The sequence below is a fragment of the Streptomyces rubradiris genome (assembly GCF_016860525.1).
Lineage (GTDB): Bacteria > Actinomycetota > Actinomycetes > Streptomycetales > Streptomycetaceae > Streptomyces > Streptomyces rubradiris.
Genome location: NZ_BNEA01000015.1, coordinates 4,235,482 through 4,291,299, shown reverse-complemented (window position 1 = coordinate 4,291,299; position 55,818 = coordinate 4,235,482). Strand labels below are relative to the sequence as shown.

The following is a 55,818-nucleotide window of genomic DNA, read 5'->3' as shown; positions in this document are numbered from 1 at the left end:
CGGCGGAGCCGGCCCGCGGCCACCCGGAACCGGAACCGCCGTTCGAGGGACCGCTGCACGCGCTGTCCCGGGCCGCCTGGCAGACCGTCCTGCTCACCGGGATCGGCTCCCTCGTGCTCGGCGTCCTGGTGCTGGTCTGGCCGGGCGCCTCCCTGCTCGCCGCCGGCGTCCTCTTCGGCCTGTACCTGCTCTACACCGGCGTCCTCCAGCTGGTCGCCGCCTTCGGCACCCACCAGGCGACCTCGCTGCGGGTGCTGGCCTTCATCAGCGGCGCGCTGTCGATCCTGCTCGGCCTGCTCTGCTTCCGCGGGCCCATGCGGTCGCTGCTGCTGCTCGCCCTGTGGATCGGCATCGGCTGGCTGTTCCGGGGGATCACCCAGATCCTGGCCGCCGTGCACGATCCCCGGATGCCCGCCCGGGGCTGGCAGATCCTCCTCGGCGTCCTCACCTTCGTCGCCGGCGTCGTGCTCATCGACTCGCCCTTCGAGTCGGTCGCGGTGCTCACCCTCGTCGGCGGGATCTGGCTGGTCGCGGTGGGCGTGGTGGAGATCCTCACCGCGCTGCGCATGCGCGTCCGGACCCGCCGGGTGCCACGGATGCTGTGACCCCCGCCCCCGCCCCCGGGCTCCTCGGCTCCCCGGCTCCCTGACTTCCCGGCTCCCTGACTTCCCGGCCCCCCGGCTCCCCGGCCCCCGGCCCCCGGCCCGGGGCTACCGCCTGCGCCGGGCCGTGCCGAACAGGGACCGGGTGATCTCCCGGCCCAGCTGGGTGCCGACCGAGCGGGCCAGGGAGCGGAACACCCCGCTGTTCACCACCTGTTCGACCAGCGACGGCTCCGCCCTGGGCCGCTGCCGGGGCGGAGGCGCCGGTGCCGTTTCCGGGGGCCGGGCCGCGCTCAGCCTCTCGTACGCCGACTCGCGGTCCACAGCCTGTGCATAACGTCCGTGGAGCGGGGAGCGGCGGACCGCCTCGTCCAGTGCGGTGGTCTCCACCGGGCCCATCAGGGACTCCGGGGCGCGCAGCCGGGTGGCGGCGACCGGGGTGGGCGCGCCGGACTCGCCCAGCACGGTCACCACGGCCTCGCCGGTGCCCAGCCCGGTGAGCAGTTCCTCCAGGTCGTACGCCGACTCCGGGAAGGTCCGCACGGTCGCCCGCAGGGCCTTGTGGTCGTCCGGGGTGAAGGCGCGCAGCGCGTGCTGGATCCGGTTGCCCAGCTGGGCGAGGACGTCGCCGGGCACGTCCTTCGGGGTCTGGGTGACGAAGAAGACGCCGACGCCCTTGGAGCGGATCAGCCGCACGGTCCGGGTGACGGACTCCAGGAACGCCTTGGAGGCGTCGTCGAACAGCAGGTGCGCCTCGTCGAAGACGAAGACCAGTTTCGGCTGGTCCACGTCGCCGACCTCGGGCAGGTCGTGGAAGAGGTCGGCGAGCAGCCACATCAGGAAGGTGGAGAACAGCAGCGGCCTGTCCTGGACGGCGGGCAGCTCCAGGACCGAGACGACGCCCCGGCCGTCCGGCGCCGTGCGCAGCAGATCGGCCGTGTCGAACTCCGGCTCGCCGAAGAAGTCCGCCATGCCCTGCGCCTCGAACGCCGTCAGCGAGCGCAGGATCACCCCGGCGGTGGCGGAGGACAGCCCGCCTACGGTCTTCAGCTCGGACCTGCCCGCGTCGGAGGTGAGGAAGGCGGTGACCGCGCGCAGGTCCTTGAGGTCGACCAGCTCCAGGCCCTTGCCGTCGGCGTAGTGGAAGATCAGGGCGAGGGACTGTTCCTGGGTGCGGTTCAGCCCGAGCGCCTTGGCCAGCAGCAGCGGGCCGAAGCTGGTGACGGCGGCCCGTACCGGAATGCCGTGGCCGAGGCCGCCGAGCGCGTAGAACTCCGCGGGGAAGCCGGCCGGGGTCCACTCCTGGCCGACCTCGCCGGCCCGTCGCCGTACCCGGTCGCCGTCCTGTCCGGGGCGCGCGATGCCGGACAGGTCGCCCTTGACGTCCGCGAGGACACCGGCACGCCCCGCGCCGACAGCTGCTCGGCGATCAGCTGGAGGGTCTTGGTCTTGCCGGTGCCGGTGGCGCCGGCGACCAGGCCGTGCCGGTTGAGCACGGACAGCGGGACGCGGACCGGCGCGCCGGGCAGGCACCGCCCCTCCCACAGGAGGGCGCCGAGGTCGAGCGCGGGACCGGTGAAGGCGTAACCGGAGGCGATCCGCCGGGCCGGGCCGGGCGGTGCGGCGGCCTCCGGGGTGCCGGCGGGCGGCACGGACTCGCTGTCACTCATCTCCGGCCCCTGTTCCCATAGCGACCCATACGACCGTTTGGTCCGTCTTTCACCTGTCTTTGATCCGTCTTTTCAAGCGTCGCACCGGGCCGCCATGGCTGCGCCCGGAACGTCTGGGCCGGTAGGCTTTCCGTGTGATCTTCAAGCGCATCGGAAACGGCCGGCCGTACCCCGACCACGGCCGGGAGAGCACCCGGCAGTGGGCGGACGTCGCGCCGCGCCCGGTCCGCCTCGATCAGCTCGTGACCACCAAGCAGCAGCTCGATCTGGAGACCCTGCTCGCGGAGGACTCGACGTTCTACGGCGACCTCTTCGCGCACGTCGTGAAGTGGCAGGGCGACCTCTATCTGGAGGACGGGCTGCACCGCGCGGTCCGCGCCGCCCTCCAGCAGCGCCAGGTGCTGCACGCGCGCGTGCTCGAACTCGACTGACCCGGCGCGACACGCCCGTTGGCCCTTTCGGGTTCCGCTGAACACCCTCGGCTGATCATCTGATAGGCATCGCCGCTCGGGCGCACTACGCTGCGCTCATGAGCATGCTGACTCCCCCCGGCATGGGCGGCCAGTACCGGATCACGGGGGACAAGTACCCCCGCATGCGTCCGTCCCGCCGACGCGGCAGGCTCGTGGCCGCGGCGGTCGCCTCCGCCGCCGTGCTCGGCCTGCTCGGCTGGGGCACCGTGCAGCTCATCGACGTCTTCACCGGCGGCGGCGACGGCACCACGACGGCCCGCCGTACGACGCACTGCCCCGCCAGGACAGCCGCCGGGACCGGCCAGGCCCCCGCGGCCGAGGCGAAGTCCCTGCCCGCGCCCGGCCGGATCACCGTGAACGTCTACAACGCCACCCCGCGCAGCGGGCTCGCCAAGAAGACCGCGGACGAACTCCGCCGACGCGGCTTCCGGATCGGCAAGGTGGGCAACGCGGCCAAGGAGTACGACAAGAAGGTCAAGGGCCCGGGCCTGCTCCTCGGCTCCCCCGCCGCCCAGGACACCTCGCTGCGGGTGCTCGCCACCCAGCTGACCGGCGCGTCCCCGCGCGCCGACGCCCGCGACGGCGCCGACCTGGACCTGATCATCGGCGACGCCTTCAAGGACCTGACCCGCCGGCAGACGGCCGACAAGGCCGTGACGACGCTGACGGCCCCGGACACCGCTACGGCCTCTGCGAAGAAGACCTGCTGATCAGCGCCCCCGAAGGGCCGCGGGGAACGGCGCGATCGACCCCGAACCGCTTCCCGGTGGGCCCGCCCGGAGGAACTACTCGGCGGACCCGTACAGCCGGTCCCCCGCGTCCCCGAGCCCCGGCACGATGTACCCCTGCTCGTCGAGGTGGTCGTCGACGGCCGCGGTGACCACGGTCACCGGCGTGCCCGCCAGCTCGCGCTCCACCACGGCGACCCCCTCGGGAGCGGCCAGCAGCACCACGGCCGTCACATCGTCCGCACCGCGCTTGATCAGTTCCTGGATCGCCGCGACCAGGGTGCCGCCCGTGGCCAGCATCGGGTCCAGCACGTACACCTGGCGGCCCGACAGGTCCTCCGGCATGCGCGAGGCGTACGTGGACGCCTCCAGCGTCTCCTCGTTGCGGATCATGCCCAGGAAGCCCACCTCGGCGGTCGGCAGCAGCCGGACCATGCCGTCCAGCATGCCGAGACCGGCCCGCAGGATCGGCACCACCAGCGGACGGGGGCGGGCCAGCTTCACACCCGTGGTGCGGGCGACCGGTGTCTGGATGTCGACGGTCTCGGTGCGCACGTCCCGCGTGGCCTCGTAGGCGAGCAGGGTGACCAGCTCGTCGGCGAGCCGCCGGAAGGTCGCGGAGTCGGTGCGCTGGTCGCGCAGCGTGGTGAGCTTGTGAGCGACCAAGGGGTGGTCGACGACATGGAGACGCATGCTCCTAACGGTACCTGCGCCTCCGGCCGCCCTCACGCTGGCGTCAAACCGGCCGTCCGGGGGAAAGTGGAAGGGACGGAGTGGGGTGGTGTGACGTGTCCGACCTGCCTGACCAGCCCGAGAAACCCGAGACCGACGCCGAACGCCGCAGGCGGCGCGCCCGGTTCCTGCGCGATCTCGCCGAGGCCCGGGAGCTGCGCGCCCGGGTGCGGCCCCGGCGCACCAAGGCCGCCCGGCTGCGCCAGGCGCTGCGGATGAGCACGTTCCGCTGGTAGTCCCGCGGGGCCGGAACCGGCGCGGAACAGCGGCGCCCGCACCGGTGTTGGGGAGGCGGCCGTGCGTGAGCCCGGGGAAAAGCCGCGTACGATCCGCAGGTGGCGGCAATGAGCGCGCTGCTGAGCCGATCACGGATCCACGATCGAAACAGCCAGACACAGGGAGCCGAAGACGTCCCCTGAACGCCTTGTTTCTGCCACGATTCCGAGTGGGTGGGGCTCGGAGCCCAGCTCTCTCCGCCCAAGTACCTCCGCCGGGGGGACCCCCAACCGGCACGCCTATGACCAGTGGGAGAGTCACGGTGTACTTCGCCGCACTGCTCGCGCGCACCGAAGACGGGTGGGAAGCGAGCGACACAGAGCTCGACGATGTGGAGACCCTGTCGGATCTGGCCGACCTGGCCCGGGAAGCCTCTCCCGACGAGGACACGGTGCTCGTCCTGATCGAACAGGAGGACTCCTGGTTCGGCGTCGTCCGCGTGGACGGCGAGGACGACCCTCGCATCTACGTCTCGGACGCCGCCGCCGCCCGCCGCAGCGCGTACGGGGAGCTGCTGCTCACCGACGAGCTGCTCGGCCGGGAGCCCGGCGCGGACGACGGCCCGGACCTGGACGCCCTCGACCTCGACGGCACCGAGGACGGCGAGTCCGAGGACGACGACGAGGAGGTCGGCGCCGCCGACGCGGTGCCGCACAGCCCGGTGGGCGACAGCGGCATCCTCGACGACCTGGGCATCAGCGAGAAGGAGCTGCGTTCCCTGGACGCCGACGACGCGCTGGGCACGATCGCCGAGGCGCTGGGCGCCTCGGAGGTGCTGGAGACCGTCCGCTGACCACGGCACGGAATCCGCAGGACACCCCGGACCCGGTGCGGAGCCCCGAGGGCACCCCGGACCCGGTTCGGGACCGCTGGCGGGCGGCGATGCGGCTCGCCCTGGACCAGGCCGGTCTGGCCGTCCGGGGCGGCGACGTCCCCGTCGGCGCCGTCGTGCTGTCCCCGGACGGTACGACGGTGCTCGGCGTCGGGCACAACGAGCGTGAGGCCACCGGCGATCCCACGGCCCACGCGGAGATCCTCGCCATCCGGCGGGCCGCCGCCGCCCTGAACGAGGCGGCGGGCGCCGGGCGGCGGGCACGCGAGTGGCGGCTGACCGGCTGCACGCTCGTGGTGACCCTGGAACCGTGCACGATGTGCGCCGGGGCCCTCGTCCAGTCCCGGGTGGACCGGGTGGTCTACGGCGCCCGGGACGACAAGGCGGGCGCCGCCGGGTCCCTGTGGGACGTGATCCGCGACCGGCGGCTCAACCACCGCCCGGAGGTGATCGAGGGCGTCCTCGCCGCCGAGTGCGCCCGGCCGCTCACGGAGTTCTTCCGGGACCGCTGAACGGCATCAGCGGACCGCCGCCGGGGATATCGATTTCGATCCATGCCGCCCCGTGCTGTAGGGTCTCCCTCGGTAGCGTGTCCGAGCGGCCGAAGGAGCTCGCCTCGAAAGCGAGTGTGGCGCAAGTCACCGAGGGTTCAAATCCCTCCGCTACCGCTCTTCGAAAGGCCCCGCCGTCCGGCGGGGCCTTTCGCGTGTTCCGGATCACAACGGACGGGCGCCGGCGGGCTGTCGGTCCGGCGCGCGGGGCCCGGAGGTTACACTCGCGGCCGGCAGCAGGGGGCCTCGGGGCCCGGTACAGGGGAGGCCGTGGTGGCGGTGAACGTCAAGAAGATCGCCGTGTACGTACTGGTGGTCTTCGCGCTGTACGTGATCATCACGGACCCGGCCAAGGCCGCCGACTACGTCCAGATAGGGTTCGAAGGCATATCGGACGCGGCCGGGGCCATCGGGGACTTCATGACCTGGGCCGCCAACGGAGGAAAGAGCTGAGGTACCCCCCATGATCCGTCATCTGGTCCTCTTCAAGCTCAACGAGGGTGTCGAGCGCGACGATCCGCGGGTTGTCGCGGGCGTCGAGGCCTTCCGGGCCCTCGGCGGGCAGATCGAGGAGGTGCGGTTCTGGGAGTGCGCGTGGAACATCAGCGACCGGCCCATCGCCTATGACTTCGCGATCAACTCGGCCGTCGACGACGCCGACGCCCTCAAGCGCTATCTGGAGCACCCGGCCCACCAGGCGGCCGGCGCGCAGTGGCGCGAGTTCGCCACCTGGGTGATCGCCGACTACGAGTTCTGAGCCCCGGTCCCTCGAAAGCCCCCCGCCGGACGTTTCCGGCGGGGGGCTTTCGCATGGCCAGCCACGCGTCAACTTGTCGTTGTCCGGCGACAACACGGCGTTATCAGGTGCTTGCACACAGTGCACATGTCTTGTGATGCTATGACCGCTTTTGACGGATGATTGACGGATGAAGAGGTGGCGTTGACCGTGTCGGCCAGTACTGCGCCCCCTCAGGACGAGGCGGCGTCCCCGACCCCGTCGGCCCCCGGAAAGCGCCGTGGCGCGGACACCCGCGCCCTGACCCAGGTGCTCTTCACCGAACTGAAGCAGCTGACCCCCGGCACGCCGGAGCACAACCGGGTGCGCGGGGCGCTGATCGAGGCGAACCTCCCGCTCGTACGCTACGCCGCCGCCCGCTTCCGCTCCCGCAACGAGCCGATGGAGGACGTCGTCCAGGTCGGCACCATCGGCCTGATCAACGCCATCGACCGGTTCGACCCGGACCGGGGCGTGCAGTTCCCGACCTTCGCGATGCCCACCGTGGTCGGCGAGATCAAGCGCTACTTCCGCGACAACGTCCGCACCGTCCACGTCCCGCGCCGGCTGCACGAGCTGTGGGTGCAGGTCAACAGCGCGACCGAGGACCTGACCACGCTCTACGGCCGCTCCCCGAGCACCGCCGAGATCGCCGAGCGGCTGCGGATCAGCGAGGAGGAGGTGCTCAGCTGCATCGAGGCGGGACGCTCCTACCACGCCACCTCGCTGGAGGCCGCCCAGGAGGGCGACGGACTGCCCGGCCTGCTGGACCGGATCGGCTACGAGGACCCGGCCCTGGACGGCGTCGAGCACCGCGACCTGGTCCGCCACCTCCTCGTCCAGCTCCCCGAGCGGGAACAGCGCATCCTGCTGCTGCGCTACTACAGCAACCTGACCCAGTCCCAGATCAGCGCCGAACTCGGCGTCTCCCAGATGCACGTCTCCCGGCTGCTCGCGCGCAGCTTCCAGCGGCTGCGCTCCGCGAACCGCATCGACGCGTGACCGGCGAACGGTACGCGAACTCCTCCGCACCGGCCGGGAGCACGCCGGGTGTTCGCCTGGTGCATGACGGGCGCACGGAAGCACGGCACCGACGGCGCTGCATCGCAAACCCGATCGATCGGTAACCGGCGCGAGCGAATCGCTCACCAGGGCGGATGCCGACAGACACGGTCGGAAACACCGTCAGACCCCTTTTCTCCAGGGGTGATTCGCCATTCGCATGTCGACATGTCGGTACAGCGCGTTGCCGACATGTGACATTCTGCGGGAAGCGCGTTTGCCGTGGCTCCGGCTCCGGTATTCAGGTGAAGGCTGCGTTGCTCGAAGACGGCGCCGCCGCGACCGTCCCGCGACCCAAAGGGGGTGGCATGTCCGCAGACCAGGGCAGCTCGAAGGTGCTGACGCCCACGAAGAGCGAGGCAGCGCCCAAGGAGCTCGACGCTCTCGACGTCCTCGACGGCTTCGAGGGTGTCACGGCCCTCGAAGCCGTGCCGGCCCTCGACACCGTGCCGGCCCAGGCCGTCGGCCCGTCCGCCGAAACGCTCCCGGCCCCGCAGACGGCGGCGAACATCGACACCCGCACCCTGTCCCGGTCACTGTTCCTGCGCCTGGCCGCGCTGGAGCAGGACAGCCCCGAGCGGGCGTACGTCCGGGACACCCTGATCGAGCTGAACCTCCCGCTGGTCCGGTACGCGGCGGCCCGCTTCCGCTCCCGCAACGAACCGATGGAGGACATCGTCCAGGTCGGCACCATCGGCCTGATCAAGGCGATCGACCGGTTCGACTGCGAGCGGGGCGTGGAGTTCCCGACGTTCGCGATGCCCACCGTGGTCGGCGAGATCAAGCGGTTCTTCCGGGACACCTCGTGGTCCGTGCGGGTGCCGCGGCGCCTCCAGGAGCTGCGCCTGGCCCTGACCAAGGCCAGCGACGAGCTGTCCCAGAAGCTGGACCGCTCGCCCACGGTCACCGAACTGGCCGCCGTGCTCGGTGTCTCCGAGGAGGACGTGGTCGACGGCCTCGCGGTCGGCAACGCCTACACCGCCTCCTCCCTCGACTCCCCGGCCCCCGAGGACGACGGCGGCGAGGGCTCGCTGGCCGACCGGCTCGGCTACGAGGACACGGCGCTGGAGGGCGTGGAGTACCGCGAGTCCCTCAAGCCCCTGCTGGCGAAACTCCCGCCCCGGGAGCGCCGGATCATCATGCTGCGCTTCTTCGCCAACATGACGCAGTCGCAGATCGGCGAGGAGGTCGGCATCTCCCAGATGCACGTCTCCCGGCTGCTGACCCGGACGCTGGCCCAGCTGCGCGAGGGCCTGATCTCGGACTGAGGCCCTCCCCCCGCTTCCCATCTGACACATCGTCAGCCACCATGTGCGGATGCTGCGTATCGGGGTACCGCACACGACGGCATGGACACGCGGCCGCCGGGGCGCCGTCACGGCGGCGTCGGCGGCCGTCGTCGTCCTGGGCGCGGTGGTGGCCGCGTGCGGGGGCGACGGACCGGGCGACGGTTACACCGCGGTCGGCGCGGGCCGGGGCGGGCCGACGGCCGTGGCGCCGACGGAGCCGGTGACGCTGGTGCCGCTGGACGGGCCCGCGGCGGGCGGGGCGAGCGGAGGGGAGGCCCCGCACGCGAGCGACCCGGTGGCGCGCGCACAAGGTCCGGCGGCGCGCACGCGAGGTCCGGCCGGTCGCGCGAGCACCGGTGCGCCGACATCCCGGGGCGGCACGGCGAGCCCGCACGGAACGGCTCCGGGCGCCCCCGGAACGAGCGGTGGACAGGACGGCCGCAGGACGACACCGCCGCCACCGGCCGACTCGGCGCCACCGGCCGCCACGCCCTCGCGGCCCGGCCCGCCCGGCAGCCCGGCGCCCGGACGTACGACGCCCGCCGCGCTGTCCTGGGGGGAGCCGGTGGCCGAGGGCACCAGCCGGCGGTGGTGCCAGGAGGTGACCGTCGCCTTCCACAACTCCGGTGGTACAGCAGTGCGTTCGGGCTCGGTGACGTTCGGGACGCACATCGTCGGCGCGCTCGGCGTGGACTGGGGGACGGTGGAGTCGACCGTTCCGCTGCCGGTGCCGCTCACTCCGGGCGCGCGGAAGAGCCCGGTGTGGACGGTGTGCGTGGACGCCTGGAGGGTGCCGCTCGGTATGCGTATCGAGACGCGTGAGGTCTCGGTCGACTGGGAGTGAGTCCTTACGGGCCGGTCCCTACTTCAGCGCCAGCCAGGCGACGCCGGCCACCACGACGAGCGCCACGATGACGCCGACGATCACACCGACCCGGGGGCCGGAGGAGGCCGCCGCCTGCCGCTGCCGCCCCTGGGGCGCCTCGTCGACGAAGGCGCGGAACATCTGGGTGCTGCCTGCGGGGTCGTAATTGCCCTGGGGGCCCTGGGTGTTAGCCATGCCCCGAGACCCTAGCGAATCCAGGTGACCGGCCCAAGTGCGGGGCCTTCGGGACAGACGGGGGCACCTCACCCGCACTCACCTGCACATTTACGTTCGCAATACTTGCCTTTGCCAAGTTTTTGCAGCGACCACACCCATGATTGTTTGCCTTCAGCAACCAAACAGTCCTATGGTTGCCCCAAGCAACGAATACGGGAGGTGTGATGGCCGAGCGGGCGCAGTTTGAAGAGCTGGCGCGTCAGCTCAGTGCCGTCGGGGCCGTGAAACGGGACATGGGGCGCATCCTGCCGCCCGACTGCCCGGCAGGCTCGGCCGCCGTGCTGACCCTGCTCGGCCGCCACGGCGACATGCGCATGAGCAAGCTCGCGGAACTGCTCGCCGTGGACATGTCGGTCACCAGCCGGCATGTCGCGCACGTGGCCGCGCGCGGCTGGATCGAGCGGCTCCCGGACCCGGCGGACAAGCGGTCGCGCATCCTGCGCCTGACCCCGGAGGGTCTGGAGCAGCTCGACGAGCTGTCCCGGCGGACCACGCATCTGCTCGCCGAGCGGCTGGCGGACTGGACCGACGACGAGGTCGGCCAGCTGATCCGGCTGATGACGCGACTGCGCGACTCGTTCGGCGACTGCCGGTCCGCCCCGGTCCGGATCCCCGCCCCCGTAGTCGAAGAGACCACCCGTACACCCGCAAGCACGTAAGAAAAGGAAGCCCATGGCAACGACCACACCAGCCGGTGTGCGGGCTCACGCCAAGCACGGGGGAGGCCAAGCCGACGCCCCGATGACGCACCGGCAGATCATGGAGGCCCTGTCCGGGCTGCTGCTCGGCATGTTCGTGGCGATCCTGTCGTCCACGATCGTCTCCAACGCCCTGCCGGAGATCATCGGGGACCTCGGCGGCGGCCAGTCCGCCTACACCTGGGTGGTCACGGCCGCCCTGCTGTCGATGACCGCGGCCACTCCCCTGTGGGGCAAGCTCGCCGACCTGTACAGCAAGAAGGCTCTCGTCCAGATAGCCCTCGTCATATACGTGGTCGCCTCCATGGCGGCCGGCCTGTCGCAGAACCCCGGCATGCTCATCACCTTCCGGGTGTTCCAGGGCATCGGCGTCGGCGGTCTGTCCGCCCTGGCGCAGATCGTGATGGCGGCGATGATCTCCCCGCGCGAGCGCGGCCGGTACTCCGGCTACCTCGGCGCCACCTTCGCCGTCGCCACCGTCGGCGGCCCGCTGCTCGGCGGTGTCATCACCGACACCTCCTGGCTGGGCTGGCGCTGGTGCTTCTACGTCGGTGTGCCCTTCGCGATCATCGCGCTGATCGTGCTGCAGAAGACCCTGCACCTGCCCGTGGTCAAGCGCCAGGTCAAGGTCGACTGGGGCGGCGCGACCCTGATCGCCGCCGCCGTCTCCCTGCTGCTGGTCTGGGTCACCTTCGCGGGTGACAAGTACGACTGGCTGTCCTGGCAGACCTACGCGATGGTCGGCGGTTCGATCGTCCTCGGCGCGCTGTTCGTGCTCGTGGAGTCCAAGGCGGGCGAGCCGATCATCCCGCTGCGCCTGTTCAAGAACCGCACGATCACGCTGGCGTCGCTCGCCTCGCTGTTCGTCGGTATCGCGATGTTCTCCGGCACCGTGTTCTTCAGCCAGTACTTCCAGCTGGCCCGCGACAAGTCCCCGACCATGTCGGGCGTCATGACCATCCCGATGATCGGCGGTCTGTTCGTCTCCTCGACCGTCTCGGGTCAGTTCATCACCCGTACCGGCCGCTGGAAGGCGTGGCTGGTCAGCGGTGGCGTGCTGGTCACGGCCGGGCTGCTGCTGCTCGGCGGCATCCGGTACGACACGGACTACTGGAAGATGGCCATCTTCATGGCCCTGCTGGGTCTCGGCATCGGCATGATGATGCAGAACCTGGTACTCGCCACGCAGAACCAGGTGGCTCCCTCCGACCTCGGCTCGGCCAGCTCCACGGTCACCTTCTTCCGCTCCCTCGGCGGTGCGGTCGGCGTCTCCGCGCTCGGTGCCGTGATGTCCCGCCGGATCACCCACTACGTCCAGGACGGCGTCTCCGCGCTGGACCCGAAGTCCCAGGCCGCGCTGGCCGGCAGCTCCGGTTCGACCGACAGCATCCCGGACATGGACAAGCTCCCGGCGCCCATCCGGACGCTGATGGAGAGCGCCTACGGCCACGGCATCGCCGACGTCTTCATCATCGCCGGCTGCCTCGCCGCCATTGCCTTCCTGATCACGCTGTTCATCAAGGAGGTCCCGCTGAAGACCAAGGGCGCGCTCGCGCAGTCCACCGACGCCGCCCCGGCCCAGGCCGAGGCCCCGGCCGCCGCCGCGGCCACCGCGGCCCAGGCCCCGGTCCCGGCCGCGGTCGCCCAGACCGCCCCGGCCGCGTCCGACGGCACCGTCGCCGACACCCGGCCCATGGCGGCCGTCGCCACGGTCGCCGAGCCCGGCGCGGGCCACGGCGGCACCCCGGTGCACGGCTTCGTCCGCGGCGCCGAGAGCGCCCCGGTCCCGCAGGCCGCGGTCACCCTGATCTCGCTGTCCGGCCGCCAGCTGGGCCGCTCGGTCGCCCAGGCCGACGGCTCCTACGCGCTCGACGCCCCGGGCACCGGCAGCTACGTCCTGATCGCCTCCGCCGACGGCTACCAGCCGCAGGCCTCCACCATCGTGGTGGGCGAGGAGCCGGTGTCGTACGACATCCTGCTCAGCGGCACCAGCGGGCTGACCGGTGTGGTCCGGGCCGCCGGAAGCGCGCTGCCGGTCAAGGACGCGATGGTGATCGTCACCGATGTGCGCGGCGACCTGCTGGCCACCGCCGCCACCGGGGAGCAGGGCGACTTCGCTCTCACCGACCTGGTGCCCGGCACGGTGACCGTCGCGGTCAACGCGAGCGGGTACCGGCCGCGGGCCCTGCCGGTCGAGGTCGGCGCCACCGGCGTCACCCGGGTCGAGGTCGACCTGGACGCCGGCGCGCAGGTCCAGGGTGTCGTCCGGGCCCCGCACGGCCCGCTGGCCGACGCCCGGGTCACCCTGGTCGACCAGGCGGGCAACGTGGTCGGCACCGCCACCACCGGTGCGGACGGGGCGTACGCCTTCACCGACCTGGACGGCGGCGAGTACACCGTCATCGCGACCGGCTACCCGCCGGTGGCCACCGCGCTGACCGTGACCGGCCCCGGCGTGGACGGCCACGACATCGAACTCGCCCACCCCGGCGAGTAGGCACACCCCGGCCCGTGGCGGTGCGCGCCCTGAGCGGAGGGCGCGCCCGCCGCGGGCCGGTCTCGTACGAGCAATTTTTGAGCCTTTTTCAGGGAGAAACGGGATGGGACTGACCGCGAAGATCCGTACGCGGGACGGGTGGGCCGTGTCGCACGCGGTCGTCACGGTGACCGACATGACCGGCACGCAGGTGCTGCGCGCCGAGGCGGATCACGAGGGAGCCGTACGGGACACCACCGAGCTGGCGCCGGGGGCGTACACCGTGATCGTGACGGCCGTCGGCTACGCGCCCGCGGCCTCCTCCGCGATCGTCACCGCCAGCGGCCGGGCCGAGGTCGGCACGGTCACGCTGGCCCGGCAGGGCGGCACCGAGCTGCCGCCGCCCGGACCCTGGACCATCGACCCGGCGCACTCCTCCGTCGCCGCGGTCGCCCAGCACCTGGGCATCTCCAGCGTGCACGGCCGGTTCACGGAGTTCGGCGGCACCATCGAGATCGCCCCCGACGACATTGCCAAGTCACGGGTGGAGGCGGTGATCCGGGCGGCCTCCGTCGACACCGGCAACGGCATGCGCGACACGCATCTGCGCTCCGCGGACTTCCTGGACGTCGAGCGGCACCCGGAGATCACCTACCACTCGACCGGCCTGACCCAGGCCGGCTCCGACCGCTGGACCGTGCACGGCGAACTGTCCCTGCACGGCGTCGTACGACCGGTGGACCTGGACCTCGCCTACCTGGGCACCGGTGCCGACCCCTGGGGCGGCACCCGAGCCGCGTTCCGGGCCACCGCCGAACTGCGCCGCGAGGACTTCGCGATGAACTACAACCAGGTCCTCCAGGCGGGCATCGCCGCCATCGGCACCACCCTGAGGGTGGAGCTGGACATCCAGGCCGTGCAGGGCGACTCGCTCCCCCAGGCGTAGGCACAGCGGGGTCAGCCACGGGGGCACGCGCTGCCCCTAGGCTGCCCCCCATGGCACCGAACATCGCTACCAACACCCGTGTACCGCTGGACGAGCTGCTGGACTTCGTACGGCCCCGGCACCGGGCCCTGCTGATCACCCGCCGGTCCGACGGCTCCCCGCAGGCGTCCCCGCTGACCTGCGGGGTGGACGACTCCGGGCGGATCGTGGTCTCCACCTACCCGGAGCGGGCCAAGACGCGCAACGCCAAGCGGGACGAGCGGGTCAGCCTCGTCGTCCTCAGCGACGACTGGAACGGCCCCTGGGTGCAGATCGACGGCACGGCCGAGGTCATCGACGCCCCGGACTCCGTCGAACCCCTGGTCGAGTACTACCGCAACATCGCCGGCGAGCACCCCGACTGGGACGAGTACCGGCAGGCCATGATCAAGCAGGGGAAATCCATCATCCGGGTGACCCCGCGGCGGTGGGGACCGGTGGCGACCGGCGGGTTCCCGGCACGGCTCGTCCAGGAGGACTAGTCAGCCCCGGGCGACCATCGCCTCGATACCGGCGACCAGCAGGTCCAGCGCGAACGTGAAGTCGCGGTCCAGCATCTCGGCCACCGTGTCGCCGCCGCGCGCCGCCATGATGTCCTTGGACTCCCCGATGATCTCGGCGGTCCCGGGGACCTCGTCCACCAGGGCCATGGCCTGCTCGAAGTACTCCTCAGGGGACAGGCCGGTGTCCTCGATCCGGGTCAGGAAGTGGCTCTCGATCGTGCCGTAGCCGTAGACGAACTGGAAGACGGCCGAGATCGCCCCGGTCACCCCGTGCGCGGGCAGCCCCGCCCGGCGGACGACCCGCTGCACGGCGCGGGAGAACGCGAGCGAGTGCGGGCCGATGTTGAGGAAGCGCCCGGCCAGCGGCGACAGCCAGGGGTGGCGGACCAGCAGCTGCCGGTAGGCGGTGGCCAGCTCCCGCAGCTGCTCGCGCCAGTCCTCGCCGGTGTCGTCCGGGTCGGGCAGCTTCAGCTCGGCGTAGACCGCGTCCAGGGCGAGTTCGAGCAGGTCGTCCTTGGTGTCGACGTACCAGTACAGGGACATCGCGGTCACGTTCAGCTCGGCGGCCAGCCGGCGCATGGAGAACTTGGCGAGCCCCTCGGCGTCCAGCAGCCGCACCGACGTGCCGGTGATCCGCTCCCGGTCGAGGCCGGAGGGCTGCCCGCCGCGTCCCCCGCGCCGGGGCTTGCCCTCCAGCCAGACGCTGTCCCGCGCCGACCGGCCTGCCTGCTTCGTCACCGGCGCACCCTTCTCCCACTCACTTCGCTCTCCAAGATGCTAGGACCGCTGCCGCCGCGAAGGGGGGCGGGCCGGGCCGGCGTGCGGCACGGCCCCGCGTCGTCAGGCGGACACCCGCTCCGCCCGCCGCAGGAGCCCGGCCGCCACGAACCCGCCGACCAGCACGGCGACGGCCCCCACCAGCTGACCCGTGCCCAGTCCGACGGACAGCGACTCGCCCGACGCCACGGACGCGCTGAGCACGGCACCGAGGACGGCCACACCGAGACCGTTCCCGAACTCCGCCAGCGTGCCGTTGATGCCGGCGCCCACCCCCGCCTTCTCCGGCGGGATGGCGCTCATGATGGCGTGCGCCATCGCCGGGTTCGCCACCGCGCACCCCGCGCCGATCAGCAGCAGCCCGATCAGCGTCCCCGCGTAGCCGCCGGAGTCCAGCTCCGCGATCGACACCAGGCCCGCGGACATGCACACCATGCCCAGCGCGATCGACGCCGGCGTGCCCAGCCGCGCCGCCCACTTCGCGGACAGCCCGCTGAAGTTGAGCGCCACGACCGTCAGCGCCAGCGGGGCGGTCCGCAGACCGGCCTCCAGCGGTTCGTAGCCGAGGACGAACTGGAGGTGCTGGGTGAGCAGGAACAGCGCGCCGCCCATGCCGAACACGATGAGCACGGCCCCGGCGACCGCGCCGGTGAACCGCCGGTCCCGGAAGAAGTGGATGTCGAGCATCGGCTCCTCGGTCCGGTTCTCCCACCAGGCGAAGGCGCCCAGCACCAGCACCGCGACGGCCGCCGTGAGCAGCACCCGCGCCGACGTCCAGCCGTGGCCGGGCCCGGAGATGATCGCGTAGACGAGCGAGGCCATGCCGACAGTGGACAGCACCGCGCCGATCAGGTCCGGCCGCTCGCCGCGCGGGTTCTTGGACTCGGGCACGAGGATCACCACCGCGACCACGGCCAGCGCCGCGACCGGCAGGTTGATCAGGAAGATCGCGCCCCACCAGAAGTGGTCGAGCACGAAGCCGCCTATCAGCGGCCCGCCGGCGAACCCGAGCGCGTTGACCGCGCTCCAGATGCCGATCGCCTTCGCCTGCTCCTCGGGCGCGAAGATCTGCATCGCCACGGCCAGCGTGGTGGTCATCAGCAGCGCGCCGCCTATGCCCATGCCGGCCCGCGCGGCGATCAGCTGGCCGGTGCTGTCCGCGAGTCCGGCCACCAGCGAACCGGCGCCGAACAGGACGAGCCCGGTGATCAGCATCTTCTTGCGGCCGTAGCGGTCGGCGGCGCTGCCCGCGGTGAGCAGCAGGCCGGACTGGACCAGCGAGTACGCGTTGATCATCCACTGGATGTCCGAGGTGGTCGCGTGCAGCTCGCGGGTGAGCGAGGGGATGGCCACGTTCAGGACGGTGTTGTCGAGCAGCACGGTGAGCTGCGCGAGGCAGATGACGCCGAGAATCAGCCAGCGCTGGGGGTGGCCTTGGGATGTGGACATGCCGTACACCGTATAGCTTGGCTATACGGTGTACAACACAGTTTCCGGTCGGCCTCCGGGCTCAGTCGGCCGCCTTCCGCGTCAGGTCGTAGAACGTCGCCGAGCCCACCGTCACCTTCGTGAACGTGCTCTGCACCCAGGAGCTGATCTCGGAGGCGGTGCCGTTGCCGCCGCCCATTCCACCGCCCATCCCGCCGCCCGCGATGAAGTAGTGGATCCTGCCGTCCTCGACGTACTTCTTGAACCGGGCGAGCGTCGGGGACGGGTCGGTGCCGTTGAAGCCGCCGATCGCCATCACCGCCTCACCCGTGGCCAGCTGGTAGCTCGCCGCGTTCTGCGAACCGATGGAGGCGGCCACCCAGGTGTAGTCACCGGCGTCCTTCTCCAGCAGCTTCTTCGCCTCGGCCGGCACATCGGCGCCGTTCAGCAGGGCGCCGGCGCCGCCCATGCCGCCCTCACGGGTCCGGCCGCCGCCGGGGAAGCCGGTGCCGTTCTGTGGGTTGCCGTTCTGCGGGTTGCCGTTCTGCGGGTTCTGGCCGGTGCCGTTCTGCGGGGTGCCGTCCTGCTGGTTCCGGCCGGTGCCGTTCTGCTGGTTCCGGCCCGGCATGCCGCCGGGGAAGCCGCCGCCCGGGAAGCCGTTGCCGTTCGGCTGACCCTGCTGGTTCTGCCGGCCCTGGCCGGGCATGCCCTCCCAGGCGCGGCCACCACCGGGTCCGCCCGGGCCGCGCATCGTGCTCGCGCCCGCCGGACCCGCCGTGACGATCGAACCGGTGTGGCCCTGCCGGACGGTGCTGAGGGTGTACGCGGCCGGTCCGGCCAGCGCGGCGACGAGGCCCACGGCCGCCGTCGCGCGGGCGAGCCGCCGGGGCAGCCGGCCGGCGAAGACCAGGCCGAGCGCCGCGGCCAGCCCGCCGACCAGGACCAGCCACCGCAGCCAGGGCAGGTAGTCGGGGGTGCGGTGGAGCAGGACGTAGCCCCAGGCCGCCGCCGCGACGAGGGACGCGGCCAGCGTGACGGCCGCCCACCCCGCGCGCCGCCGCTCCCACAGCAGCCCGGCGCCCATGCCGGTCACGGCCGCGAGGTAGGGGGCGAGGGCCACCGTGTAGTACTGGTGGAAGATGCCCGCCATGTAGCTGAACACCACCATGGTCGTCAGCAGCGAGCCGCCCCAGACCAGGAACGAGGCACGGGTGACCGAGGTCCGGCGGGCCCCGCGCGTGGCCACCAGGCCGGCGGCGAGCAGGATCAGCGCGGTGGGCAGCAGCCAGGAGATCTGGCCGCCGATCTCGGAGTTGAACATCCGGTCCCAGCCGGTCTCGCCCCACCTTCCGCCGCCGCCCGGCCCGCCACCGCCGCCGACGCTGCCGGTCTCCTCGCCGTTCAGCCGGCCCAGGCCGTTGTAGCCGAAGGTCAGCTCCAGGAAGCTGTTGTGCTGCGAACCGCCGATGTACGGGCGGGAGGAGGCCGGCCACAGCTCGACGACCGCGACCCACCAGCCGCCCGAGACGACCAGCGCGAGCGTCGCCGCCGCCAGCTGGGCGAAGCGCCTGCGCAGCGGCACCGGGGCGCACACCGCGTAGACGACCGCCAGCGCCGGCAGGATCAGGAACGCCTGGAGCGTCTTGGCGAGGAACGCGAAACCGACCGCGGTCCCGGCCCACACCAGCCACTTGGTCCGGCCGTCCTCCAGGGCGCGCACGACGAGGTAGCAGGCCGCCGACATCAGCAGGGCCAGCAGCGCGTCGGGGTTGTTGAAGCGGAACATCAGCGCCGCGACCGGGGTGAGCGCCAGCACCGTACCCGCGACCAGACCGGCCACCGGGCTGAACCGGCGGCGCACGGCCGCGTACACGACGGCGACGGTCGCCACGCCCATCAGCACCTCGGGCGCCAGGATGGCCCAGGAGTTCAGGCCGAACAGGCGCACGGACAGCGCCATCGGCCACAGCGCGGCCGGCGGCTTGTCGACGGTGATGGCGTTGCCCGCGTCCAGCGAGCCGAAGAAGAACGCCTTCCAGGACGTGCTGCCCGCCTGGACGGCCGCCGAGTAGAAGGAGTTGGCGTAGCCGGAGGCGCCGAGGCCGTACAGGTAGAGCAGCAGGGTGGCGGCCAGCAGGACCAGCAGGGCCGGGCGCGCCCAGCGGGGGTCCTCGGGCCGGCCGCGCCACAGCCGCCGTACGAACGGCAGCCCCGGCCCGGCGGCCGGCTCCCGTACGGTCGTGGCGCCGGGCGCGGTCGTCGGCGGGGCGTCATGGGTGGTCATCGGGTGTCCCCCGGGTCGGTGGAGTACGGGCGCGCCGGCCGCGGGCGCGCGGTGGCGTCCGTGGTCTCGGCGGCGTGGAGGCGGGTGGTGGCCTCGGCGGCGTGGAGGCGGGTGGTGGCCTCGGTGCCGTGCGGGTGGGTGGGGGCCTGGTGCGGCCAGGCGTACGGGGGCGGGGGCTGGGTCGGCGCGGTGGCCGTCGGGGACGGGGTGGGTGCGGTGGCCGTCGGGAGCGGGCCGGGCTCCGTCCGGTCCGGGAAGACCCAGGCGCGGAAGAGCAGGAACCGCAGCACGGTCGCCGCGAGGTTGGCGGCGATGAGCACCGCCAGTTCGGTGGAGTGCGCCGGGCTGTCGCCGGCCGCGTTCAGGGCGGCGAGCGAGCCGCTGGTCAGGGCGAGGCCGATACCGAAGACCACCAGGCCCTGCGCCTGGTGGCGGACCGCGCCGCCCCGGCCGCGCACCCCGAAGGTGAGCCGGCGGTTGGCGGCCGTGTTGGCGACGGCGGAGACGAGCAGCGCGAGCGCGTTGGCGGTCTGGGGGCCGACGGCCTGCCGGAAGGCGCTGTACAGCAGCAGGTAGAAGAGCGTGGACAGGCCGCCGACCACGCAGAAGCCGACGAGCTGGCGGGCCAGGCCGTGCGGCACGTCGGTCAGCTCGCGGTCGCGCGGATCGTCGCCGAAGGGCCGGGCCAGCCGGTCCAGCGGCAGCGAACCGGTCGCCAGGGCCCTGCCGACCCGCCACACGCCCTTGAGGTCCTCGGTGGCCGTCCTGACGATGTGCACGGTGGAGTCGGGGTCGTCGACCCAGTCGACCGGCACCTCGTGGATCCTCAGGCCCGCCCGCTCGGCGAGCACCAGCAGCTCGGTGTCGAAGAACCAGCCGGTGTCCTCCACCAGCGGCAGCAGCGCCTGGGCCACGTCCCGGCGGATCGCCTTGAAGCCGCACTGCGCGTCCGAGAAGCGGGCCTGGAGCGAACCGCGCAGGATCAGGTTGTAGGCCCGGCTGATGAACTCCCGCTTGGGGCCGCGTACGACCCGGGAGGCGCGGGCCAGCCGGGAACCGATCGCCAGGTCCGAGTGGCCGGAGATCAGCGGCGCCACCAGCGGCAGCAGGGCGTTGAGGTCGGTGGACAGGTCGACGTCCATGTAGGCGAGGACCGGGGCGTCGGAGGCCGACCACACGGTCCGCAGCGCCCGTCCCCGGCCCTTCAGCTCCAGCCGTACGGTGCCCACCTCGGGAATCTCGGCCGCCAGCCGCGCCGCCACCAGGGGGGTGGTGTCGGTGGAGGCGTTGTCCGCGATGGTGATGCGGAAGGCGTACGGGAAGGTGCGCGCGAGGTGCTCGTGCAGCCGGCGCACGCACGGCGGGAGGTCCTTCTCCTCGTTGTAGACGGGGATCACTACGTCCAGGACAGGCGTACCGGCGTCTCCGGCCGGGAGGTGATCCCGCGCCGGCAGGGTGCCGGGAGAAGAGTCGGTTCGCATGGCACCGACTCTTCTCAGGCCCCCTGTCGTGCCCGTGTGGTGACGCTGTGCTGCGGCTGTGAGTGCGGGTGCGGGACCGGCCCCCCGGCGTCCGAGGCGGGCAGGGCGGGCAGAGCGGGCAGAGCGGGCAGAGCGGGCAGGTGCAGGGTGAACACCGTGCGGCCGGGCGCGCTGTCCACGGTCACGGTGCCCCCGTGCGCGGCGGCCACGGCCTGCACGATGGCGAGCCCGAGGCCCGTGGACCCGGTGGCGCGGGAGCGCGCGGAGTCACCCCGGGCGAACCGCTCGAAGACGTGCGGCAGCAGCGGCGCCGGGATGCCCGGCCCGTCGTCCTCCACGTCCACGCACGTCCACGGCCCGTGCCGGCGCACCCGCGCGGTGACGGTCGTACCGGGCGGGGTGTGCTTGCGGGCGTTGCCCAGCAGGTTGACCAGCACCTGCTGGATCCGGGCCGGGTCCGCCGAGACCGGGGCCGGGGCGTCGGGCAGGTCGAGCCGCCAGGTGTGGTCCGGGCCCGCCGCGCGGGAGTCGCTGACGGTGTCGACGACCAGCGGGACCAGGTCGGTGTGCTCCCACTGGAGCGGACGGCCGGCGTCGAGCCGGGCGAGCAGCAGCAGGTCCTCCACGAGCAGGGTCATCCGCCCGGCCTCGGACTCGATCCGGCCGAGGGCGTGCCGGGTGTCGGGTCCGATCTCCTCGTGTCCGCGCCGGGTGAGTTCGGCGTATCCGCGGATGGAGGCGAGCGGGGTGCGCAGCTCATGGCTGGCGTCGGCCACGAACCGGCGTACCCGTGTCTCGCTCTGCTGCCGGGCGTGCAGGGCGCCGTGGACGTGGTCGAGCATCCGGTTGAGCGCGGCACCGACCCGGCCGACCTCCGTGTGCGGGTCGCACTCCGCCTCCGGGACCCGTTCGCTGAGGTTCACCTCGCCGCTGTGCAGGGGCAGTTCGGATACCCGGGTGGCGGTGGCGGCGACCCTGCGCAGGGGGCGGGTGGCGACGCCGACGAGCACGTAGCCGGCGATGGCGGCGGCGACGAGTCCGGCGGCGGTGACGCAGACCTCGACCAGGATCAGGGTGTTGATGTTGTCGTCGGTGTCCTTGGTGGGCAGCGCCACGTAGAAGGCGTCGGTGCCGTTCTGGCTCGCCATGTACTTCACGCGGTAGTCGCCGAGGCCCGGGATACGTACGGTGTGCGCGGCGCCGTCCCGCGGCACCGTGCCGAGCGCCGTCTTCTGCGCGCTGGTCAGGCTGTCGGCGCGGGACCGCTTGAAGAAGCCGTTGTCGTCGTTCTGCCGCCGGGCGACGGCCGCGCTGCCGATCGAGGAGCCGCGCACGTAGGCGGCGACGGCGCCGAACGGGGTCGGCCCCTTCGTCAGCAGGTTCTCCACCTTGGTGTCCGGGGTGACGGCGTCCGGCAGGCGGGGCACCCCGGGGCCGGCACCGCCGCCGGGTTCCGGATGCCCGGCCCCGCGCAGGGCGAACTCGGTGACCTTGCCGTCCAGTTGCTCGTACAGGTGCGAGCGCAGCGCCAGCGTGGTCACCGTACCGATCACCGCGCACACCACCGCGATCAGCGTCACGGACGCGACGACGAGGCGTGTCCGCAGGGTGCGCGGCTGACCCGCCCGGCGCCGTCGGGGACCGGGCCGCCGCCACCCGCTCACGACGCGGCGGGCTTGATCAGATAACCGGCACCCCGCCGCGTGTGGATCATCGGCTCCCGGCCGGCGTCGATCTTCCGCCGCAGGTAGGAGATGTACAGCTCCACGACGTTGGCCTGGCCGCCGAAGTCGTACGACCACACGCGGTCCAGGATCTGCGCCTTGCTGAGCACCCGCCGGGGGTTGCGCATGAGGAAGCGCAGCAACTCGAACTCGGTGGCGGTCAGGTGGATGGACTCGCCGCCCCGGAAGACCTCGTGGCTGTCCTCGTCCAGGGTCAGGTCGCCCACGACGAGCACCGAGTCGGACCTCCGGTCGGCGGCGCCCGACCTGCGGATCAGCCCGCGCAGCCGGGCGACGACCTCCTCGAGGCTGAACGGCTTGGTGACGTAGTCGTCGCCGCCGGCGGTGAGCCCGGCGATACGGTCCTCCACCGCGTCCTTGGCGGTGAGGAAGAGCACGGGCACGTCCGGCAGTTCGCGCCGCAGCCGCCCGAGCACGGACAGGCCGTCCATGTCCGGCAGCATCATGTCGAGCACGACGGCGTCGGGCCGGAACTCGCGGGCCGCCTGGACGGCCCCCTGTCCGTCGCCCGCGCTCCTGATCTGCCAGCCCTCGTAGCGCAGGGCCATGCTCAGTAGTTCGGTGATCGACAGCTCGTCGTCCACCACAAGCACCCGGACGGGGCTCCCGTCCGGCCTCAGCAGTTCGGTGCGCCCCTGGGGCGAGGTCGTGGTCATGCCGGCCACCCTGTCGGGGCGCTCTGAGAAGACGCTTTCCGGAGTCTGTGATTTCTCTGAGAAACACCCGGGAACCGTCCGGAGCCGTCCGTCGGCCGTCCGGGAGCCGTTCGCCAGCCGCATCCGGTGGCGCCCCGCCGTCAGAACAGCCCGTCCGGTTCCCTGCCGAACTCCCGGACGGGGAAGGCGCATCCGTCCACCGCCGACTCGGCCGGCACCAGCTCCCACCCCGTCATCAGCCGGGTGTCCAGAACCACGGCCCCGCGCCCGCCGACGGCCAGATGAAGATCGGGCCCGGCGGCCGCGACCAGTTCCCCGCGCACGCTCCCGCCGGGCACCAGTTCCAGCACCTCACCGAACGCCTCCGGAATCCCCGCGAGCCCGAACACCCCCACGTGGTCCACGACGTGGCAGGGCTCGGGCCGCAGCGACTCCGGCCACCCGGCGAGCGCGACGGCCCGCGCGTGCAGCTCCCGCAGCTCGGCGGCGCGCTCCGCCGCCGTGCCCGGCAGCGCCGACCGCACCGCCCGCTTCTCGGTGTACGGCACCCGGTCCGGCACGCCCAGCGCGGCCCGCAGCAACTCCTCGGCGCGCCGCGCGGCCATCAGCGGGCCGGTGCCGAGCCAGCTGAAACAGACGGCGCCCTGCTCCAGCAGCCGGGCCGGCCCCCGCTCCACGGCGGTGATGCCGGCCTTCACCATGCCCGGCCCGAACCAGGCCAGGTAGACCCGGTACGGCCGGGGGTCGTCCGCGACCGTGTCGGCGGCCACCGAGTGCGCCCGCGCCAGCCGCGCGCACTCCTCGCAGCGCCCGCCCGTACTCCGCCCCGGCACGACGGCCCGCACCGCACACTCGTTCCCCCGCACCCCGGCACACCCCCGCACACCCCCCTCCGGCACAGCGAAGGCGACCCGCTTCCCCCACCGCAGCGCGCTGCCCCGCCCACCACCCCACACCAACACCGGACCGTCCGCCGACCAGCGAATCCCCGAACATTTCCAGACGCGTGCCATCAGTGGCGAGGGTAAGGGATGTCCGCCACCGCCAAGGCAAAAGCCAGAGACCCTGTGGATCACTCCACAGGGCCTCTGACGTGCTGTGCACTCGGCAGGATTCGAACCTGCAACCTTCTGATCCGTAGCTCTACAGAGATCGGTCAGCGGGGGTCATAGAGGCCACCACGCGGTCCCTCCGAGCCAGGGCCGGTCATGGTCGGTTGCTGGGGTTGCTGTACTTCGTTGCTGTACTGAACCCCCCAAGCACCAAGGTGAGGAATGCGGTTGCGTCCACGTACGCGTTGACGATCTGAGCCGCGCGGGCAGAGATGATCACAACCACCACGATGACTGTGATTAGCCATAGCTGGGGGCGCGGGTTTGACATGGGGTGCGAGATGGGGGACACACTCATCACTGAACCCTTCAAGTTGGGTTTGAAGCCCATCGGTACTGTCCGCGCCGGCAAGCTGGGGTGGTACCGGTGGGCGCTCTTCGCTGCGAACGCGAACGTAGCAGGGGATCGACCGTTGAAATCCCTCCGCGAACAGCCCACCAATCACTCTCGGATGTCAAGTCATTTAACATGAGCACTCTGCGTAGCCTCTGCCTATGCGGAATCCGCACGCCATATGCCTGATCCGCATACGCCATGGCAAGAACGTCCGTTTTTGCGCTGGCCGTCACCAGGCGTGACAGCAATAGAATGGCTGAATATCGGCGTGAGGCCAGGTTGAAGCGTGGTTCTGACCTCAGCCACCGAAGGTCAGCTACAACGGTGGGTTCGCCGACCGACCAGGCGCGCGTGTGTCTCGTTGCCCCCACCGGCCTCATCCACGCTGTCCCCGTCGTCGGCCAGAGCAAGTCGCGACGGCCGGCCCGTGACGATGGTGGGAGCCCTCAGCTTGGGAAGCTGATGTGGTCCAGGGCTCGTTGCCGGGCTGGCCTGCTGCGGAAGGCTGTCGCCGACCGGCGGCACGTCCTTTGCATCCCCCGTGTTCCCCGTGGTCCCCCCCACGATCTGGCACGCCTATGGCATGACCGCTTCGCTGACGGCGGGCACCCCTGCATGCAGGCGCTTAGAAGGACCCCGAGCGCTTCGGCGGCGGTACGGCTCTGACCTGCGGGGGAGTGCTCGCCTTTGAGTCGCTGATCGGCAACGTCGACACGTATTCGACTGATGGGGAGCGGCGCAGCGAATGTGCACCGGCCGTGAAGGGCTTCCACGTCGGCTCACCTCCCAAGCCCATCTGTCAGTGGCGCCTCGTACCATCCAACTGACGGCGGCAACCTGGGAGGGGCAAAGTGGCGGAGTCGGCCGAGCACGCTTTTCTTTCCGATGCAGTTCTGCAAATTCTTGAGAATACATCGGAGTCTCGTCTTTACGCATACAAAGAGGCGGATCGTAAACGTTTTGATTTCGCTTGCGATCTCGCCACCAATTGGAAGAGGGCTGTTTCGGGGCAGACGCTCTGGAAGCATAACGAGGGTATCGACAAAGATATCAGAATGCTGCTTTCTGAAGCGGAATCAGATATTCTCGTCTATGTTGCCCGCACTACCATGAAGAATAAGGCGGTGCTGTACGAGGCTATCTCCGACTATAAAAAAGCCGGGCTGGCGGACAGGCTTGACCGGCTGCGCGTATTCTGGGTTCCAGAAGACTTTGACGCTGACTCGGAGAGTCATAGGAGTCTAGTTTACTCGGATCTTGAAAACTCGTTGTCCCGTGATCTCCTGCTTGCAGTCGTTCTTGGTGGCATCACTGAGAGTGATGTGGCTTCCTTTGCAACGTGGAGTGGAATGTGTGGCCTCAGTCTCTCCGTATTGGCGCAAGTCGAAGCATCTGGCTTTGATAACTACACGAAGCTCGGAAAGCGGATGGGCGTCGGGGTCGCTCCGGTAAAGGAGAGGATCATCCGTCTGAACCTTACGGGATTCATCGTCCGAAGCCCGGATCCTCGAAAATCGGGAACCATTTATGAAGTGTCACCCAAGGGGTATGCCCTCATGGATCTCTGCGGAAGACTCGCTGCCGAGCGAGGCAAAGGTGGCCACGTGGACTCTGGGTTGAGGCATGTGTGCTCATTGCTGGGCATCGATCCCAGGAAAGTTGACCTCTGGCCTTTCATGCCCGATTATGATGCGTCACGCGATGGGGGGCTAAATCCTCATCTTCGCCGCGATACCTCTTTGCGGCTGGCCAAGGAAATTAACGACGCACTCGCTAGATGGGGTGTGTCACTTCCTGACCCGCACTACGAAATTCCCGGCCTGGATATCTCGTAAGGTCACCGGAGTCCTATGACCGAGTGAAGGCACTTCTGCCGACCTATCCCCTTGATGCGAACTATGGGCATGGTGGTTGCCGAGGTCTCCTGGGCTGGTGCGGCGGATGGCTGGGGGCACCGATGGGTGGCGCGGGACGGTGAGGTTGCTGTACTTCGCTGCTGCTGCGAGGGTCAAGGGGCGTCGGCTGAGCAGCCACGCGGTAGATCTTGGGCAGCAGCTCTCTCAGTAGCCGGTCTACTGATCACTTGTCTCGCTCACCAGCGAGGCTGACGAAGCCCAGGGCTCCGACCAGCTCGGATGCCGTGGGCTTCTGTCGTTGTCGGTTGGCGTTGGGTGACCTCGGACGGCCCAGGGACGGCCCTGCACTGCGCGTCGGCCCGCCGTCAGCAGCCGCCCGCCCACCGCTATCCCGCGAAGTTGGTGGTGGCGAGAGACGGTCACGCTGATCAAATAAAGCGCGTGCGCGCGTGCATGGCTCCTGCGACCCTGGCATCTTGTTCGGGCCGCCCGTGTCGCCGCCAGTGGTCGGGGAACAAGGTGCTGCCGTCCGCCACCGTAGCCGTCAGTGCTGTCGGCACTGCCGTCGGCCACAGCTTCCGCTTAAGGCCGCCGTCATTCGCCGACATCTGGCATCGCCTGATGCCAGGCCGGCCTCTCGTGCTGGATCACGGCCGCCGATAGGCGGCCTGGTCGGTTCCGGCAGCCGGATCGGGCATGGCTGCATACGTGCTAAGACGTGCTGTGGAGTTCGATCGCTGTGCCTGCTAATCGCTGTGCACTGCTAACGGCATGCAACAGGGCCCAGCGATCGCTTACAACTCCAGTGGCAGCTTCTCTGGTCAACTTTAAGAGCCGTGACCTGCCTTGGGCTTCAGGAAGTCCCTAAGGCTTTCAGGATTGAATTCATGACCTTCAATGAAGCCTTCGCCCGTGGCTAGAACTTCATGGTTCCTTAAAGCCCCCTCGCGGAAGTATTCCGCGAATGGCAGCAAATGATCGGTGAAATATTGAGCGGCGAAGTCCTTGTGGACCACGTCGACCGCAAGATGCCTTCCGGCTTCTCCTAAAAACTCACCAAGATCCTTCGGTTCATGCCGGAATAGCCTGCACCATGGTCTCGCTTCAAGTTTTACGCCGGATGAGTTGTTCGTCGCAACTATCATGGGTGCATCCACAACAGCTACTGCGCATACTAGGTAGGCATCGAACCAATGGGCGGTTGTCGGCGGTCGCGAAGCTTCGATGAAGTGGGTCGCGGCACTAATCAGTGGCATTACTATGCCGTTGTATGCGTCAATTCCCGATAGTTCGAGACGTGGACCCTTCCTTGCGCACTTGCTGACAATAGAGAAACCCTCAACTTTGTGGAATGGGTGCAGGGTGAGGTCAAGTGCCTCCGATACGGAGAAATGCCAAGAAGAAGGGTTATCGTCTGTCGTGACGACGACCTCTTTAATGCCTAGACCGCAGATGGTGGGCAGATCGAGTTTCCAGGGTGCTGGACTGGTCGAGAAGAAAACGTAGGGAAGGTTCGACTGCTTGCATTCGATCATCACCGTGAGTGTCGGTCGAATGCGAGACTCCTGGGGAGGAGTGTGTTCTAGTTCCCGTCTAGCCACTAGATCGATTGAACGCATTTCTCCTGATAGTCGGTCCCTGAACCCCCATTCTTGCTGCACCCTGAAATCTTGCTCAAGCAGTTGGAATATCGTGCTTTGGAGGGGGTAGCCGGACTTCTCTACAGCTTCCTGCAGTGCGTCAAGTGTAAGGCCATCTCTGAGCTGTCCCCAGGCTGGCGCGTCAGGCTCATCGGTTGGTTTCATTGAGCACCCCGTGTCTTCGTGGCTCGGCCACCAATGAGGATAAGGTCAAGGCCAGGTGCTAGTCCGGGGAATTCTTCAGCAAGTCGGCGCAAGCGGTCGGTGCAGCGGCTTTGGGCTGGAGCTGCTTTGGCGCGAGTGATCATGGCCCCGTAAGCTTCCGGCGCGTCGGGCAGTCTGTGGACCTGCCCGGTAAAGCACGACGCTGGGGCCATGATCTTCGAGGCTCGCGCCAAAGTGGCTGCCTAAAGCCGCGGAGCCGACCGCCCCAGCCACGACGTACCCCTTCTCTGGCGGCAAGCGGCTGATTGGTGTGCTCGCGGCGCGGGCACCGGCCGGGCTGGAGCGGGGCGGAGACAGGAGCGCAGGCCCGGCCGGGGGCCGGGCCGCGCGCGGTGAGCGGAGCGAGCCGCCTTGAACCAGTAGAGAAAGTTGTAACTCAGTCTGTCGAGCGGGGCGTGAAGTCGTGTGCGCATGCTGGGAGTTCGGTGCCCTGGCGGTGCGCGAGGGGCAGGAAGAACGCCGGCCGGATCGTCCAGGTGATGCGGGTGCCGGCGTGGGTCAGTGACACCGTGCAAGGCTCGGCCCGCAGCAGGGCTCGTCGGGTGTCGATCCTGCCGTCATACATCCACTCCCACGCTGCACTGGAGGCGTCCGCGTCCAGTGCCGGGAAAATCGTTTCGAGGGCGACCGCTACCCAACGGTCCGCTTGTGGAGCGGAGTAGGCGTCGAACGATGCCACCAGTGCCGGCGGGCCCTGTTCGGTCAGGCTCTCCGTCCAGCACTCGCACCAGAACCCCCACCGGGGCAGCTTCATCAGCATCGTCGGCCTCCCAGCCGTGCGTCGGCGTATAGCTCGGCGGTGACCGTGTGGCCCTGGTCGGTGTCGTGGACGACGACCCGATGGGCGAGGGCGCTGACCATGCCCAAGCCCCGGCCGTGCTCGGCGTCCTGGTCCTGGTGCTCGACCTTCGGGGCCGTGGCCGCGCCGCCATCGTCCGTGACCGAGACCGCGACCACTTGGGCCGAGACCGCTACGGCCAGGTGGAAGCTGCCGGGCTCCCAGCCGCTGGCCGTGTGGCGGATCGCGTTCGTGCTCAGCTCGCTCACGATCAGCTCGGCGTCGTCGGCCAGAGGGGAGTCGCGCAGGATGTCGCGGGTCCAGCGGCGGGCCCGGCTCACTTCTTCCGGGAATCCTGGGCAACTCAGCCCCCAGACCCGGGCTGTACTCGTATACTCGTGCATACAAGTTCCTTCGTGCTGGTAGGCCGCCATGTGCAGCGGGTTCGGGCTAGACGAGTTTCACGCCATCGTGGGCGCGAACGGCCGGCGGGGCCGTAGCGTCGAGTGCGTCAAGGACGCGTATCGCGTACGCCTCGTCGGCAAGCTCGGTGACCTCTTCGCGGGTGGCCCAGCGCAGTGCGCGGGTCTCGTCACCGGTGGTGGGCACACCGTCGGCGGCTTCGCAGCGGAAGACCAGCGAGACGATCAGGCCCTTCATGTTCTTGTAGACGCCGGTCAGGGTCGCCGGAAGGGCGATCTTGATGCCGGTCTCTTCGAGGACTTCCCGCTGGAGGGCTTCCGGGATGGTCTCCTCGCGTTCGAGGACACCGCCCGGCGGCTCCCAGTGACCGTTGTCGCGGCGCTGGATCAGGAGGGCCCGGCCCTGGTCGTCCACGACGACCCCGGCGACGCTCACGGAGTGCGGGCGTTCAGTGCTCACGTTCCTCGGCCCTCTCGGCTGGCTAGGCTCTCCACCGTAGCAACAGCACTCGCCCACTCGTCTAGATACCTAAAGGAGTACTCACGTGAGCCCTCTTTCTTCGGGCCTCCTCGGTGATCTCGACCCCACGAGCGATCGTGCGGTCTTCAGGCAGATCGCCGACCAGCTGCGCGAGGCCATCGACCGTGGGCGATTCCGCGAGGGCGAGAAGCTGCCCTCCGAAGCCGACCTCGTGGACCACTTCGGGGTGTCCCGGATGACGGTCCGCAACGCCTTCTCCATCCTCCAGGGCGAGGGCCTGGTCCACGCCGAGCACGGCCGGGGAGTCTTCGTACGGCCACGACCGCCCGTCAGGCGCCTCGCCTCCGACCGCTTCGCCCGCCGTCACCGGGAACAGGGCAAGTCCGCGTTCATCGTGGAGGCCGACGCGGCCGGCGGCCACCCCCAGGTGGACAGCCTGGAGGTCAAGGAGGAGAAGGCCAGCCAGGACATCTCCACCCGGCTCGGCTCCGTGCGGCGAGTCCTGGCCCGACGGCGCCGGTACCTGCTCGACGGGCGGCCGGTCGAGTTCGCCACCTCTTACCTCCCCCTCGACATCGCCCGCGGGACCCCCATCGCCGAACCCAACCCCGGCCCCGGCGGCATCTATGCCCGCCTGGAGGAGCTGGGCCACCGCCTCGACCACTTCGACGAGGAGATCCGCGCCCGGATGCCCTCGCCCGCCGAGGTGAAGACGCTGCGGCTGGCCGCCGGTGTCCCGGTCATCCACCTCATCCGGACCGCCTTCGACACCGAGGGGCGGGCCGTGGAGGTCTGTGACACGGTGATGGCGGCGGACGCGTACGTCCTCTCGTACCAGCTTCCGGCGACCTGATCGTCACGATTTGCGGTGGTGCGCGGGGACGTTCTCCCGAACTCGTACACCCCAACACGCTTACTCGTATAGACGAGTGGGCGAGTTGTGTGGCAAGGTGATTCCGCGATCCCGATCAAGGGATTCGCAGGACCCATCTTGTATAGACGAGTAGATAGGAGTATGTCTTGCGCACCATCCGCGTGGAGACCTCTGGCGCCACGATCCTGCTCACCGAGGCACCTGAGCCGAAAATCCGCGACCGGCAGTCGGGCGAGATCGCCAAGGACGCCAACAGCGGTGAGGCGCTGATGACCATCGGCGTCGTCTACATCGAGGACGGCGAGTCCTCGCTCATCAAGGTCACCGTCCCGGAGGGCGGCATCTCCGAGGGGCTGACGCTGGGGGCACCGGTCTCGCTGCCGGGCCTGGTCGCCCGGCCGTGGGAGTCCGTCTTCAACGGCCAGCAGCGCCACGGCATCGCCTACCGCGCCGCCGCCGTCACCCCCGCCGCCTTCCCGGTCGTCACCGGGGCCGCTGCCTGATGTCCGACCTGACGACGCTTCTGGAAGTGGGTGGTCCTGTCGCCGCGCTCGGCGGCGGGGCCGCCTACGCCCGGGCCAAGCACCCGGCGGCGTACTGGTCCACGGTCGGCCTCCCGGTGTCCACGGTCCGGCTGCTCAGCACGTACGGCTCGGTGATGGAGGCGTGCGGCCTGACCGTGGCGCCGTCCCGGCTCCGGGTGCTCGCGGCCAAGGCCATGACCCGGCGTGAGGTGCGGCCCGTACCGCCTCGCCGGGGCCTGCTCCGGCCCACCACGACCGGGCTGCGGATACGCCTCCGCCTGGCCCCTGGCCAGGAACCCGCCGACTTCGCCGCCTCGGCCGAACGGCTGCGGCACGCCTGGGGCGTCCACGCCGTCTACGTCACCCCGGTCAAGCCGGGTGTCATCGAGCTGCGGCTCGTCGGTTACGACGTCTTACGGCGGGTCCGCATGCCGCGCAAGATCGCGGACGGCTTCCTCAAAGTGCCGGTCGCCCTGCGCGAAGACGCCACGCCGTTCGTACGCGACTACCGCACCATCCCCCACCAGCTCACCCTCGGCGCCACCCTGTCCGGCAAGTCCATGTACCTGCGCCACCTCATCGCCGGCCTCGCCCCTCAGCCCGTCGCCCTGGTCGGCATCGACTGTAAGCGGGGCGTCGAACTGGCTCCCTTCGCACCTCGGCTCTCCGCGCTGGCCACCGACCCGGAACAGGCGGCCGAACTGCTGCCCGTACTGGTCAAGGAAATGGAGGACCGATACGACCTGATCAAGGCCCGGCAGGGCATCGCCCCCGGCACCCCGGACGAGGAGATCACCTCTGACATCTGGGGCCTGCCCGAGCAGGAGCGCCCCGTGCCCGTCGTGCTGTTCGTGGACGAGGTGGCCGAACTCTTCCTCGTCGCCACGAAGAAGGACGAGGAACGCCGCGACGAAATGGTCACCCAGCTCATCCGGCTCGCCCAGCTCGGCCGCGCCGCCGGCATGTACCTGGAGGTCTGCGGGCAGCGCTTCGGCGCCGAACTCGGCAAGGGCGCCACCATGCTCCGCGCCCAGCTCACCGGCCGCGTCTGCCACCGCGTCAACGACGAAGCCTCAGCCAAGATGGCCCTCGGCGACATCGCCCCTGAAGCGGCCATGGCCGCCTGCTCCATCCCTCCCGAACGGCCCGGTCTGGCCGTGGCGGGCGACACCTCCGGCGGCTGGTCCCGCATCCGCACGCCGTACCTCTCCCTCACCGACGCGGCCGAGACCTGCCGCACGTCCGCCGGACTGGTGCCCGACCTGCCCGCGCTGGAGCCCTTCCGCCCCGACGTGCCCGAGCGTCCGGTCGAGCACGCGGCCCCCGTCGTCCTGCCCCACCCGGTCACCGACTGACCTACCCCCGCCCGACTCCGGAAGGAGCCGCATCATGCGCGCCCACCTGGCCCGCGTCGACGCGGTGCTCGTCCAGGCGCTCATCGCCGCCGCGCTGTCCTTCGCCCACCTCCACGATGTCGCCGTGGCGGCCGGACAGGACGGATGGAAAGCATGGGCCTATCCCGTATCCGTCGACCTGTTGCTCGTCGCCGCCTGGCGTCGACTGCGCTCCGGTAACGGCAAGGCCGCGGCCTGGTGCTGGTTCGTCATCGCCCTCGCCGCCTCCCTCGGCGCCAACGTCGCCACCGCCGGCCTCCTCGACCTCGGCAACGTTCCCGCCTGGCTGCGCATCCTCGTCGCGGGCTGGCCCGCCATCGCCTTCCTCGGCGGGACCCTCCTCGCCCACTCCGCACCCAAACCGAACACCGACACCGACACCGAAGTCACCGAGGACCAGGTGGACGAGCCCGAAACCGCCCCCGAACCGGAAGCGCCTGTCCCACCCGCCATCGAGACACCGCCACGACCGACACCCGTACCCGTTCCGTCCGCCCTGGTCGACCACGCCCGCAAGGTCGCCGCCGAGCATCACGCCCGTACCGGTGCCCCCATCGACACACCGACCCTCCGCGCCCGCCTCGGCGTCCCCGCGCCGATGGCCGAAGCCATCGCCACCCGCCTCTGAGAGGAGACCGCGTGTCCGCCAACCGCAGCTTCCGCAATGTCACCCGCATCGGCCCCGTCCAGGTCGGCACTTCCTACGACAACCGGGGCCGCGAGAAGCACACCGCTGCCTGCACCGCCCCGCGCTGCGGCTTCTCCGCCGACTACGACAGCCGCGCCGCCGCCGAACTGGCCGCCCGCACCCACCGCTGCCCTGTCCGCTGAAAGGACCCGGACCACCGTGACCGTCAGCCTGCCGCTCGTCCTCATTCTCGGGTTCTTCGTCTGGGGAGCGATCAAGTTCCTCGGCGTCCGCCCCTGGATCGTCGTCCTCATCGCGCTGTTCGGTTTCTGGCTCTCGCACACGTTTCTCGCCCCCGCCATCGAGTCCGGTACGCGGTCCGGCGTCGGCGTCGTAAACGGCTCACATGACTAGACGAGTAGATATGGAAGGCCAAGCCGTGTTCCTGCCCAAGTACCCGGAGAACCCGACCCCGCCGTCCGCCCACACCCACGCGCCCACCGATCCGGCACCCGCGCGACGCGGCCTCGCGTCCCTTCCCGTGGATGAGAAGACGGTCGTGGCCCTGCTCGTCGGCGGAGTCGTCCTCACCGCGCTCCTGGCCGCCGTCGCCGTCACGGCCATCTCCGTGGCCGTCGCCACCGTCGTCCTGCGCTCCCTGCTTCGCGACCAGCACCGGCGCTGACCCGTCCGACCGCACCCGGGACGGCCGCGACACGGCCAAGCATCCGGCCGCCCCGGGCCCATCACCCCTGACCGATGCAGTCAGAAGGAGACCGCCATCTTCACCCGCACCACCCCGCCCCCGCTCCCGGAACTCGCGAGGCTGGCCGAAAACGGCGGCCTGCCGGGCATCCTGCGCAGCTTTCCGGGCTCGGCGGCTGCACCCACCCGATCCGCCTCGACGGCCACCGCACCGAGTACGACATCGACACCACCACCGGAGAGATCGGCCGCGTCCTCCACCACCTCGACTCGACCGCCCTCCCGGCCGGCCAACTCCTCGTCCGCTGCAACAACCGCCGCACCACCCGCTGCCCGGCCTGCGCCGAGGTCTACCGCCGCGACACCTTCCACCTGATCACCGCCGGACTGCGCGGCGGCAAAGGCACCCCGGAACATGTCGCCGCACACCCCCGCGTCTTCGCCACCTTCACCGCCCCCGGCTTCGGCCCGGTCCACAACCGACGCACCGACGGCCGCCCCTGCCGCTGCGGCACCCATCACGACCAGGACGACACCACACTCGGCACCCCACTCGACCCGGACACCTACGACTACGAATCAGCCGTCCTCTGGAACGCCCACGCCGGACAGCTCTGGCGCCGCTTCTCCATCCACCTCCGCCGCGAGGTCGCCAAGCGCGCGGGCCTGTCACAACGCCGCTTCCGCGACCACGCCCGCGTGTCCTTCGCCAAGGTCGCCGAGTACCAGAAGCGTGGAGCCGTCCACTTCCACGCGGTCATCCGCCTCGACGGTCCCGGCGGCGCCGACACCCCGCCCCCGCCCTGGGCCACCGCCGAACTCCTCACCGACGCCATCCACGCGGCAGCCACCAGGGCACGCGTCGACGGCCCGGTCATCGACGGCCGCGCCCACACCTTCGCCTTCGGCCGCCAGCTCGACGTACGCGCCATCCGCTCCGCCGACTTCAACGACGGCCAGGAGCTGACCGAGCGCGCCGTGGCTGCGTACATCGCCAAGTACGCCACCAAGGGCGCCGAGACCGCGACGGGCGCCCTCGACCGGCCGCTCAAGTTCGCCGCCGAACTCGCCCAGCTCGACATCAGCGACCACGCCCGCCGCCTCATCCGCACCGCCTGGACCCTCGGCGCCCGCAAGGACCTGGAACACCTCCGCCTGCGTGCCTGGGCCCACATGCTCGGATTCCGCGGCCACTTCTCCACCAAGTCCCGCCGCTACTCCACCACCCTCGGCGCCCTCCGCGACGCCCGCGCCGCATGGCGCCGCACCCAGGCAGCAACCGACGAACGCCCGGCAAACACGACGTACGTCCTCGCCCACTGGGTCTTCGCCGGCACCGGCCTGACCGACACCGAAGCCTGGCTTGCCGCATCCCTCGAACCCGCTCCCGGAACGGAAGGAGAGCCCACCGCATGACCACGGTGACCATCACCCGTAAGTGGCACACCACGGCCGAAGTCGCCGAGATGCTCGGCTTCGGTCTCTCCAAGACCAAGGCACTCATCCTCAGCGGCGAGATCCGGTCCGTGAAGATCGGCCGCAACCGCCGGATCCTCCCGGCCTGGGTGGACGAGTACGTGGCCCGCTGCACCTCCGAGACCGAGGAGTGGGCGGCATGAGCGGAAAGCGCGCGAACGGCGAGGGGTCCATCTACCCGTACAAGAACGGCTTCGCGGCCTACGTCTAGGGCACGACTCCGGAGGGCGATCGCAAGCGGAAGTACGTGTACGGCAAGACGCGTGAGGAGACCCACGAGAAGTGGATCAAGCTTCACAGCGAAGCCAGCAAGGGCCCTGTGCAGACCCGGCACCACACGGTGCGGGCGTTCCTCGCCTACTGGCTTGAGTCGATCGTGAAGCCCAACCTGGCCCCGCTGTCGTACGTGTCCTACGAGGGCTCGGTGCGGCTCTACATCAACCCGCGCCTGGGCACGAAGCGACTCGACAAGCTGACCGTCCGGGACGTCCAGGAGTGGCTGACCAAGCTGGCCGGCATCTGCCAGTGCTGCGCCCAGGGCAAGGACGCCAAGCGGGGCCAAGGCACGGCAGCGGTGTTGCGCCGTCGGGGAGTGCTGTGAGGCCTACCCGTCCCGGCGGGTCGTCCAGGCCGCACGTGACGCCCTCCGTGCTGCCCTGACCCATGCCGTGGCCGAAGAGGAGATCGGCAAGAACGTCGCCTCGCTGGTGAAGGTCCCCAAACCGCGCCGCCGCCGGATCAAGCCCTGGTCGGTCGCCGAGGCGGGCCGGTTCCTCGCCGACTGCGCCGCGCGGGACGATCACCTCTTCGCGGCCTGGATGCTCGTGCTCTGCCTCGGCCTGCGCCGGGGGGAGGTCCTGGGACTCACCTGGAAGTCGGTGGACTTCGACGCGGGTGAGATCTACGTGGATCACCAGATCCAGCGGGCCGGGCGGCAGATCCTCCACCGGGAAACCAAGACCGAGGAGTCGGACGGCTTCCTTCCCCTCCCGGCGCTGTGCCTCAAGGCCCTCCGCATGCGGCGGGCTCAGCAGATCGGTGACCGGAAGGCGGCCGGTGAGCTGTGGCAGGACACGCACGGGCTGGTCTTCACCACGAAGTACGGCACTCCGATCGAGCCGGGGAACCTCACCCGGATGTTCGCGCTGCGGGCTCGTCGCGCCGGCGTCCGCCTCATCCCGCTGCGGAACACCCGGCACACGTGCAGCTCGCTCCTGGTCGCGCTCAAGGTCCATCCGAAGATCGCCCAGCGGATCCTCCGGCACTCCCAGATCGCCATGACGATGGAGGTCTACGCCGAAGCCAGCGAGGAAGAAGTGCGAGCCGCGCTCGGCAAGCTGTCCGATGCCATGGGCGGCGCCGGCTGACGCCGTTGCTGTACTTCGCTGCTGTACGCCCCTGAAACGCAAGAGGCCCCGGAGTAATCCGGGGCCTCTCACCTGTGTGCACTCGGCAGGATTCGAACCTGCAACCTTCTGATCCGTAGTCAGATGCTCTATCCGTTAAGCTACGAGTGCTTGTTCTTTTGTTTTGCCTTCGCTCCCGGTCCTTTCGGCCCGCTCGCGGCGACAGGAAGAACATTACATGACTGCCGCCGTCATGTGAAATCCGGTCCCCTCACCCCCTCTGACCTGCGGAAATGCCCGAGGCCAGCCTCCGGAGCCAAGGCGGGAACGACGAAGCCCCGGTCCTGGGGACCGGGGCTTCGGTTGGGAGCGGAGGCGGAGGGATTTGAACCCTCGATGGGCTTTAAGGCCCAAACCGCATTAGCAGTGCGGCGCCATAGACCGGACTAGGCGACGCCTCCAGCACAACCGCTCACGCGAGCGCGCGAGTGGTGCGTGCAGATGATGACACAGGCGAGTGCCCTGTCACCAATCGCCCCCCACGGTACTAGGCAGTCGGGCCGCAGGGCAAAGGGCTTCCCGGACGACGCGGCGCAACGTCCGAGCCGGTCCGGCGTTGACAGGGCATGGTCTCTGTCTCATCGGCCCCGCCGGTCCCCCCGGTCACCACACGGTGCCGCCGCCGCGTCCTGGCTGCCCTCGCCGTCACCGCCTGTCTCCTCCCCCTCACCGGCCTCCCCGCCGCCGCGGCCGGCGCCATGCCACCGCCGGTCCGGCCCGAGGACCGCGCGAGCGGTGCCATGCCGCCCCCCGTCCGGCCCGAGGACCAGGGTGATCACCTCACCGTCGTGGTCCGGCACGCCGGTGTCGAACGGGACGGGAGGTACGACCTGTACTGCCACCCCGAGGCCGGCCGGCACCCCGACCCCGCCGGGGCCTGCCGGGTGCTCGACGAGAACACGCGGTGGGGGCGGGACCCCTTCGCGCCGGTCGCCCCCGGCACCGTCTGCACCATGGTCCACGGCGGCCCGGCCACCGCCCGGCTCACCGGCACCTGGGCCGGACGCCCGGTCGACGCCACGTACGACCGCGGGGACGGGTGCCGGATCGCACGGTGGGACCGCATGGTGCCCCTGCTGCCACGGATCGGCGCCCCCGCCCAAGCCGAACCACAGACCGGCACCCCCGCCCGGACCGAGCCGTAGACCGGCGTCCCCGTCCCGGCCGAGCCACACACCGGCAGCACCGCCCGGACCGAACCACGGACCGGTGCGTCGGCCTGGCCTCAGCCGAAAACGGCGGCCTCGCCCAGGCCGAGCCGCGAACCGGCAGTCCCCTCCAGACCGAACCACGGACCGGCGCCGCCGCCCAGACCGAGCCACGGACCGGCGTGTCGGACTCGCGTGGGTCGCGAAGTGGCGGCCCCGTCCACGCCTGACCACGGCACCCGCAGCCCCGCCCAGGCCGGGCCACGGACCGTCGGCCCCCGCAAGGCCGAGCCGGGGCCGGGGAGCGGCGGGTCCGGTCAGGTCGGGCCGAGCCGGGGCCGGGGATCGGTGGGTCCGGTCGGGCCGGGTCGGGTGGCGGGCGTGGCGTGCGGGTTCTACGGGCGCGCCGGTTCCGTGTAGGACCCGGGCAGGTATCGCGGAGCCGGGGTATCGGTCATGCGTTCGCCGTCACTTCCTCGTGGGACCTCGCCGCCATCCGGCGCCGCGAGCGCGACCCGTTCCCCTAGACTCCCTCGCGTGACACGTCGCGGGCCCCTTGGCAAGATGGCCCGAGCGGTCGGCAAGGTGCGGTAACAGGGAGGAAGGCGTCTCGTGAGCAGCAGGCCATCCCGAGGCGCTGCTCGCCTCGCAGCCATACTCGACGCGCTGCCGGACGCGTTGGTCCTGGTCAACGCCAACGGCACCGTCGTCAACGCCAACACCATCGCGCTGGAGGCCTTCGAGACGCCCGGCACGGCCCTCGTCGGCCGTGGGCTGCTCGATCTGCTGCCGCAGTTCGACTCACGGCTCATCCCCGGCTCGATGCGGCGGCCCGACCACATGGCCCCGCAGGGGCGGACCAAGCCCACCCGGATGGTCGCGCGGCGCACCGACGGGACCGAGTTCCCGGTCGAGGTCACCAGCGCGAACCTGGAGAACGGGCAGCAGGCGTACGACGGTTACGGCTACACCGGCGACGAGCTGCTGATGATCGTGGTCCGGGATCTGTCCGGGACCGTCGACACCGAGGCGGAGCTGGCCCGCTCCCAGCGGCAGACCGAGATGATCCTGCGGGCGGCCGCGGAAGGTGTCGTGGGAACCGACACCGACGGGCGGATCGTGCTGGTCAACCCGGCCGCCGCCCAGATACTGGGATACCGGGCCGGCGAGCTGGGCGGCAAGGAGCTGCACACCCTCGTGCTGCACTCGCGCGCCGACGGTTCGCCCTTCCCGTACGAGGAGTCGCCGCTCGCCGACACCCTGCGCTCCGGCCGCAAGCACCGGGTGCGCGGCCAGGTGCTGTGGTCCAAGGGCGACAAGAAGGTGCCGGTCGACCTGACCACCGCGCCGGTGCGGGACGGTGACCAGTTGGTCGGCGCCGTGATGACCTTCACCGACCGCCGGCCGTACGACGCCGTGGTGGAGGAGAAGGCCGCGCTGGAGAAGGCGCACGCCGACGAGCTGGAGCGGCTCTCCGAGGAACACGCCTCCGACCTGACCGCGCTGCGCCAGCAGCATGTCGCCGAGGTCGAGGAGCTGCGCGAGAAGCACGGCACCGAGATCGGGGAACTGCGCGAGAAGCACGCGGAGGAGCTGGCGGCCGGCGAGGAGCGGTACGCGGCGCTGGCCGAGCGGGAGAAGGACCGGTACGAGGCCCTCTGCGGGCGGCACGAGCAGTTGCTGACCCTGCTCGGGCAGTCGCTGCGCGGGCCGCTGGACGAGCTGCGGCGCGAGCTGTCCGCGCTGGCGGCCGACGACGCCGGCCAGCTGTGGCCCGAGGCCAACCAGGTCCTGCACCACCTGTCCGCCGGGTACTCCCGGATCACCACCCTCATCGACAACGTCCTCGGCTACCAGCGGCTGGACGCGGGCACCGAGGACATCACCCGTACGAAGGTGATGCTGGACGCCGTCGTCGCCGCCGGTGTGGACGGGGCCGTGGAGCTGATCGGGCCGGGGCGGGTGCAGTTCGCCGTGCACGCGCCGCCCATCGAGGCCGAGGTCGATCCGCGGCGGCTCGCCGTCGCGCTCGCGCACCTCGTCGCGGACGTCGCCGGGGTCGACGCCACCGGCAACACGCCCGTGTCGGCGGGCGGTTACCTGGACAACACCGTCGTGGTCGCCGCCGCCCAGCGGGGCGAGGTCGCGCGGATCGAGGTACGCGGGCCGTACGCCGGGGGAGACCCGGTGCACGAGCCGATCGTGCGCGGGATCGTGCGCGCCCACGGGGGCGTGCTCCAGACGCACGAGGTGCCGGGCATGAGCGGCAGCGCGTACGTCCTTGAGGTGCCCCTCGGGGGCGGGGCCGGCGCGATCGTCCCGCAGGTCCCGGACACCACCAGCACGCATGTCCCGGACGCCATCGGCACGCAGATCCCGGGCGCCACCGGCGCGCGAGTCGCGGGCGCCGTGGCCGGCGGGCCGCTGCCGGACGCCGTGGCCGGTGCGCCGCTGCCGGACGCCGTGGCCGAGGGTGGCCTGCCGGACGCCGTGGCCGGTGGTGGCCTACCGGACGCCGGTGAGGTCGCCGGGGACGATGCCGACGCGGCCGAGCAGGGCGGCGGGGGCGGTCGGCGACGGGCCCGGCGGTCCTCCACGGACGCCTTCCTGGAGAGCGACCTGGCCGGTGCCGGTGACACCGGTGAGTTCGAGGCACCGGCCCCGACCGGCCGGCGTCGGCGGCGGGCCGCCGCGCCCGCCGGGGAGACCGGCGCGATCCCGGCCGAGGGCGCGGAGAGCGCGTCCGGCGGTACCGGACGGCGCCGCGCCCGGCCCGCCGACGGCGCGGGCGCCGATACGGGCGCGGGTGCCGGTGAGGGCAGGGGCGAGAGCGACGGCGTGGCCGAAGGAGCCGTCGTGACCTCGGCCGAGCAGAGCGCGGGGGCCGCCGCCTCGGGTACGGGGCTCGGTGGCACCGTGCCGCCGCAGGGCGTGCCCGCGGGTACGGGCCGGCGGGCCCGCCGCGAGGTGGACGCCGCACCGCAGGCCGCCCTGCCGCCCGCCCTTCCCGCGGCGGAAGCCGGGACGGGAGCCGGTGGCGAAGTGACGCCGGGTGCACGGGCCGTTCCCGCCCAGGGCGGCCCGGTGGTTCCGGCCCGGGGTGGTCAGACGGGTGGCGCCCAGGGAGGCGAAGCCGTCGGCGCCGAGGGTGCTCAGCCGGGCGGACGGCGCCGGCGAGCGCTGGCCGCCGCGGCGGAGCGCGCCGCGGCGCAGGAAGCGAGCGGCCCGCGCACGGTGTTCGCCCTGCCCCCGGCCGACGCCGACCGGTCCCCCCGGTCCCCCGAGGCCGAGGGGGCCCACGAGACTCCGGCCCCGGCGAGTGGTGCGGCTCCGGCCCCGGGCTCGGGTACGGCCGTACCGGTGACTCCCGGTGCCGACGAGAGCGCGGCCGTATCGGCGGCTCCCGGTGCCGGTGTGCCCGCCGACCCGAGCGCGGGTGGGGCCATGGCTCCGCACGCCGGTGTGCCCGCGTCCCCGAACGCCGGTGTGCCCGTCGCTCCGGGTGCCGGGGTCGCCGAGGGCGGTCGGCCGCGCGTTCCCGGTGCCGGGCCGCTGCCCGGTCAGGCACCGCTGCCCGGTCAGGCGCCACTGCCCGGTCAGGCGCCACTGCCCGGTCAGGCGCCACTGCCCGGTCAGGCGCCACTGCCCGGTCAGGTGCAGCTGCCCGCCCAGATGCCGGTGTCCGTCGAGGGGCTGCCCGGTGTCGACGGTCGGCACGACGCCGTACCGCTCGACCAGGCCGAGGACCACACCCCGCCGCAGCCGCACCCCACCAGCGCGCCGACCGGCCGCCGGCGCCGGGCGATGGCACAGCCCGCCGAGGCCGCCCAGGCGGTGGCACCGGGGACCGTACCCGGCCAGACCCGGCCCCTGCCGGTGCCGGGCGCTCCCGGGCAGGTGCCGCAGGGGACCGCCGCCGTACCTCCGGTTCCCGGTCAGCACGCCCCCGCGCCAAACGTTCCCGCGCAGGGCACAATCGGGCAGGGCATCCCCCTCCAGGGCGGCCCCGTGGCTCCCGGCGCCCAGCCCGGCGCCGCCGTACCCGCGCAGGGCACGCCCGGACAGCCCACGCCCACTCCGGCGGCACCCGCCCCGGCGGCACCGGCCTCGGCCACACCGCCCCAGGGCGCGCCCGCCCACGGCATGCCCGTCCAGAACACACCCGCCCAGGGTGCCGCCGGGCAGTCCACGCCCGCGGGAGCAGCCCCGCAGGCGCCGGCCGCCGCGCAGCCGGGCACCCCGCCCGCCGGCACCCCGGTGGCGGGCCCGGGCCCGCTGCCGTTGCCCGCCGAGGCCACGCCCGGTCAGGCGCCGGGTACCCGGCCCGCGCCGGTGCCGCCCGTCGGCGGCCCCGCGGCCGGCGCCCCGCCGCAGTGGCCGGGTGCCGACGACACCGCCGGCGCGGGAACCCCGCTCCCGGCCCAGGACCCCACGCCCCCCGCCACACCGGTTCAGGGCCCCACGCCCCCCGCCACACCGGCTCAGGGCACCCCGACCCCCGGCACGCCCCTTCCCACCGGGCCCACCACGCCCGCCGCTGCCGCCACCGCCCAGGGTGGTCAACCGCCGCGGGCCGCACAGCCGTTGCCCGCCGAGGCGGCGGGTGGCGGACCGGTCGACCCGGACTCCACGCAGGGGCGGTCGATCTCCGTACGGACGCTCGGGCAGGGCGTACCGTTCGCCCGGCAGGCCGCGCAGACGCAGCAGCCGACGGCTACCCCGCCGCCGCACGCGCCCGGTGGTTCCGGCCGCCGGCGCAAGCTGGGCACGCCCCCGGACCCGGCCGGCCGCCAGGAGGCCCGGCCGGACCAGGGGGCCCGGCCGCACCCGGCGTCCGAGCCGGTGCCCGGACACCCGGCACCCGTCGGCCGGCCCCCGGCGCCGCAGTCCTCGCCCGCCGGTCAGCCGCCCATGCCGGGGCGGCCGGCCCCGGGCACCGAGGGGGCCGGGCGGTCCTACGCCATCGGCGCCCCGGAGCCCGACGCGGCCGAGGGACCGGAGCCGCTGGACGGTCCGGGCGGGGCCGTGGAGGTGGCGGACACCCCGCGCCCGCAGCCGCTGGACGACGAGCTGCCCCCGGAGCCGCTGGACAACCCGCGCCGGCTGCTGGTGTGGCCCGCGCCGGACGTGACGACCCAGCAGGCGCTCAGCGACCGTGGGTACCGGCCGGTCATCGTGCACTCGCGCGAGGAGGTCGACGCGCAGATCGCGGCGTTCCCCGCCGCGCTCTTCGTGGACCCGCTGACCGGGCCCATCACCAGGACGGCCCTGCAGTCGCTGCGTCAGGCCGCCGTGGCGGCCGAGGTGCCGGTGCTGGTCACGGCCGGGCTCGGCCAGGCGTCGCGCGAGGCGGCCTACGGCGCCGATCCCGCCGTACTGCTGAAGGCGCTGGCGCCCCGGGACAGCGAGCAGCATCCGCCGCGGGTGCTGCTCATCGAGGAGCACGCGGAGATCGCGCTGGCGCTGACGACGACGCTGGAGCGGCGCGGGATGCAGGTGGCGCGGGCCGCGAGCGACAACGACGCGGTGACGCTGGCGGCGCAGTTCCGGCCGAACCTGGTGGTGATGGACCTGATGCAGGTGCACCGCCGACGGGCCGGGATCGTGGACTGGCTGCGCGCGAACGGGCAGCTCAACCGCACCCCGTTGGTCGTCTACACCGCCGCCGTCGACCAGGCCGACCGGCCCCGGCTGGCCTCCGGCGAGACCGTGCTGTTCCTCGCCGAGCGGTCCACCAGCACCGAGGTGCAGAGCAGGATCGTCGACCTGCTGGCCCGGATCGGCACCAACTAGGGCCCGCCGGCCGAGACCGGGACACCGTACGGGGCCACCGACCGGGAGCCTCCGACCACAACGGGGCGCCGCCGGCCACAACCGGGCGCCGCCGGCCACGGACCGGGAGCGGTCGGCCACGGACCGGGAGCGGTCGGCCGGGGACCGCGGGCTGGTCGCGGACTAGCGCGCGACCAGCCTGCGGGCCGCCTCCCTGATGGAGGCCCGCAGGCGGTCCTGGTCGCCGCCCCCCGTCCCCGTGAGGATGCGCCGCATCTGCGGGAGCGCGGAGGACCAGTTCGTCAGCGAGATCAGCAGGATGAGCAGGTCACCGGCCGGGATGGTGTCCGTGATGACACCCCGTTCCTGGGCGTCCCTGATCTGGGCGACCTTGCGGGCGTAGTGGTCCTGGCGGGCCTCCTCGTCGGGCAGTTCGGCGGTGCCGTACTCCATGCCCTCCCAGAAGAGCAGGCGCAGCAGCTCGGGGTGGGCGGCGTGGTAGTCGAGGAGGCGGTCCACCCAGCCGTCGATGTCGTCGGGGTCGACGGGTACGGCCGAGGCCAGGTCCACCATGCGGCTGCCGAGGACCTGGGTGAACAGCTCCGCCTTGTTGCCGAAGTAGGCGTAGATCAGCTGCTTGTTGGCCTTGGCCGTGGCGGCGATGCGGTCGATGCGGGCGCCCGCGATGCCGTGCCGGGAGAACTCGGCGACCGCCGCCTCGAAGATCCGGGCCTTGGTGGCCTCAGGGTCCCTCACTGTTGCCATGGGGACAGGGTAGGCGCCCGGGAGCCGATAACCAACTGTTTGGTTGACGGGAATGCGGATGCCGGTGCACGCTGTTGACGTCTGTCAACCAACCAGTTAGTTGTGAGAGCCGGCTCTAAGGAGAAGCTCCCCCATGCCGTCAGCCACCACCACCCACCAGGCAACACCCGTCCGGGAACCCGCCCGTGAGCGACCGGCCTCCGGCACCCTCTTCCTCCTGCTCATCGCCGTCTGCACCGCCGTCACGGCCGCCAACATCTACCTCGCGGCCCCGCTGCTCCCGCTGATCTCCCACGACTTCGGCACCACCCCGTCGGCCGTGGCCTGGATCGCCTCGGTGGCCCAGCTCGGTTACGCCGCCGGCCTGCTCTTCTTCGCGCCGCTCGGCGACCGCGTCAACCGCCGCCGGCTCGTCGCCTGGCTCTCCGTCGCCACCACGGTCGCGCTGCTCACCGCGGCCGTGGCACCGGGCACCGCGGCCCTGGCCGCCGCCGTCTTCGTCGCCGCCGCGGCGACCGTCATCCCCCAGCTGCTGGTCCCGCTGGTGGCCGCCCGCGCCCCGGCCGACCGGCGGGCCCGGCACGTCGCCGCCGTCATCGCCGGGCTGTTCACCGGCATCGTCGCGGCCCGGGTGCTCGGCGGACTCGCCGGGCAGGGCCTCGGCTGGCGCTGGGTGTTCGCCGGGTCCGCCGTCCTCACCCTCGCCCTGGGGCTGGCCACCGCGCTGGCCCTGCCGTCCGACCGGCCGGCGCGGCGGGGCGGGCTGTTCTCCGGCATAGCCGAGCTGCCGGGGCTGCTGCGCCGCTCGCCCGAGCTGCGGCGGTCCTGCGTCCGGCAGGCGGGGATGTTCGGCGCCTGGAGTGCCCTGTGGACCTCGCTGTCCCTGCTGCTGACCGGGCCGGCGTACGACCTGTCCACCGCGACCGCCGGGCTCTTCGGCCTCTTCGGGCTGACCGCCAGCGCGGTGGCACCGCTGGCGGGCGGCCTGGTGGACCGGTTCGGTGCCGCGCGGGTCGTCGGCACCGCGTTCGTGCTGGCCGCCGTCGCCGTACCGCTGTTCTGGCTCGGCGGGCACGTCCTGCCGGCGCTGTTCGCCGCCGCGATCGCGATCCACGCGGCGCTGGTCGCCTCCCATGTGGCCAACCAGACCGTGGCCCTGACCACGACCACCGCACCGGCCACCGCCAACACCGCCTACGTCGTCTCGGGCTTCGCCGGCGGCGCCCTCGCCTCGGCCGCCGCGGGCCCCGCCTTCGGGCACTGGGGCTGGGCCGGAGTGTGCGCGGTGGCGGGCGTGTGGCTGGCGCTGGGCTGGGCGACGACGATGCGGACCGGCCGGCGCTGACGCCCGGCGACCGGAGGCCCGGCAGGGCTCGTACGGGCCTTCGCCGTCACGGCCGGAGCGCCCGTACCGCCACCGCAGTCACAGGCGGGTGACCTCCAGCTCCCCCTCCGCGTACCGCCGGCGCAGCACCTTCTTGTCGAACTTGCCCACGCTCGTCTTCGGCACCGACTCGACGATGGTCCAGCGCTCGGGCAGCTGCCAGCGGGCGATCCGGGCCTCCTCCGCGAGGAAGGTGCGCAGGGCCTGGAAGTCGGCGCTCGCGCCGGGCCGCAGGACGACCGTGGCCAGCGGGCGCTCGCCCCACTTGTCGTCGGGTACGGCGACCACGGCGGCCTCGGCGACGTCCGGGTGGGACATCAGCGCGTTCTCCAGCTCCACCGACGAGATCCACTCGCCGCCGGACTTGATGACGTCCTTGGCGCGGTCGGTGAGGGTGAGGTAGCCGTCGGGGGAGATGGTGCCGACGTCCCCGGTCTTCAGCCAGCCGTCCGCGCTGAACTTGTCGTCGGGTCGCAGGGGTTCGGCGTCGGGGCCGTTGTAGTAGGCGCCCGCGATCCAGGGTCCGCGCACCTCCAGCTCGCCGGCCGACTCGCCGTCCCAGGGCAGGTGTGCGCCGTCGGGGCCGGTGAGGCGGGCCTCGACGCCCGCCGGGAAGCGGCCCTGGGTGACGCGGTAGCGGAACTCCTCGTCGGTGCCGACCGCGTGGGCCGGCGGACGGGCCACCGTGCCCAGCGGGGAGGTCTCCGTCATGCCCCAGGCGTGGCAGACCCGCATGCCCAGCTTGTCGAACTCCGCCATCAGGGACGGCGGGCAGGCGGCGCCGCCGATGGTGACCTGGGTGAGGGAGGAGACGTCCCGGGGCCGTGCGGTGAGTTCGCCGAGCAGGCCCTGCCAGATGGTCGGGACGGCCGCCGCGTGGGTGGGCCGCTCGGTCTCGATCATCTCGGCGAGCGGGGCCGGCTGGAGGAAACGGTCCGGCATCAGCAGGTTCACACCGGTCATGAAGGTGGCGTGCGGCAGGCCCCACGCGTTCACATGAAACTGCGGGACCACCACCAGGGAGGTGTCCTGGTCGGTCAGGCCCATCGACTGGGCCATGTTGACCTGCATGGAGTGCAGGTAGACCGAACGGTGGCTGTAGACCACACCCTTGGGGTCGCCGGTCGTACCGGAGGTGTAGCACATGGCGGCGGCCTGGCGTTCGTCCAGCTCGGGCCAGTCGTAGTGGTCGGGCCGGCCGGCGATCAGCTCCTCGTACTCGTGCACCCGGGCGGCGGCGCCCGCCAGCGGGGCGCGGTCGCCGGGGCCGGAGACGACGATGTGCTCGACCGTCGGCAGCTGGGGGAGCAGCGGCGCGAGCAGCGGGATCAGCGAGCCGTTGACGATGACGACCTTGTCGGCCGCGTGATTGACGATCCACACCAACTGCTCGGCGGGCAGCCGCAGATTGAGCGTGTGCAGCACCGCGCCCATGGACGGCACGGCGAAGTACACCTCGACGTGCTCGGCGTTGTTCCACATGAGCGTGGCGACCCGGTCGTCGCCGGTCACGCCCAGCTCGTCCCGCAGGGCGTGCGCCAGCCGGGCGGCGCGGGTCCCGATCTCGGCGAAGGTCCGCCGGTGCGGCTCGGGCTCCCCGGTCCAGGTGGTCACCCGCGACGATCCGTGGACCGTCGACCCGTGGGTCAGGATCCTGGAGATCAGCAGCGGTACGTCCTGCATGGTGCTCAGCACGGAGTCCTCCCGGGCGACATTGCCTACGCGGTGGTAGAGGTTGCGCTGATTCTGCGCGCATACCACGCGGTATGTCACTAGGGGGTGCGTCACGCTACGGTCACTGTAAGCGGAGTTCGCCGACGGGCCGGCGGTCTCCGCGGGCGGAGCCCGCTAGCGGGCCGGGGCCAGCTCCGGGTCCTCGCGCAGCTTGCCCAGGGCGCGGGAGACCGCCGACTTCACCGTGCCCACCGAGACCCCGAGCACCTCGGCGGTCTGTGCCTCGCTCAGATCCTCGTAGTACCTGAGGACGACCATCGCCCGCTGGCGCGCCGGCAGCCGCAGGACCGCCCGCCACATCGCGTCGCGCAGCGCCTGCCGCTCGGCCGGGTCCTCGCCCACGGGCAGCGGCTCGGGCTCGGGCAGCTCCTCGCAGGCGAACTCGTCCACCCGGCGCTTGCGCCACTGGGAGGTACGGGTGTTCACGAGCGCCCGGCGCACATAGCCGTCCAGCGCCCTGTGGTCCTCGATCCGCTCCCACGCGACATAGGTCTTGGCCAGCGCGGTCTGCAGCAGGTCCTCGGCGTCGTTCGGGTTCGCGGTCAGCGAGCGCGCGGTGCGCAGCAGGACCGGCTGGCGGGCCCGCACGTACGCCGCGAACGTCGGGTAGAGGGGTGTCTGCCGCCTGGGTGCGGCGGCGGCCGAGGCGCTGGTGCAGACGGGTGTGGTCATGCCTCCACGCTAGGAGCGCGGTCCCCCGCCGGGTATCGGCCGCAGGTCCTGAAGGCGGGTCCCCCTCAGGTTGTAGGGGTAGGGCTGCCTCCACCTCCTGAAGGTGGAGCACGGGTCCGCCCGTCTGCGGGTACGACCCTGAGCAGCCGCCGGTAACGGCCTGAGGAGTCACCGAGTACGTCCCCCGAGCAGCCGACGCGAACCACCCGAGGAGTCACCGAGTACGTCCCCCGAGGAGTCACCGGGGACGGCCCCGAGGACTCACCCGTCCGCCGTCAGGACCAGCCCTGATGTCGGTACCCCGGTGCCGGCCGTCACCAGGGTCCGCGCGGCCCCCGGCACCTGGTTCACGGCCGTGCCCCGCAGTTGCCGTACCGCCTCCGCGATGCCGTTCATACCGTGCAGGTACGCCTCCCCGAGCTGGCCCCCGTGGGTGTTCAGCGGCAGCCGCCGCTCGGCCACGAAGTCCGCCGCCCGCCCCCTGCCGCAGAACCCGAACTCCTCCAGCTGCATCAGCACGAAGGGGGTGAAGTGGTCGTAGAGGATCGCCACGTCGATGTCGTCCGGGCCGAGACCGGAGGTGCGCCACAGCTGGCGGGCCACCGCGTTCATCTCCGGCAGGCCGGTCAGATCGTCGCGGTAGAAGCCGGTCATCTGCTCCTGCGCCCGGCCCGCGCCCTGGGCCGCCGCCGCGATCACGGCGGGCGGGTGCGGCAGGTCCCGGGCCCGCTCCAGGGAGGTGACGACCACCGCCTGCCCGCCGTCGGTCTCCTGGCAGCAGTCCAGCAGCCGCAGCGGCTCGGCGATCCAGCGGGAGGCGGCGTGGTCGGCGAGCGTGATCGGGCGGCCGTGGAAGTACGCGGCCGGGTTGGTCGCCGCGTACGCCCGGTCCACCACGGCCACCTGCCCGAACGCCTCCGGGGTCAGACCGTGGGCGTGCAGGTAGCGCCGGGCCGCCATCGCCACCCAGGAGGCCGGGGTGAGCAGCCCGAACGGCAGCGTCCAGCCGAGCGCCACGCCCTCCGCCGACGGCTCCCGGTGCCGTACGCCCGCGCCGAACCGGCGGCCCGAGCGCTCGTTGAACGCGCGGTAGCAGACCACCACCTCCGCCAGGCCCGTCGCCACCGCGAGCGCCGCCTGCTGGACGGTGGCGCAGGCCGCGCCGCCGCCGTAGTGCACCCGGGAGAAGAAGGACAGCTCGCCCATCCCGCAGGCCTGGGCCACGGTGATCTCCGGGCTGGTGTCCATGGTGAAGGTCACCAGCCCGTCCACGTCCGCCGGGGTGAGCCCCGCGTCGTCGAGCGCGGCCCGCACCGCCTCCACCGCCAGGCGCAGTTCGCTGCGGCCGGAGTCCTTGGAGAACTCGGTGGCCCCGATGCCGGCGATCGCGGCCCGGCCGCCGAGGGTGTCGCGGGTGCGCAGGCTCATGACCCGGCCCCCGGGACCGAGACCGTCACCGTGCCCGTCACATGGTCGCCGAGCCCGTTGGCCCCTACGACCCGTACGACGGCGGTGTCACCGTCGACCTCCTCGACGGTTCCGGTCAGCACCATGGTGTCCCCCGGGTAGTTGGGCGCCCCCAGCCTGATGGCGACCTTGCGGAGCACCGCGGTGGGACCGAAGTGGTCGGTGACGTACCGGCCGACCAGGCCGTTCGTCGTCAGGATGTTCATGAAGACGTCCGGCGCGCCCTTGCGCCGGGCCAGTTCCGGGTCGTGGTGCACGTCCTGGTAGTCCCGGGAGGCGATGGCCCCGGCCACGATCAGGGTGCGGGTCACCGGGATCTCCAGCGGCTCCAGCCGCTCCCCCGCCCTCACCGCTCCACCCCCGTCACCGCGGTCACCCCAGTCACCACAGTCACGGCAGTCACCCGGTCACCTCCGACACCGCTTGGAACACCGGCAGTGTCAGCTCCCCGTCGACGCGCCGGAACCCGGCCCGCACCGGCATCCCGATGCGCACCTCGTCGTACGGCACCCCGGCCACGTCGCCCACCATCCGCACGCCCTCGGCGAGTTTGACCAGCACGACCGCGTACGGGGGATCGAAGCCCGGGACGGGCGGGTGGTGCACGACGACGTACGAGTAGACCGTGCCCTCGCCGCTCGCCTCCACGGTGTCCCAGCCGAGGCCCCCGCAGGCGTTGCAGCCGGGCAGCCAGGGGTGGCGCGGGGTGCCGCAGCCCGTACAGCGCTGGATGAGCAGCCGGCCCTCGGCCACGCCCTGCCAGAAACCGGCGTTGTCCCGGTTGATCACCGGACGCGGACGCGGGGACTCCGGGGGCTCGGGCTCTCGGCGCAGCCGGGGCCCGGGCTCTTGCGGGCGCCGGACCTCACGCTCCCCACCATGCCGGGGATCCCGGTTCCGGTCGCGTGCCGGGGCGTACTTGAGGATGCGGAAGCGGTGGACGCCCGCCGGTTCCCCGGCCACCCGGATCTCCGTACGGGTCGTGACGAAGTAGCCCGTGCCCAGCCGGGTCGTCTTGCGGCCGGATACCTCCTCGATCACCGTGTCGAACGTGACCTCGTCCCCCGGGCGCAGCGGCCGCGGGTACTCCTGCTCGCAGTCGGTGGCCACCACGGCGGTGCAGCCCGCCGCGTCCAGCAGGCCGAGGAGTTCCTCGTACGCCCCGGTGCGGCCCGGGTGCCCGCTCAGGCCGCCCATCGTCCAGACCTGGAGCATGGTGGGCGGGGCGATCGCGTCCGGGCCGGTGTAGGCGGGGTGGGTGTCGCCCAGCGCCTCACACCAGTGCCGGATCATCGGCGCGTTCACCGGGTCCTTGCCGGCACCGGCGACGGCGGCCGGCCGTCCCACGAACTCCTTGAGCCGCTCGCCCAGCCCGTCCTCCCCGGGCCGCTCACCCAGCCCGTCACGCGCCTGCTCGTCACTCACCGCCACCCCCGGGACTCCCGATGACGGTTCCTGACTGTCCGTCAGATGTCCGGGCCTGTCAAGGTCGCCGGACACGACCGCGCGGCGGCGCCGAAGCACCGCCGCGCGGTCGTGTCACACCCCTGAAGCACACCCCACGAAGCCCCACCCCACGAAGGACCTCAGCCGGGGCTCACCCCCGCGGGCTCACCTCCAGGGGCTCACCTCCACAGGGGGGTGAAGTTGACGGACGTGTTGTCGTTGCCCTGCTGGATGCCGGTCCACGCGGATCGGTTGACCTGCGCGGTGTTGCTCTGGTTCGAGGCGCCGGCGCCGACCGCGTTCTGGTTCGTGGTGGCCGAGTTCCCGCTGTTGTCGTCGCCGACACCGCTGCCGAGCACCGCTGCCACTCCGGCGTTCGATCCGTCGTCCGCGAAGGCGCCGTTGTCCGCCGCCGCGACACCGGTGAAGAGGGCGGCCGCGAGCGGCAGGGCGGAGACGGCGGCGAGAACGCGGGCGGTACGGATGCTTGCCATGTGTTCCTCCAGAACCAAGCACTGAGCGGCCCGAGGGCCGGAAGTGTGTGAACCGCTGTTCTTGCCGGGGCAGTTGGCCGACCGCCCCGACGATCGTGGACGACGTCGCGCAACCAGAGTTGCCCAGGCGACTCCCGGCGAACCACTCCGGAAGCCGTGATTCGCACTCAAGCGTGATGACAAGTCGATAAACCTTTATCGGCATCTTTAGCCGCTTCTCATCAGAGAAGCGGCTGATACGACCTTCCACCCGCCAAGCGATACAAGGGATGAATCGTTCCGGCGCAGACCCGCGCCACCCCGCCCGCCGGCGCGTAACCGATACCCCCTCTTCCCTTACTCGAACACGTGTACGACGATAGATCCATGGCCACCTCCGACCGGCAGGCCACGGCACTGGCCCTCGCCCACGCCCTGTCCGCCGCCGAGCGCGGCCTGGCCGTCATCCCCCTGTCCCGGACGAAACTCCCGGCCCTGCGCTCTCCCCACCGCGACGAACCGGTTCCGGCCGGCCCGCCCTGCCACGGCGCTTGCGGCCGCCCCGGCCACGGCGTGTACGACGCCACCACCGACCCCGGACGCGTCCGCGCCCTGTTCGCCGCAGCACCCTGGGCCACCGGCTACGGCATCGCCTGCGGACTGCCGCCGTACCACCTGATCGGCGTCGACCTGGACACCAAGTCCGGCACGGACTCCGCCGCCGCCCTGCGCGAACTGGCCCTGCGCCACCTGTTCACGATCCCGGAGACGGTCGTCGTACTCACCCCGAGCGGGGGCCGCCACCTGTGGCTGACCGGGCCGCCGGACACCGTGGTCCCCAACTCGGCCGGCCGGCTCGCCCCCGGCATCGACATCCGGGGCGCCGGCGGCTACCTGGTGGGCCCCGGCTCCCGCACCGACCACGGCGTCTACACCGTGGCCCCCGGCACCGCCCGGCTGCCCCCGGCCCCCTGCCCACCGGCCCTGCTCCGCCTCCTGGTGCCCCCTCCCCGGCCCCGCCACCCGGCGCCGACCGGCCCCGGGGACCAGGGTCACGGCCTGATCCACTTCGTCCTGTCCGCGCACGAGGGCCAGCGCAACACCCGCCTGTTCTGGGCGGCCTGCCGTGCCTACGAGAACGGGATCGGCCCCGCCCTGGCGGACGCCCTGACCGAGGCGGCCCGGACGACCGGCCTGCCGGAGCACGAGGCCCGCGCCACGATCGCGTCGGCGGCCCGGATGACCGGCCACCGAGACCGCTGAACGGGTCCACGGACCGCCGCCCGGACGCGGGCCGGGCGGCTGGGCAGGCGCGTGGGCGCGATCCCTTTTACGATCCGAACGTGACGGACATACCGGATGAACTGATCAGGCTGGAACGCACCGCCGAGGTCGAGCGCGCCCGCCTGGCGGGCCTGACCGGCGAGGCGTACGACGAGCAGCGGCGCCGCTTCTGCGCGGCCTCGGACGCGGTGCACGAGGCGATCACCGCCCGCGCCGAGGCGACCGGCACCGACCCCCACGAGGTCGAACAGGCGGTCCGCCGCGCGCTACGCCAGACCCAGGAGGACCCGGCCGTGGAATGACCGCTCCACAGATCGAACGGGCCTTGGAAACCGCCTACGGCGCACAGGGCGAGCGACGCTCCGGGGAAGGACCACCGCGAGAGCACCCCATACAGCCCCATACGGAAAGGGCGCCCCTCTGCGAGGAGCACCCCTTCCGGCTGCACACTTACGACCTCTGCGGAGGCGGTGGGATTTGAACCCACGGTGACATCGCTGCCACGACGGTTTTCAAGACCGTTCCCTTCGGCCGCTCGGGCGACCCCCCTTGCCCCGGCCCTACCTGGGGCGGAGGGCCTACAGCCTGCCGACCTCGGGCCTCGCGCGGGGCTCGTGGTCCACAGGGGGTCCACCGGCTCTTCTCCAGCCGCCGGCGCCACCGCATCGTCCACCCCTCGGCTCTCCTCAACCCACGGACTACGACCTTCTGATCCGTAGGATCGGGCAGAGCGTTGGGCGATGCTCCGCCCTCCTCCCGACTGATCGCCGACGACCGTGATCAACGGTCTCTGTGGGCCGTCGTTGCCGTCAGGGTTGCCGTCAGCTCTGAACAGCGGCGCAGCCTCCCTGCACCTGAAGGTCTGTAAACACAGCCAGCCTGAGAGGTACAAATTTCGGCACAGGCTGCAAGGCGGCAGCTTCGCTAACCGGGCGCGGAACGGCGCCCGGTCGCGCGCCCCCGTTTCCACCCCACTTGCGCCCGGTCAGTCAGCGCCCGTGCCGCGCCAAGGCGCTAAGCCTTTTAGCCAACCAACTGATTGAGCAACCAACTGACGACCGCACGTGCAGCACCTGTTACTGCCCCCACAGCAAGCAGTTGGATCGTTCGGAGACGCCCACGTCCAGACCGGCGCTCGTCCACAGCACTCACTCCTGTCATGACCGAGAAGCCCGCGTTGGGCTCCAACGGTCACCAGTAAGGCAACAGCTGTCTCGGCGGAGTCCCGACAACTTCGCGGGGTTCTAAGCTGGGGCCATGGTCAGGACTGGCCCCAGCGCGGCAGACAGAGCCCTCTTGGAGCACTTGCAGCGCCGTGGGGTCCAGGCGAGCCTGGCTCAGCTCGAACGATGGCGTCACGCTGGGATTTTGCCGCGTAATAGGCGCACATTCTTAGGTAGAGGCAACGGGTCAGCTTCCACACTTGATGGCGCATCATTCGATATTGCCGAAGCAATGTCGATAGTCTCGCGGCGAGGCGTATCCATACACGAAGCAGTGTTGCGAATCTTCACAGTAGATCCGCGCCACAACGACCTTTTCGCACTTCCCGGCTTTCCGTTGCCAGAGTCGGCAGTTCGCTCAGCTCTTGAGTGGTTCGTCGAACACGGCGACCAAACCCTAGACGGCAGAATACGCAGAGCATTGCAAAAATGTCGCTCCATAGATGATCCAGTGGAGGCAATCACAAGAATTTCCGTCGAGCACTACAATCGCATGCGCCGCAATCCCGACCCTGCAGCGATACATCGCCCAAGTTTTTGGAGTCTGGGAGGCCGCAGAGATGTAGTCGACCTTGCCGCCTTTGGAGTGGCCAGTTTTCTCGGCGATGAAGAAATTGGCACCGACAGACTTGCCGAGATTGTAGCGAACTTCACCGGCAGGCAAACCAAGCTAAATGAGACTGAAATCCGCAAAGGGTACGCTAGAATCAAACGTGCCCTTAATGCGGTAGAGCTAGACGGCAAGCAAGCCTTGCAGGCGCCGCGCATGAGAACGACCGAGGCGATCATCGATCAAATCGGCCATACTCAATTTGATCTGATCTGCGACACCAGGGACAAGATTGCGTTTGTGGCAGAGATGGGGCACCTGTACCTTCAAATCGGAGGGTCTGACATTGCGGAACCAATGGCCAGCCGAATGCTTGAGGCCAGCACCGGCTCAATCACTGCAAACATGATCTTCCATTCTGTGGTACCAATCGCCACCACTCTGGATCAAAACGCGTGGCATTACTTGACTGCCGTGCTAGTGATGACCTTGACGGAATCAGATGGGGAATATTTAGACGCTCTGAATAAGCTGGCGTACGCAGCTGCTCCGGACCGCTTCGGGGATGGACGACCTGTACAGCCCTAGGGTCCCGTCCGACCCAAAGCAGGTGTCGCAGGTGCGGTCAGCCGAGATAGGGCCGATCGCGGTGTTCCAGGAAGTGACAGATCCGGAGCCGCTGCGTGTGGTGCATCGGTAGTTGATCGATCTCATCTGGCTGGATGAATCGCAGCTCCGTGGACTCGTCCGAGATTGCGAGCCGGCCCCCGACCACACGGGCCGTGAAGCAGACGTTGAACTGCCTGCGCACCTCACCGTCCGAGTAGGCGATGATGTGGCGAGGGTCGGTGTACGTGCCCACGAGCCCGGTGATCTCCACGTCCAGACCCGTTTCCTCCTTCACCTCGCGGACGGCC

Annotated in this window: 51 protein-coding genes, 4 tRNA genes and 3 pseudogenes (2 of these 58 cut by a window edge); 33 read left to right on the top strand and 25 right to left on the bottom strand. The window is 71.3% G+C overall.

The genetic code is table 11. The annotated features are described in order from the left end of the window. A protein-coding gene (locus Srubr_RS32255) for an HdeD family acid-resistance protein (RefSeq protein ID WP_189994712.1) crosses the window boundary here: on the top strand, positions 1–605 show its 3' portion. The gene continues 91 nt to the left of window position 1, outside the view; the window shows 605 of its 696 coding nt (coding positions 92–696); its start codon lies beyond the left edge, outside the window; its stop codon occupies positions 603–605. Between the two features lie 105 nt (positions 606–710). On the opposite strand, the pseudogene Srubr_RS32250 reads toward Srubr_RS32255, so the two are convergent. Next, a pseudogene (locus Srubr_RS32250) lies at positions 711–2,135 on the bottom strand (helicase HerA-like domain-containing protein); the annotation flags it as partial. Positions 2,136–2,406: 271 nt separating this feature from the next. Between Srubr_RS32250 and Srubr_RS32245 the strand changes: the two are divergent. Then, positions 2,407–2,703, top strand: coding sequence for a type II toxin-antitoxin system VapB family antitoxin (locus Srubr_RS32245; RefSeq protein ID WP_004943146.1), 297 nt, complete (start codon positions 2,407–2,409; stop codon positions 2,701–2,703). Positions 2,704–2,807: 104 nt separating this feature from the next. Further along, complete coding sequence (locus tag Srubr_RS32240) at positions 2,808–3,455, top strand: LytR C-terminal domain-containing protein (RefSeq protein ID WP_373313509.1); 648 nt, start codon at positions 2,808–2,810, stop codon at positions 3,453–3,455. Between the two features lie 75 nt (positions 3,456–3,530). On the opposite strand, the gene upp is transcribed toward Srubr_RS32240, so the two are convergent. Next, positions 3,531–4,166, bottom strand: a complete 636-nt coding sequence (gene upp, locus Srubr_RS32235; RefSeq protein ID WP_189994714.1) for a uracil phosphoribosyltransferase — start codon at positions 4,164–4,166, stop codon at positions 3,531–3,533. A 95-nt stretch (positions 4,167–4,261) separates the two neighbouring features. Between upp and Srubr_RS32230 the strand changes: the two genes are divergently transcribed. From Srubr_RS32230 to Srubr_RS32190, 9 genes are all read left to right on the top strand, one after another. Further along, the gene (locus tag Srubr_RS32230; protein WP_030786069.1) at positions 4,262–4,441 is read left to right on the top strand and encodes a hypothetical protein; all 180 of its coding nucleotides are present in this window, start codon (positions 4,262–4,264) and stop codon (positions 4,439–4,441) included. Between the two features lie 302 nt (positions 4,442–4,743). Beyond that, a complete protein-coding gene (locus Srubr_RS32225; RefSeq protein WP_189995295.1) occupies positions 4,744–5,274 on the top strand; it encodes a tRNA adenosine deaminase-associated protein in 531 nt (176 codons plus the stop codon). Positions 5,275–5,363: 89 nt separating this feature from the next. Next, positions 5,364–5,825, top strand: coding sequence for a tRNA adenosine(34) deaminase TadA (tadA, locus tag Srubr_RS32220; RefSeq protein WP_229926678.1), 462 nt, complete (start codon positions 5,364–5,366; stop codon positions 5,823–5,825). 71 nt (positions 5,826–5,896) lie between these two features. Beyond that, positions 5,897–5,981 (top strand) — tRNA-Ser (locus tag Srubr_RS32215). 156 nt (positions 5,982–6,137) lie between these two features. Further along, entirely contained in the window at positions 6,138–6,317 is a 180-nt protein-coding gene (locus Srubr_RS32210; RefSeq protein WP_030786078.1) for a hypothetical protein, read from the top strand. Between the two features lie 10 nt (positions 6,318–6,327). Next, complete coding sequence (locus Srubr_RS32205) at positions 6,328–6,621, top strand: Dabb family protein (protein WP_030618512.1); 294 nt, start codon at positions 6,328–6,330, stop codon at positions 6,619–6,621. A 183-nt stretch (positions 6,622–6,804) separates the two neighbouring features. Beyond that, complete coding sequence (locus Srubr_RS32200; protein ID WP_189995297.1) at positions 6,805–7,641, top strand: RNA polymerase sigma factor SigF; 837 nt, start codon at positions 6,805–6,807, stop codon at positions 7,639–7,641. A gap of 368 nt (positions 7,642–8,009) precedes the next feature. Next, positions 8,010–8,969, top strand: coding sequence for an RNA polymerase sigma factor SigF (locus Srubr_RS32195; RefSeq protein ID WP_189994718.1), 960 nt, complete (start codon positions 8,010–8,012; stop codon positions 8,967–8,969). A 49-nt stretch (positions 8,970–9,018) separates the two neighbouring features. Continuing rightward, complete coding sequence (locus Srubr_RS32190) at positions 9,019–9,834, top strand: hypothetical protein (protein WP_189994720.1); 816 nt, start codon at positions 9,019–9,021, stop codon at positions 9,832–9,834. Between the two features lie 18 nt (positions 9,835–9,852). Here the strand turns inward: Srubr_RS32190 and Srubr_RS32185 are convergent, their stop codons facing one another. After that, entirely contained in the window at positions 9,853–10,050 is a 198-nt protein-coding gene (locus Srubr_RS32185; RefSeq protein ID WP_189994722.1) for a hypothetical protein, read from the bottom strand. 206 nt (positions 10,051–10,256) lie between these two features. On the opposite strand from Srubr_RS32185, the gene Srubr_RS32180 reads away from it, so the two are divergent. The 4 genes from Srubr_RS32180 (at position 10,257) to Srubr_RS32165 (ending at position 14,733) form a co-directional block, all read left to right on the top strand. Then, on the top strand, positions 10,257–10,751 hold the full coding sequence (locus tag Srubr_RS32180; RefSeq protein WP_189994724.1) for a MarR family winged helix-turn-helix transcriptional regulator: 495 nt from the start codon (positions 10,257–10,259) through the stop codon (positions 10,749–10,751). Positions 10,752–10,833: 82 nt separating this feature from the next. Then, entirely contained in the window at positions 10,834–13,287 is a 2,454-nt protein-coding gene (locus Srubr_RS32175; protein ID WP_461792042.1) for an MFS transporter, read from the top strand. Positions 13,288–13,390: 103 nt separating this feature from the next. After that, positions 13,391–14,212, top strand: a complete 822-nt coding sequence (locus Srubr_RS32170; protein ID WP_189994729.1) for a YceI family protein — start codon at positions 13,391–13,393, stop codon at positions 14,210–14,212. Positions 14,213–14,262: 50 nt separating this feature from the next. Further along, on the top strand, positions 14,263–14,733 hold the full coding sequence (locus Srubr_RS32165) for a PPOX class F420-dependent oxidoreductase (protein ID WP_189994731.1): 471 nt from the start codon (positions 14,263–14,265) through the stop codon (positions 14,731–14,733). Here Srubr_RS32165 and Srubr_RS32160 read toward each other — a convergent pair whose 3' ends face one another. The 7 genes from Srubr_RS32160 to Srubr_RS32130 form a co-directional block, all read right to left on the bottom strand. Then, complete coding sequence (locus Srubr_RS32160; RefSeq protein WP_189994733.1) at positions 14,734–15,492, bottom strand: TetR/AcrR family transcriptional regulator; 759 nt, start codon at positions 15,490–15,492, stop codon at positions 14,734–14,736. 102 nt (positions 15,493–15,594) lie between these two features. Beyond that, positions 15,595–16,980, bottom strand: a complete 1,386-nt coding sequence (locus Srubr_RS32155; protein WP_229926655.1) for an MFS transporter — start codon at positions 16,978–16,980, stop codon at positions 15,595–15,597. Positions 16,981–17,041: 61 nt separating this feature from the next. Further along, positions 17,042–19,243: a glycosyltransferase family 39 protein gene (locus Srubr_RS32150; protein ID WP_189994737.1), complete on the bottom strand. Its 2,202-nt coding sequence runs from the start codon at positions 19,241–19,243 to the stop codon at positions 17,042–17,044. Beyond that, positions 19,240–20,724: a bifunctional glycosyltransferase family 2/GtrA family protein gene (locus Srubr_RS32145; protein WP_189994739.1), complete on the bottom strand. Its 1,485-nt coding sequence runs from the start codon at positions 20,722–20,724 to the stop codon at positions 19,240–19,242. Before Srubr_RS32145 ends, Srubr_RS32150 begins: the two co-directional genes overlap by 4 nt. 14 nt (positions 20,725–20,738) lie before the next feature. Further along, positions 20,739–22,388 (bottom strand): sensor histidine kinase, encoded by a 1,650-nt coding sequence (locus Srubr_RS32140; protein WP_189994742.1) that lies wholly within the window; start codon positions 22,386–22,388, stop codon positions 20,739–20,741. After that, positions 22,385–23,125: a response regulator transcription factor gene (locus Srubr_RS32135; RefSeq protein ID WP_189994743.1), complete on the bottom strand. Its 741-nt coding sequence runs from the start codon at positions 23,123–23,125 to the stop codon at positions 22,385–22,387. Before Srubr_RS32135 ends, Srubr_RS32140 begins: the two co-directional genes overlap by 4 nt. A 140-nt stretch (positions 23,126–23,265) precedes the next feature. Beyond that, positions 23,266–24,138 carry a DUF2797 domain-containing protein gene (locus Srubr_RS32130; RefSeq protein WP_189994746.1) on the bottom strand — a complete coding sequence of 291 codons (873 nt, stop codon included), beginning with the start codon at positions 24,136–24,138 and terminating at the stop codon, positions 23,266–23,268. A 1,287-nt stretch (positions 24,139–25,425) separates the two neighbouring features. Here Srubr_RS32130 and Srubr_RS32125 point away from each other — a divergent pair. Continuing rightward, the gene (locus Srubr_RS32125; RefSeq protein ID WP_189994748.1) at positions 25,426–26,409 is read left to right on the top strand and encodes a hypothetical protein; all 984 of its coding nucleotides are present in this window, start codon (positions 25,426–25,428) and stop codon (positions 26,407–26,409) included. A gap of 848 nt (positions 26,410–27,257) precedes the next feature. Here the strand turns inward: Srubr_RS32125 and Srubr_RS32120 are convergent. From Srubr_RS32120 to Srubr_RS32105, 4 genes are all read right to left on the bottom strand, one after another. Further along, positions 27,258–27,965, bottom strand: coding sequence for a hypothetical protein (locus Srubr_RS32120; RefSeq protein ID WP_189994749.1), 708 nt, complete (start codon positions 27,963–27,965; stop codon positions 27,258–27,260). Positions 27,966–28,671: 706 nt separating this feature from the next. After that, positions 28,672–29,055 (bottom strand): hypothetical protein, encoded by a 384-nt coding sequence (locus Srubr_RS32115; RefSeq protein ID WP_189994751.1) that lies wholly within the window; start codon positions 29,053–29,055, stop codon positions 28,672–28,674. Then, complete coding sequence (locus tag Srubr_RS32110; protein ID WP_189994753.1) at positions 29,049–29,477, bottom strand: ATP-binding protein; 429 nt, start codon at positions 29,475–29,477, stop codon at positions 29,049–29,051. Before Srubr_RS32110 ends, Srubr_RS32115 begins: the two co-directional genes overlap by 7 nt. Positions 29,478–29,523: 46 nt before the next feature. Beyond that, the gene (locus Srubr_RS32105) at positions 29,524–29,931 is read right to left on the bottom strand and encodes an NUDIX hydrolase (RefSeq protein WP_189995299.1); all 408 of its coding nucleotides are present in this window, start codon (positions 29,929–29,931) and stop codon (positions 29,524–29,526) included. 109 nt (positions 29,932–30,040) lie between these two features. On the opposite strand from Srubr_RS32105, the gene Srubr_RS32100 reads away from it, so the two are divergent. The 10 genes and pseudogenes from Srubr_RS32100 (at position 30,041) to Srubr_RS32055 (ending at position 36,944) form a co-directional block, all read left to right on the top strand. Further along, positions 30,041–30,829 carry a GntR family transcriptional regulator gene (locus tag Srubr_RS32100; RefSeq protein ID WP_086696535.1) on the top strand — a complete coding sequence of 263 codons (789 nt, stop codon included), beginning with the start codon at positions 30,041–30,043 and terminating at the stop codon, positions 30,827–30,829. Positions 30,830–30,996: 167 nt separating this feature from the next. Then, positions 30,997–31,353 carry an SCO3933 family regulatory protein gene (locus Srubr_RS32095; RefSeq protein ID WP_189994755.1) on the top strand — a complete coding sequence of 119 codons (357 nt, stop codon included), beginning with the start codon at positions 30,997–30,999 and terminating at the stop codon, positions 31,351–31,353. Then, positions 31,353–32,729: an FtsK/SpoIIIE domain-containing protein gene (locus Srubr_RS32090; RefSeq protein ID WP_189994757.1), complete on the top strand. Its 1,377-nt coding sequence runs from the start codon at positions 31,353–31,355 to the stop codon at positions 32,727–32,729. Before Srubr_RS32095 ends, Srubr_RS32090 begins: the two co-directional genes overlap by 1 nt. Positions 32,730–32,763: 34 nt before the next feature. Beyond that, on the top strand, positions 32,764–33,396 hold the full coding sequence (locus Srubr_RS32085; RefSeq protein WP_189994759.1) for a DUF2637 domain-containing protein: 633 nt from the start codon (positions 32,764–32,766) through the stop codon (positions 33,394–33,396). Between the two features lie 11 nt (positions 33,397–33,407). Beyond that, entirely contained in the window at positions 33,408–33,599 is a 192-nt protein-coding gene (locus tag Srubr_RS32080) for a mobile element transfer protein (protein WP_014673670.1), read from the top strand. Positions 33,600–33,615: 16 nt separating this feature from the next. Then, positions 33,616–33,810: a hypothetical protein gene (locus Srubr_RS32075; RefSeq protein ID WP_086700605.1), complete on the top strand. Its 195-nt coding sequence runs from the start codon at positions 33,616–33,618 to the stop codon at positions 33,808–33,810. 25 nt (positions 33,811–33,835) lie between these two features. Beyond that, positions 33,836–34,081: a SpdD protein gene (locus Srubr_RS32070; protein ID WP_189995301.1), complete on the top strand. Its 246-nt coding sequence runs from the start codon at positions 33,836–33,838 to the stop codon at positions 34,079–34,081. A gap of 141 nt (positions 34,082–34,222) precedes the next feature. After that, a pseudogene (locus tag Srubr_RS32065) lies at positions 34,223–35,517 on the top strand (replication initiator). Then, a complete protein-coding gene (locus tag Srubr_RS32060) occupies positions 35,514–35,720 on the top strand; it encodes a helix-turn-helix domain-containing protein (protein ID WP_167513005.1) in 207 nt (68 codons plus the stop codon). The pseudogene Srubr_RS32065 and the gene Srubr_RS32060 overlap by 4 nt, the downstream one beginning before the upstream one ends. Then, positions 35,717–36,944 (top strand): annotated as a pseudogene (locus Srubr_RS32055) (site-specific integrase). Before Srubr_RS32060 ends, Srubr_RS32055 begins: the two are co-directional and overlap by 4 nt. Positions 36,945–37,021: 77 nt before the next feature. Here Srubr_RS32055 and Srubr_RS32050 read toward each other — a convergent pair. Both Srubr_RS32050 and Srubr_RS32045 read right to left on the bottom strand, forming a co-directional pair. Next, positions 37,022–37,094, bottom strand: a tRNA-Arg gene (locus tag Srubr_RS32050). A gap of 199 nt (positions 37,095–37,293) precedes the next feature. Then, positions 37,294–37,384 (bottom strand) — tRNA-Ser (locus Srubr_RS32045). A 165-nt stretch (positions 37,385–37,549) separates the two neighbouring features. Between Srubr_RS32045 and Srubr_RS32040 the strand changes: the two genes are divergently transcribed. Continuing rightward, on the top strand, positions 37,550–38,128 hold the full coding sequence (locus Srubr_RS32040; protein ID WP_189994761.1) for an SSI family serine proteinase inhibitor: 579 nt from the start codon (positions 37,550–37,552) through the stop codon (positions 38,126–38,128). A gap of 615 nt (positions 38,129–38,743) precedes the next feature. Continuing rightward, positions 38,744–43,924: a hybrid sensor histidine kinase/response regulator gene (locus Srubr_RS32035; RefSeq protein WP_189994770.1), complete on the top strand. Its 5,181-nt coding sequence runs from the start codon at positions 38,744–38,746 to the stop codon at positions 43,922–43,924. 162 nt (positions 43,925–44,086) lie between these two features. Here Srubr_RS32035 and Srubr_RS32030 read toward each other — a convergent pair whose 3' ends face one another. Further along, positions 44,087–44,668 carry a TetR family transcriptional regulator gene (locus tag Srubr_RS32030; RefSeq protein ID WP_189994772.1) on the bottom strand — a complete coding sequence of 194 codons (582 nt, stop codon included), beginning with the start codon at positions 44,666–44,668 and terminating at the stop codon, positions 44,087–44,089. Between the two features lie 133 nt (positions 44,669–44,801). On the opposite strand from Srubr_RS32030, the gene Srubr_RS32025 reads away from it, so the two are divergent. Then, on the top strand, positions 44,802–46,013 hold the full coding sequence (locus Srubr_RS32025) for an MFS transporter (RefSeq protein WP_189994774.1): 1,212 nt from the start codon (positions 44,802–44,804) through the stop codon (positions 46,011–46,013). 78 nt (positions 46,014–46,091) lie between these two features. On the opposite strand, the gene Srubr_RS32020 is transcribed toward Srubr_RS32025, so the two are convergent. The 6 genes from Srubr_RS32020 to Srubr_RS31995 all read right to left on the bottom strand — a co-directional run bounded on the left by Srubr_RS32020 (position 46,092) and on the right by Srubr_RS31995 (position 51,865). Then, positions 46,092–47,747 (bottom strand): long-chain fatty acid--CoA ligase, encoded by a 1,656-nt coding sequence (locus Srubr_RS32020; RefSeq protein ID WP_189994775.1) that lies wholly within the window; start codon positions 47,745–47,747, stop codon positions 46,092–46,094. A gap of 153 nt (positions 47,748–47,900) precedes the next feature. Continuing rightward, positions 47,901–48,458 carry a SigE family RNA polymerase sigma factor gene (locus Srubr_RS32015; RefSeq protein WP_189994777.1) on the bottom strand — a complete coding sequence of 186 codons (558 nt, stop codon included), beginning with the start codon at positions 48,456–48,458 and terminating at the stop codon, positions 47,901–47,903. 261 nt (positions 48,459–48,719) lie between these two features. Continuing rightward, a complete protein-coding gene (locus Srubr_RS32010) occupies positions 48,720–49,886 on the bottom strand; it encodes a lipid-transfer protein (RefSeq protein WP_189994779.1) in 1,167 nt (388 codons plus the stop codon). Next, a complete protein-coding gene (locus tag Srubr_RS32005; protein WP_189994781.1) occupies positions 49,883–50,275 on the bottom strand; it encodes a MaoC family dehydratase in 393 nt (130 codons plus the stop codon). Before Srubr_RS32005 ends, Srubr_RS32010 begins: the two co-directional genes overlap by 4 nt. Positions 50,276–50,324: 49 nt before the next feature. Continuing rightward, on the bottom strand, positions 50,325–51,350 hold the full coding sequence (locus tag Srubr_RS32000; protein ID WP_373313492.1) for a bifunctional MaoC family dehydratase N-terminal/OB-fold nucleic acid binding domain-containing protein: 1,026 nt from the start codon (positions 51,348–51,350) through the stop codon (positions 50,325–50,327). Positions 51,351–51,550: 200 nt separating this feature from the next. After that, complete coding sequence (locus Srubr_RS31995; RefSeq protein ID WP_189994783.1) at positions 51,551–51,865, bottom strand: hypothetical protein; 315 nt, start codon at positions 51,863–51,865, stop codon at positions 51,551–51,553. A gap of 366 nt (positions 51,866–52,231) precedes the next feature. On the opposite strand from Srubr_RS31995, the gene Srubr_RS31990 reads away from it, so the two are divergent. Both Srubr_RS31990 and Srubr_RS31985 read left to right on the top strand, forming a co-directional pair. Next, entirely contained in the window at positions 52,232–53,107 is an 876-nt protein-coding gene (locus Srubr_RS31990) for a bifunctional DNA primase/polymerase (protein WP_189994785.1), read from the top strand. Positions 53,108–53,187: 80 nt separating this feature from the next. Next, positions 53,188–53,430 carry a hypothetical protein gene (locus Srubr_RS31985; protein ID WP_189994787.1) on the top strand — a complete coding sequence of 81 codons (243 nt, stop codon included), beginning with the start codon at positions 53,188–53,190 and terminating at the stop codon, positions 53,428–53,430. Between the two features lie 160 nt (positions 53,431–53,590). Here Srubr_RS31985 and Srubr_RS31980 read toward each other — a convergent pair. Then, positions 53,591–53,676, bottom strand: a tRNA-Ser gene (locus Srubr_RS31980). Between the two features lie 748 nt (positions 53,677–54,424). On the opposite strand from Srubr_RS31980, the gene Srubr_RS31975 reads away from it, so the two are divergent. Further along, a complete protein-coding gene (locus Srubr_RS31975) occupies positions 54,425–55,489 on the top strand; it encodes a hypothetical protein (protein WP_203855067.1) in 1,065 nt (354 codons plus the stop codon). 37 nt (positions 55,490–55,526) lie between these two features. Here Srubr_RS31975 and Srubr_RS31970 read toward each other — a convergent pair whose 3' ends face one another. Further along, on the bottom strand, positions 55,527–55,818 hold the 3' portion of the coding sequence (locus Srubr_RS31970) for an NUDIX domain-containing protein (RefSeq protein ID WP_189994791.1). Its footprint extends 179 nt past the window's final position; the window shows 292 of its 471 coding nt (coding positions 180–471); its start codon lies off the right edge, out of view; its stop codon occupies positions 55,527–55,529.

Excerpts from the sequence above, each read along its gene's own strand:
- Srubr_RS32240 (WP_373313509.1), top strand. The coding sequence starts at position 2,808 with ATGCTGACTCCCCCCGGCATGGGCGGCCAGTACCGGATCACGGGGGAC.
- upp (WP_189994714.1), bottom strand. The coding sequence starts at position 4,166 with ATGCGTCTCCATGTCGTCGACCACCCCTTGGTCGCTCACAAGCTCACC.
- tadA (WP_229926678.1), top strand. The coding sequence starts at position 5,364 with ATGCGGCTCGCCCTGGACCAGGCCGGTCTGGCCGTCCGGGGCGGCGAC.
- Srubr_RS32205 (WP_030618512.1), top strand. The coding sequence starts at position 6,328 with ATGATCCGTCATCTGGTCCTCTTCAAGCTCAACGAGGGTGTCGAGCGC.
- Srubr_RS32195 (WP_189994718.1), top strand. The coding sequence starts at position 8,010 with ATGTCCGCAGACCAGGGCAGCTCGAAGGTGCTGACGCCCACGAAGAGC.
- Srubr_RS32190 (WP_189994720.1), top strand. The coding sequence starts at position 9,019 with ATGCTGCGTATCGGGGTACCGCACACGACGGCATGGACACGCGGCCGC.
- Srubr_RS32185 (WP_189994722.1), bottom strand. The coding sequence starts at position 10,050 with ATGGCTAACACCCAGGGCCCCCAGGGCAATTACGACCCCGCAGGCAGC.
- Srubr_RS32180 (WP_189994724.1), top strand. The coding sequence starts at position 10,257 with ATGGCCGAGCGGGCGCAGTTTGAAGAGCTGGCGCGTCAGCTCAGTGCC.
- Srubr_RS32175 (WP_461792042.1), top strand. The coding sequence starts at position 10,834 with ATGACGCACCGGCAGATCATGGAGGCCCTGTCCGGGCTGCTGCTCGGC.
- Srubr_RS32170 (WP_189994729.1), top strand. The coding sequence starts at position 13,391 with ATGGGACTGACCGCGAAGATCCGTACGCGGGACGGGTGGGCCGTGTCG.
- Srubr_RS32165 (WP_189994731.1), top strand. The coding sequence starts at position 14,263 with ATGGCACCGAACATCGCTACCAACACCCGTGTACCGCTGGACGAGCTG.
- Srubr_RS32155 (WP_229926655.1), bottom strand. The coding sequence starts at position 16,980 with ATGTCCACATCCCAAGGCCACCCCCAGCGCTGGCTGATTCTCGGCGTC.
- Srubr_RS32150 (WP_189994737.1), bottom strand. The coding sequence starts at position 19,243 with ATGACCACCCATGACGCCCCGCCGACGACCGCGCCCGGCGCCACGACC.
- Srubr_RS32145 (WP_189994739.1), bottom strand. The coding sequence starts at position 20,724 with ATGCGAACCGACTCTTCTCCCGGCACCCTGCCGGCGCGGGATCACCTC.
- Srubr_RS32135 (WP_189994743.1), bottom strand. The coding sequence starts at position 23,125 with ATGACCACGACCTCGCCCCAGGGGCGCACCGAACTGCTGAGGCCGGAC.
- Srubr_RS32130 (WP_189994746.1), bottom strand. The coding sequence starts at position 24,138 with ATGGCACGCGTCTGGAAATGTTCGGGGATTCGCTGGTCGGCGGACGGT.
- Srubr_RS32120 (WP_189994749.1), bottom strand. The coding sequence starts at position 27,965 with ATGATCGAATGCAAGCAGTCGAACCTTCCCTACGTTTTCTTCTCGACC.
- Srubr_RS32115 (WP_189994751.1), bottom strand. The coding sequence starts at position 29,055 with ATGCTGATGAAGCTGCCCCGGTGGGGGTTCTGGTGCGAGTGCTGGACG.
- Srubr_RS32110 (WP_189994753.1), bottom strand. The coding sequence starts at position 29,477 with ATGCACGAGTATACGAGTACAGCCCGGGTCTGGGGGCTGAGTTGCCCA.
- Srubr_RS32090 (WP_189994757.1), top strand. The coding sequence starts at position 31,353 with ATGTCCGACCTGACGACGCTTCTGGAAGTGGGTGGTCCTGTCGCCGCG.
- Srubr_RS32085 (WP_189994759.1), top strand. The coding sequence starts at position 32,764 with ATGCGCGCCCACCTGGCCCGCGTCGACGCGGTGCTCGTCCAGGCGCTC.
- Srubr_RS32060 (WP_167513005.1), top strand. The coding sequence starts at position 35,514 with ATGACCACGGTGACCATCACCCGTAAGTGGCACACCACGGCCGAAGTC.
- Srubr_RS32040 (WP_189994761.1), top strand. The coding sequence starts at position 37,550 with ATGGTCTCTGTCTCATCGGCCCCGCCGGTCCCCCCGGTCACCACACGG.
- Srubr_RS32030 (WP_189994772.1), bottom strand. The coding sequence starts at position 44,668 with ATGGCAACAGTGAGGGACCCTGAGGCCACCAAGGCCCGGATCTTCGAG.
- Srubr_RS32025 (WP_189994774.1), top strand. The coding sequence starts at position 44,802 with ATGCCGTCAGCCACCACCACCCACCAGGCAACACCCGTCCGGGAACCC.
- Srubr_RS32015 (WP_189994777.1), bottom strand. The coding sequence starts at position 48,458 with ATGACCACACCCGTCTGCACCAGCGCCTCGGCCGCCGCCGCACCCAGG.
- Srubr_RS32010 (WP_189994779.1), bottom strand. The coding sequence starts at position 49,886 with ATGAGCCTGCGCACCCGCGACACCCTCGGCGGCCGGGCCGCGATCGCC.
- Srubr_RS31995 (WP_189994783.1), bottom strand. The coding sequence starts at position 51,865 with ATGGCAAGCATCCGTACCGCCCGCGTTCTCGCCGCCGTCTCCGCCCTG.
- Srubr_RS31990 (WP_189994785.1), top strand. The coding sequence starts at position 52,232 with ATGGCCACCTCCGACCGGCAGGCCACGGCACTGGCCCTCGCCCACGCC.